The sequence below is a fragment of the Mesorhizobium wenxiniae genome, assembly GCF_002284535.1.
Taxonomy (GTDB): Bacteria; Pseudomonadota; Alphaproteobacteria; order Rhizobiales; family Rhizobiaceae; genus Mesorhizobium; species Mesorhizobium wenxiniae.
In genome coordinates this window covers 166,347-222,001 of sequence record NZ_NPKH01000033.1, presented here as the reverse complement: position 1 = coordinate 222,001, position 55,655 = coordinate 166,347, and the positions used below count along the sequence as shown (strand labels likewise).

At 63.6% G+C, this 55,655-nt stretch carries 59 protein-coding genes (2 of these 59 cut by a window edge); 32 read left to right on the top strand and 27 right to left on the bottom strand.

The annotated features are described in order from the left end of the window. A protein-coding gene (locus tag CIT31_RS26370; protein WP_095520987.1) for a glucose 1-dehydrogenase crosses the window boundary here: on the bottom strand, positions 1-749 show its 5' portion. It extends 1 nt beyond the left edge of the window; only the first 749 of its 750 coding nucleotides appear in the window; it begins with the start codon at positions 747-749; the stop codon is cut by the window's left edge — 2 of its three bases fall inside, at positions 1-2. On the opposite strand from CIT31_RS26370, the gene CIT31_RS34435 reads away from it, so the two are divergent. From CIT31_RS34435 to CIT31_RS26320, 11 genes are all read left to right on the top strand, one after another. Then, on the top strand, positions 727-882 hold the full coding sequence (locus CIT31_RS34435) for a hypothetical protein (RefSeq protein WP_165778558.1): 156 nt from the start codon (positions 727-729) through the stop codon (positions 880-882). The genes CIT31_RS26370 and CIT31_RS34435 overlap by 23 nt on opposite strands. A gap of 315 nt (positions 883-1,197) precedes the next feature. Then, a complete protein-coding gene (locus tag CIT31_RS26365) occupies positions 1,198-2,664 on the top strand; it encodes an FAD-binding oxidoreductase (RefSeq protein ID WP_425350658.1) in 1,467 nt (488 codons plus the stop codon). Between the two features lie 10 nt (positions 2,665-2,674). Then, complete coding sequence (locus tag CIT31_RS26360; RefSeq protein WP_095520986.1) at positions 2,675-3,403, top strand: FadR/GntR family transcriptional regulator; 729 nt, start codon at positions 2,675-2,677, stop codon at positions 3,401-3,403. A gap of 2 nt (positions 3,404-3,405) precedes the next feature. Further along, entirely contained in the window at positions 3,406-3,843 is a 438-nt protein-coding gene (locus tag CIT31_RS26355) for a VOC family protein (protein WP_425350662.1), read from the top strand. Positions 3,844-3,912: 69 nt separating this feature from the next. Further along, entirely contained in the window at positions 3,913-4,959 is a 1,047-nt protein-coding gene (locus CIT31_RS26350; protein ID WP_095520984.1) for an ABC transporter substrate-binding protein, read from the top strand. Beyond that, positions 4,959-5,735 carry an ABC transporter ATP-binding protein gene (locus CIT31_RS26345; RefSeq protein WP_095520983.1) on the top strand — a complete coding sequence of 259 codons (777 nt, stop codon included), beginning with the start codon at positions 4,959-4,961 and terminating at the stop codon, positions 5,733-5,735. Before CIT31_RS26350 ends, CIT31_RS26345 begins: the two co-directional genes overlap by 1 nt. Then, positions 5,732-6,490, top strand: a complete 759-nt coding sequence (locus tag CIT31_RS26340) for an ABC transporter permease (RefSeq protein ID WP_245316468.1) — start codon at positions 5,732-5,734, stop codon at positions 6,488-6,490. Before CIT31_RS26345 ends, CIT31_RS26340 begins: the two co-directional genes overlap by 4 nt. A gap of 166 nt (positions 6,491-6,656) precedes the next feature. After that, positions 6,657-8,180 (top strand): serine hydrolase, encoded by a 1,524-nt coding sequence (locus CIT31_RS26335; RefSeq protein ID WP_095520981.1) that lies wholly within the window; start codon positions 6,657-6,659, stop codon positions 8,178-8,180. A gap of 165 nt (positions 8,181-8,345) precedes the next feature. Beyond that, positions 8,346-9,320, top strand: a complete 975-nt coding sequence (locus CIT31_RS26330; RefSeq protein ID WP_095520980.1) for a nucleoside hydrolase — start codon at positions 8,346-8,348, stop codon at positions 9,318-9,320. A gap of 111 nt (positions 9,321-9,431) precedes the next feature. Then, entirely contained in the window at positions 9,432-9,863 is a 432-nt protein-coding gene (locus tag CIT31_RS26325) for a DOPA 4,5-dioxygenase family protein (protein ID WP_095520979.1), read from the top strand. A gap of 220 nt (positions 9,864-10,083) precedes the next feature. Then, positions 10,084-11,862: an adenylate/guanylate cyclase domain-containing protein gene (locus tag CIT31_RS26320; RefSeq protein ID WP_095520978.1), complete on the top strand. Its 1,779-nt coding sequence runs from the start codon at positions 10,084-10,086 to the stop codon at positions 11,860-11,862. A gap of 62 nt (positions 11,863-11,924) precedes the next feature. On the opposite strand, the gene CIT31_RS26315 is transcribed toward CIT31_RS26320, so the two are convergent. From CIT31_RS26315 to CIT31_RS26290, 6 genes are all read right to left on the bottom strand, one after another. Beyond that, positions 11,925-12,170 (bottom strand): MoaD/ThiS family protein, encoded by a 246-nt coding sequence (locus CIT31_RS26315; RefSeq protein ID WP_095520977.1) that lies wholly within the window; start codon positions 12,168-12,170, stop codon positions 11,925-11,927. Beyond that, a complete protein-coding gene (locus CIT31_RS26310; protein WP_095520976.1) occupies positions 12,170-14,434 on the bottom strand; it encodes a xanthine dehydrogenase family protein molybdopterin-binding subunit in 2,265 nt (754 codons plus the stop codon). Before CIT31_RS26310 ends, CIT31_RS26315 begins: the two co-directional genes overlap by 1 nt. Before the next feature lie 2 nt (positions 14,435-14,436). Then, a complete protein-coding gene (locus tag CIT31_RS26305) occupies positions 14,437-14,913 on the bottom strand; it encodes a (2Fe-2S)-binding protein (protein WP_095521021.1) in 477 nt (158 codons plus the stop codon). Then, entirely contained in the window at positions 14,913-15,773 is an 861-nt protein-coding gene (locus CIT31_RS26300) for an FAD binding domain-containing protein (RefSeq protein ID WP_065008610.1), read from the bottom strand. The genes CIT31_RS26305 and CIT31_RS26300 overlap by 1 nt, the downstream gene beginning before the upstream one ends. A 306-nt stretch (positions 15,774-16,079) precedes the next feature. After that, positions 16,080-17,021 carry a hypothetical protein gene (locus CIT31_RS26295; protein ID WP_095520975.1) on the bottom strand — a complete coding sequence of 314 codons (942 nt, stop codon included), beginning with the start codon at positions 17,019-17,021 and terminating at the stop codon, positions 16,080-16,082. A gap of 95 nt (positions 17,022-17,116) precedes the next feature. After that, positions 17,117-17,548, bottom strand: a complete 432-nt coding sequence (locus CIT31_RS26290) for a dihydrofolate reductase (protein ID WP_095520974.1) — start codon at positions 17,546-17,548, stop codon at positions 17,117-17,119. Between the two features lie 425 nt (positions 17,549-17,973). Between CIT31_RS26290 and CIT31_RS26280 the strand changes: the two genes are divergently transcribed. Continuing rightward, positions 17,974-18,273, top strand: a complete 300-nt coding sequence (locus CIT31_RS26280) for a hypothetical protein (protein WP_133116209.1) — start codon at positions 17,974-17,976, stop codon at positions 18,271-18,273. A 128-nt stretch (positions 18,274-18,401) separates the two neighbouring features. On the opposite strand, the gene CIT31_RS26275 is transcribed toward CIT31_RS26280, so the two are convergent. The 4 genes from CIT31_RS26275 to CIT31_RS26250 all read right to left on the bottom strand — a co-directional run bounded on the left by CIT31_RS26275 (position 18,402) and on the right by CIT31_RS26250 (position 21,596). Continuing rightward, the gene (locus CIT31_RS26275) at positions 18,402-18,950 is read right to left on the bottom strand and encodes a dihydrofolate reductase family protein (RefSeq protein ID WP_095520971.1); all 549 of its coding nucleotides are present in this window, start codon (positions 18,948-18,950) and stop codon (positions 18,402-18,404) included. 231 nt (positions 18,951-19,181) lie between these two features. Next, positions 19,182-20,108 carry an SRPBCC family protein gene (locus CIT31_RS26265; protein ID WP_095520970.1) on the bottom strand — a complete coding sequence of 309 codons (927 nt, stop codon included), beginning with the start codon at positions 20,106-20,108 and terminating at the stop codon, positions 19,182-19,184. Then, the gene (locus CIT31_RS26260; protein ID WP_095520969.1) at positions 20,105-20,446 is read right to left on the bottom strand and encodes an ArsR/SmtB family transcription factor; all 342 of its coding nucleotides are present in this window, start codon (positions 20,444-20,446) and stop codon (positions 20,105-20,107) included. Before CIT31_RS26260 ends, CIT31_RS26265 begins: the two co-directional genes overlap by 4 nt. Positions 20,447-20,963: 517 nt before the next feature. Next, entirely contained in the window at positions 20,964-21,596 is a 633-nt protein-coding gene (locus CIT31_RS26250) for a TetR/AcrR family transcriptional regulator (RefSeq protein ID WP_095521020.1), read from the bottom strand. A gap of 371 nt (positions 21,597-21,967) precedes the next feature. Here CIT31_RS26250 and CIT31_RS26245 point away from each other — a divergent pair, with 371 nt between their 5' ends. The 3 genes from CIT31_RS26245 to CIT31_RS26235 are packed head-to-tail and all read left to right on the top strand — an operon-like array spanning position 21,968 to position 25,769. After that, a complete protein-coding gene (locus CIT31_RS26245; protein ID WP_095520968.1) occupies positions 21,968-22,471 on the top strand; it encodes a (2Fe-2S)-binding protein in 504 nt (167 codons plus the stop codon). After that, the gene (locus CIT31_RS26240; protein WP_095520967.1) at positions 22,468-23,451 is read left to right on the top strand and encodes an FAD binding domain-containing protein; all 984 of its coding nucleotides are present in this window, start codon (positions 22,468-22,470) and stop codon (positions 23,449-23,451) included. The genes CIT31_RS26245 and CIT31_RS26240 overlap by 4 nt, the downstream gene beginning before the upstream one ends. Beyond that, positions 23,448-25,769, top strand: a complete 2,322-nt coding sequence (locus tag CIT31_RS26235; protein ID WP_095520966.1) for a xanthine dehydrogenase family protein molybdopterin-binding subunit — start codon at positions 23,448-23,450, stop codon at positions 25,767-25,769. Before CIT31_RS26240 ends, CIT31_RS26235 begins: the two co-directional genes overlap by 4 nt. Positions 25,770-25,967: 198 nt before the next feature. Here CIT31_RS26235 and CIT31_RS26230 read toward each other — a convergent pair whose 3' ends face one another. Both CIT31_RS26230 and CIT31_RS26225 read right to left on the bottom strand, forming a co-directional pair. Further along, on the bottom strand, positions 25,968-26,729 hold the full coding sequence (locus CIT31_RS26230; protein WP_065008625.1) for a slipin family protein: 762 nt from the start codon (positions 26,727-26,729) through the stop codon (positions 25,968-25,970). Further along, positions 26,726-28,117, bottom strand: coding sequence for an NfeD family protein (locus CIT31_RS26225; RefSeq protein WP_095521019.1), 1,392 nt, complete (start codon positions 28,115-28,117; stop codon positions 26,726-26,728). The genes CIT31_RS26230 and CIT31_RS26225 overlap by 4 nt, the downstream gene beginning before the upstream one ends. A gap of 406 nt (positions 28,118-28,523) precedes the next feature. Here CIT31_RS26225 and CIT31_RS26220 point away from each other — a divergent pair, with 406 nt between their 5' ends. After that, positions 28,524-29,267, top strand: coding sequence for a 2OG-Fe(II) oxygenase (locus tag CIT31_RS26220; RefSeq protein WP_095521018.1), 744 nt, complete (start codon positions 28,524-28,526; stop codon positions 29,265-29,267). 277 nt (positions 29,268-29,544) lie between these two features. Here CIT31_RS26220 and CIT31_RS26210 read toward each other — a convergent pair whose 3' ends face one another. The 5 genes from CIT31_RS26210 to CIT31_RS26190 all read right to left on the bottom strand — a co-directional run bounded on the left by CIT31_RS26210 (position 29,545) and on the right by CIT31_RS26190 (position 32,986). Then, positions 29,545-30,330: a pseudouridine synthase gene (locus CIT31_RS26210; RefSeq protein ID WP_165778562.1), complete on the bottom strand. Its 786-nt coding sequence runs from the start codon at positions 30,328-30,330 to the stop codon at positions 29,545-29,547. 26 nt (positions 30,331-30,356) lie between these two features. Beyond that, positions 30,357-31,007, bottom strand: a complete 651-nt coding sequence (locus CIT31_RS26205; RefSeq protein ID WP_095521017.1) for a GntR family transcriptional regulator — start codon at positions 31,005-31,007, stop codon at positions 30,357-30,359. 350 nt (positions 31,008-31,357) lie between these two features. Continuing rightward, on the bottom strand, positions 31,358-31,579 hold the full coding sequence (locus CIT31_RS26200; protein ID WP_095520963.1) for a hypothetical protein: 222 nt from the start codon (positions 31,577-31,579) through the stop codon (positions 31,358-31,360). 133 nt (positions 31,580-31,712) lie between these two features. Continuing rightward, on the bottom strand, positions 31,713-31,958 hold the full coding sequence (locus CIT31_RS26195) for a hypothetical protein (RefSeq protein WP_095520962.1): 246 nt from the start codon (positions 31,956-31,958) through the stop codon (positions 31,713-31,715). Positions 31,959-32,020: 62 nt separating this feature from the next. Continuing rightward, positions 32,021-32,986 carry a LysR family transcriptional regulator gene (locus CIT31_RS26190; protein ID WP_095521016.1) on the bottom strand — a complete coding sequence of 322 codons (966 nt, stop codon included), beginning with the start codon at positions 32,984-32,986 and terminating at the stop codon, positions 32,021-32,023. A gap of 90 nt (positions 32,987-33,076) precedes the next feature. On the opposite strand from CIT31_RS26190, the gene CIT31_RS26185 reads away from it, so the two are divergent. From CIT31_RS26185 to CIT31_RS26175, 3 genes are all read left to right on the top strand, one after another. Then, positions 33,077-33,952, top strand: a complete 876-nt coding sequence (locus CIT31_RS26185; RefSeq protein ID WP_095520961.1) for an NmrA family NAD(P)-binding protein — start codon at positions 33,077-33,079, stop codon at positions 33,950-33,952. Between the two features lie 474 nt (positions 33,953-34,426). Beyond that, positions 34,427-34,738: a hypothetical protein gene (locus CIT31_RS26180; RefSeq protein WP_065008630.1), complete on the top strand. Its 312-nt coding sequence runs from the start codon at positions 34,427-34,429 to the stop codon at positions 34,736-34,738. 29 nt (positions 34,739-34,767) lie between these two features. Further along, positions 34,768-35,658, top strand: coding sequence for a sigma-70 family RNA polymerase sigma factor (locus CIT31_RS26175; protein ID WP_095520960.1), 891 nt, complete (start codon positions 34,768-34,770; stop codon positions 35,656-35,658). A gap of 200 nt (positions 35,659-35,858) precedes the next feature. Here the strand turns inward: CIT31_RS26175 and CIT31_RS26170 are convergent, their stop codons facing one another. Next, entirely contained in the window at positions 35,859-37,016 is a 1,158-nt protein-coding gene (locus CIT31_RS26170; protein WP_095520959.1) for a sulfite oxidase, read from the bottom strand. 532 nt (positions 37,017-37,548) lie between these two features. On the opposite strand from CIT31_RS26170, the gene CIT31_RS26165 reads away from it, so the two are divergent. The 3 genes from CIT31_RS26165 (at position 37,549) to CIT31_RS26155 (ending at position 40,698) form a co-directional block, all read left to right on the top strand. Continuing rightward, positions 37,549-38,181, top strand: a complete 633-nt coding sequence (locus CIT31_RS26165) for a DUF1326 domain-containing protein (protein WP_029351172.1) — start codon at positions 37,549-37,551, stop codon at positions 38,179-38,181. A gap of 8 nt (positions 38,182-38,189) precedes the next feature. Continuing rightward, positions 38,190-39,083, top strand: a complete 894-nt coding sequence (locus CIT31_RS26160) for a DUF2182 domain-containing protein (protein ID WP_095520958.1) — start codon at positions 38,190-38,192, stop codon at positions 39,081-39,083. Positions 39,084-39,177: 94 nt separating this feature from the next. Beyond that, positions 39,178-40,698 (top strand): FAD-dependent oxidoreductase, encoded by a 1,521-nt coding sequence (locus CIT31_RS26155; RefSeq protein ID WP_095520957.1) that lies wholly within the window; start codon positions 39,178-39,180, stop codon positions 40,696-40,698. 134 nt (positions 40,699-40,832) lie between these two features. Here CIT31_RS26155 and dinB read toward each other — a convergent pair whose 3' ends face one another. The 3 genes from dinB to CIT31_RS26140 all read right to left on the bottom strand — a co-directional run bounded on the left by dinB (position 40,833) and on the right by CIT31_RS26140 (position 43,319). Further along, on the bottom strand, positions 40,833-42,074 hold the full coding sequence (gene dinB / locus CIT31_RS26150; RefSeq protein WP_095520956.1) for a DNA polymerase IV: 1,242 nt from the start codon (positions 42,072-42,074) through the stop codon (positions 40,833-40,835). Positions 42,075-42,409: 335 nt separating this feature from the next. Continuing rightward, the gene (locus CIT31_RS26145) at positions 42,410-42,868 is read right to left on the bottom strand and encodes a GNAT family N-acetyltransferase (protein ID WP_095521015.1); all 459 of its coding nucleotides are present in this window, start codon (positions 42,866-42,868) and stop codon (positions 42,410-42,412) included. An 82-nt stretch (positions 42,869-42,950) separates the two neighbouring features. Next, complete coding sequence (locus CIT31_RS26140; RefSeq protein ID WP_095521014.1) at positions 42,951-43,319, bottom strand: hypothetical protein; 369 nt, start codon at positions 43,317-43,319, stop codon at positions 42,951-42,953. 216 nt (positions 43,320-43,535) lie between these two features. On the opposite strand from CIT31_RS26140, the gene CIT31_RS26135 reads away from it, so the two are divergent. Continuing rightward, positions 43,536-43,838 (top strand): hypothetical protein, encoded by a 303-nt coding sequence (locus CIT31_RS26135; protein ID WP_029351182.1) that lies wholly within the window; start codon positions 43,536-43,538, stop codon positions 43,836-43,838. A gap of 60 nt (positions 43,839-43,898) precedes the next feature. Here the strand turns inward: CIT31_RS26135 and CIT31_RS26130 are convergent, their stop codons facing one another. Further along, entirely contained in the window at positions 43,899-44,594 is a 696-nt protein-coding gene (locus CIT31_RS26130; RefSeq protein ID WP_165778556.1) for an XRE family transcriptional regulator, read from the bottom strand. 458 nt (positions 44,595-45,052) lie between these two features. On the opposite strand from CIT31_RS26130, the gene CIT31_RS26120 reads away from it, so the two are divergent. The 3 genes from CIT31_RS26120 (at position 45,053) to CIT31_RS26110 (ending at position 46,538) form a co-directional block, all read left to right on the top strand. Further along, a complete protein-coding gene (locus CIT31_RS26120; RefSeq protein WP_342586958.1) occupies positions 45,053-45,442 on the top strand; it encodes a hypothetical protein in 390 nt (129 codons plus the stop codon). An 84-nt stretch (positions 45,443-45,526) separates the two neighbouring features. Beyond that, on the top strand, positions 45,527-46,135 hold the full coding sequence (locus CIT31_RS26115) for a DUF6456 domain-containing protein (protein ID WP_095520953.1): 609 nt from the start codon (positions 45,527-45,529) through the stop codon (positions 46,133-46,135). Positions 46,136-46,271: 136 nt separating this feature from the next. Further along, a complete protein-coding gene (locus tag CIT31_RS26110; protein WP_065008641.1) occupies positions 46,272-46,538 on the top strand; it encodes a hypothetical protein in 267 nt (88 codons plus the stop codon). A 547-nt stretch (positions 46,539-47,085) separates the two neighbouring features. On the opposite strand, the gene efp is transcribed toward CIT31_RS26110, so the two are convergent. Further along, positions 47,086-47,652, bottom strand: a complete 567-nt coding sequence (gene efp / locus CIT31_RS26105) for an elongation factor P (protein WP_095520952.1) — start codon at positions 47,650-47,652, stop codon at positions 47,086-47,088. A gap of 129 nt (positions 47,653-47,781) precedes the next feature. Between efp and epmA the strand changes: the two genes are divergently transcribed. Further along, entirely contained in the window at positions 47,782-48,825 is a 1,044-nt protein-coding gene (gene epmA, locus CIT31_RS26100; RefSeq protein ID WP_095520951.1) for an EF-P lysine aminoacylase EpmA, read from the top strand. A 58-nt stretch (positions 48,826-48,883) separates the two neighbouring features. Here epmA and CIT31_RS26095 read toward each other — a convergent pair whose 3' ends face one another. Continuing rightward, a complete protein-coding gene (locus CIT31_RS26095) occupies positions 48,884-49,198 on the bottom strand; it encodes an endonuclease domain-containing protein (protein WP_245316473.1) in 315 nt (104 codons plus the stop codon). Between the two features lie 316 nt (positions 49,199-49,514). Next, a complete protein-coding gene (locus CIT31_RS26085; protein ID WP_065008643.1) occupies positions 49,515-50,111 on the bottom strand; it encodes a DUF922 domain-containing Zn-dependent protease in 597 nt (198 codons plus the stop codon). A gap of 233 nt (positions 50,112-50,344) precedes the next feature. Between CIT31_RS26085 and msuE the strand changes: the two genes are divergently transcribed. The 5 genes from msuE to CIT31_RS26060 are packed head-to-tail and all read left to right on the top strand — an operon-like array spanning position 50,345 to position 55,021. Continuing rightward, positions 50,345-50,896, top strand: coding sequence for an FMN reductase (gene msuE / locus CIT31_RS26080; RefSeq protein WP_095520949.1), 552 nt, complete (start codon positions 50,345-50,347; stop codon positions 50,894-50,896). A gap of 52 nt (positions 50,897-50,948) precedes the next feature. Next, positions 50,949-52,313: an LLM class flavin-dependent oxidoreductase gene (locus CIT31_RS26075; RefSeq protein WP_095520948.1), complete on the top strand. Its 1,365-nt coding sequence runs from the start codon at positions 50,949-50,951 to the stop codon at positions 52,311-52,313. Positions 52,314-52,338: 25 nt separating this feature from the next. After that, positions 52,339-53,187 carry an ABC transporter permease gene (locus CIT31_RS26070; RefSeq protein WP_065008646.1) on the top strand — a complete coding sequence of 283 codons (849 nt, stop codon included), beginning with the start codon at positions 52,339-52,341 and terminating at the stop codon, positions 53,185-53,187. A gap of 57 nt (positions 53,188-53,244) precedes the next feature. Next, positions 53,245-54,243 (top strand): ABC transporter substrate-binding protein, encoded by a 999-nt coding sequence (locus CIT31_RS26065; protein WP_095520947.1) that lies wholly within the window; start codon positions 53,245-53,247, stop codon positions 54,241-54,243. A gap of 16 nt (positions 54,244-54,259) precedes the next feature. Further along, positions 54,260-55,021, top strand: a complete 762-nt coding sequence (locus CIT31_RS26060) for an ABC transporter ATP-binding protein (RefSeq protein ID WP_095520946.1) — start codon at positions 54,260-54,262, stop codon at positions 55,019-55,021. A 30-nt stretch (positions 55,022-55,051) separates the two neighbouring features. Here the strand turns inward: CIT31_RS26060 and CIT31_RS26055 are convergent, their stop codons facing one another. Continuing rightward, positions 55,052-55,655: the 3' portion of an acyltransferase family protein gene (locus CIT31_RS26055; protein WP_095520945.1), read on the bottom strand. Its footprint extends 1,361 nt past the window's final position; only the last 604 of its 1,965 coding nucleotides appear in the window; its start codon lies off the right edge, out of view — the gene reads right to left on this strand; its stop codon occupies positions 55,052-55,054.

Genomic DNA, 55,655 nt, shown 5'->3' with positions numbered 1-55,655 from the left:
CAGAGGGAAACCGATAGCCCACCGTCAACGGCCAATACATGTCCGTTGACGTAGGCGGCAGCGTCGGAGGCGAGAAACACCACGGCTCCGCCGAGCTCCTCAGGCTGGGCCCAGCGGCCCGCCGGGGTTCGTGTCTCGACCCATTTGGTGAAGGCCTCGTCGCTCATAAGCGCGGTATTGAGCTCGGTGGCGAAATAGCCGGGGGCGATCGCGTTGACGGTGATGCCGTGACGGCCCAGCTCAGCGGCCGTGGAGCGTGTCAGCCCGTGCAGACCCGCCTTTGCCGCCACATAGGCGTGAATGGTGGGACGGCCAAGTATCGCTGCAACCGATCCGGTGTTTATTATGCGCCCGAACTTGTTTGGCAGCATCAGGCGCACCGCGTCGCGCATGATGCGGAAGCAGGCCGACAGATTGACGGCAATCACATGGTTGAAATCCTCGTCCTGCCATTCGACCAACGGACTTCGATGCTGGATGCCGGCGTTGTTGACCAGAATATCGAGGCGGCCGTGGCGTTCGACGATTCCTTCCAGCGACGCCCTTGAGATCGCTGCGTCGGTGACATCGAATGGCAGCGCTTCGGCCCCGATGCTTTCGGCCGCTGCGGCGAGGGCGGCCGGATCGCGGGCATTGACGATCACCGTCGCGCCGTTTTCCGCAAGTGCCTTGGCCATTGCGAAGCCGAGACCACGCGAAGCACCCGTGACCAACGCGACACGGCCGTTGAGCGAGAATAATTCCGACATTGAGATCCCCTATCGGCTTGGCTTCAAGTTCGAATCGGTCGGACAGCCGACCATCGACGACAAGGGCGGAAGCGGCCCGGCCGCATTTGTCGATGGCGATCCCGGTATTTCGCTCTCACAGGCGGCGCTGTAGCAAGAACCAATCGCGCTTCCAGGTTCTCGGCACGAGCTGCCAGGCGCGTCCCACCGAGGCCATGACTCGTAGATGCCGTAGACAACCGATGCGGCCGCCTCCGGCGTTGCGACAATCGCCAAGGGATCGTCAGGGTTGCGCTGCTTCATGTCCGTTTCGCACCGTCTTAGCCAAAATGAAGGCTAGCATTTCACGAGGGGTGAGAACAGTTCAGGCGCGAGAATCCCGGTTGTGAGGCGGGTGCGCTCGCGGATCGCCGCCGAAGTAATGACTGCCCACCGAGAGAATGGGCTTGCGAAGTTGTAGGATGACCGTATGATCAGACTCATGCCTACGGATCACCCATCTCTTCAACGCGAAGCTTCCGGCGGAATTGTTGAGCTACCTGCCCAGTTGGCGAATGATGCGCTGATAGACGGCCAGTCGCCGCTGGCAGAACGGTACCTCATCGATTGGAGCCGCGACAGGCGCGGAAGTGCCCGCTTCATCTTGCGTCCAGGATCCGTGGAAGATGTCCAGGCGTTTGTGAGATGGTGCTCGCAAATCGGTGTCGCCATCGTCGTGCAAGGTGGCAATACCGGACTTGCCGGTGGCGCCATTCCCGATAGTTCGGACTACGCAGTGCTGTCGCTTGAGCGTCTCAATCGGATACGCTGCGTCGATCCGCTCGACTTCACGCTGCAAGCCGACGCCGGTGCCGTGCTGCAGGACGTCAAGGACGCCGCTGAAGCAGCCGACATGACCTTCCCTCTTGCGCTTGGTGCGCAGGGATCGTGCACGATCGGCGGCAATGTCGCGACAAATGCCGGCGGCATCAATGTGCTGCGCTACGGCATGACGCGTGATCTGGTGCTCGGGCTTGAGACGGTTCTGCCGGACGGCACACTGTCGAACGGCATGAATGGGCTGCGCAAGGACAATCGCGGCTACAGCCTGAAGCAATTGATGATCGGCTCGGAAGGAACGCTCGGGGTCGTCACGGGCGTCGAGGTAAGGCTCTCGCCCCGGCCGACGCAGGTCGAGACCGCCTATGTCGGACTGGGCAGCTTCCGCCAGGCATGCGAACTGTTCCGGATGGCGCGGCATTTCTGCTCCGATCTTCTCAGCGCGTTTGAGGTCATCGGCGAGGAGTGCCTGCCGCTGGCCCATCTCATCGATCCGAACCTGCGCTCACCGTTGACACAAGAATGTCCGGTTCATGCGATCGTCGAACTCGCCTGTGGGCCAGGGATAGACGCCGGCGGACTTCTTGAAACGATGCTGGCGCGCGCCCTTGAGACCGACCTGATCAAGGACGGTGTCGTCGCGCAAAGCCGCTCGCAGGCCGCCGCATTCTGGGCCATCCGTGAGGGCCTGGTCGAGGGGCAGGCGCGGCGCGGCTTTCATGTCCGCACCGACCTCTCGGTTCGCCTCAGCCAGGTGCCGAAGCTGATCGAGCAAGCACGCGCGTGCATCGTGCGCGAGTGGCCAGGCTGGACATCCCTGACCTATGGCCATGCGGGCGACGGGAACATCCATTTCAACGTGCTGCCTCCCATAGATTGCGATCCCGGCGAAGCGAGGGCCGTGGGCCAGGCGGTTTTGACCCGACTCTATGAACTGGTCGGCGCGCTCGGCGGCTCGTTCAGTGCCGAGCATGGCGTCGGTCGCAGCCGCAGTCACGTGTTCTGGGCCGGCCTGTCGCAGCGCGAGCGGCAGCTTCATACCGCGATCAAGGCAGCCTTCGATCCGGCAGGCCTGTTCAATCCCGCGTGTCTCATGCCTGGTCCGGGCGATTTGTAGGGAAAGCGGCATGAAGCAGCGTTCGTCCATCATCGGCAGCGTGGAGGCGCTTCCGCATCGCGTCGCTTCGCATCTGAGCCGTGAGATCGAGGGCGGCGACATCATCCCGGGAGCCCGGCTTCCCACCGAAAGCCAGCTCGCCGACAAGTTCGGCGTCAGCCGCAATGTTGTCAGGGAAGCGATCGCGCAGCTTCGCGCCGATGGCATGATCGAGGCGCGTCAGGGGGTGGGCGCATTCGTCATGGCGCCGGAACAGCGGACAGCCATCCGGATCGACCGTGAAGCACTGAAAGACCAGCGCAACATGGAGCATCTCTTCGAACTGCGCAGCATTCTGGAGACCGAGTCCGCCACACTCGCGGCGGCGCGCTGTACATCCGATGATCTTGACGCGATCAAGGCTGCGCTGGACCGCATGGGCGGCGAGGAGCGCTGGGAGGATGGCAGCATCGAGGCCGATCTGCTTTTCCATCGGGCGATCGCCCGGGCCACTGGCAATAGCTACATCCACACCTTCATTTCCTTCGTCTGCGAGCAGATCCGCCAGTCGATCCACTATGCCCGCCTCACCAATCCGCTCCACGACCTGGTCGAGGTCAATGTCGCCGAGCACGTGCGAATCTACGACGCGCTCGCCGCGCATGATCCGCAGGCTGCCGGCGAGGCGATGCGCCGGCACATCGACGGCGCGGCATCGCGGGTAGGCGTCGAACTCACCGCGATCAATCGAGGCAAATGACCATGTCGCTCGGCCAGACCAAGGCAATCACCGATATCTGCCTGCTTGTTGAGGATATCGACCGCACCATCGACTTCTATACGCACAAGCTCGGCTACCGGATCAGACGCCGCGCCGAGGGCTTTGTCGATTTTCATTCCGAGCGCGTGACGCTCGCCGCATGGGAACTGGACCACATCAATCGCCACTGCGGCGTCTCGAATGTCCGCTCACCGAAGCAGGCGCACAAGGCGTGCGTCGCGATGGAACTCGAAAGCGCCGGCGAGGTCGACCGGCTCTACGCCGAACTGTCGGACAAGGGCGTGCCGTTCATCGGGCCGCCCGGCGACTATGTCTGGAACGCGCGCTGCGCCTACTTCCACGATCCGGATGGCACACTGTGGGAGCTCTACGCCTGGACCGGCGCGGGACCGGGCGACTATCACGACACGCAAGTGTGATTGGATCGCGACGGCCTCGCAAGAAGGGCCGCGCCGCATGCAAACAAAGTCCAACAAAGGAGCAAGAAGATGAGTGGGAACGCATCGCAGTGGAATCGCAGATCGATCCTGAAGGCCGGCGCCGCCGGCCTGGCGGCCTTCGGGCCGGGACTTCAGCTGTTTGGCGCCAGCGCCTCGGCTGCCGCCAAGCTCGTCGTCCAGTATGACTGGCTGATGTCGAACGGCCAGATCGGCGACGTGGCAGCCGTCGCCAATGGCTACTTCACAGAAGCCGGGCTCGAAGTCGAATTCAGCCCCGGCGGACCGAACGCCGCCACCGTGCCGCCGGTCGTGTCCGGTGCCGCCCAACTCGGCCAATTCTCCGAATCGCCTCAGCTCTATGCCGCGCGGGCGAGCGGCGTTCCGATAAAGATCATCGCCTGCGGCTACCGCACCGGGCCCTATGCGCTGACGTCGAAACCGGAAAAGCCGATCCGGTCGGTGGCGGATCTGAAGGGCATGCGGATCGGCACGCAGCCGACCGCGCGCTTCGCCATCGACGCGATGCTCGCGAAGAACAAGATCGACCCTTCCGAAGTCACCATCGTCAATGTCGGCTTCGACAAGGCGCCGCTGGTTCGTGGCGACGTGGATGCGATCGGCGGCTGGATCACCAACACGCAGGCGCTCAGCGTCGTCGGGGATGATCGCATCGATCTTCTGTTGTCGGAGCTGGGCCTGGCGTCCTATGCCGACGTCTATTTCGCAACCGACAGCGCCATCGAATCCAATTCCGAGATCCTGGCGAAATTCATCGGCGCGGTTGCCAAGGGGTGGGGCTGGGTCCACGCCAATCCCGAACAGGCGGTCGACAAGCTCGTCGCTGCCTATCCCGAGATCGACGCAGGTTGGGAAAAGAAGACGATCCCCCTGGTCTTGAAACTGTCGTTCGACGACAATACGAAAAAGGATGGATGGGGCACCTTCGATCCTGCCTCGATCGAGAGCCAGATCGCGCTGCTTGACCAGATTGGCCAGTATCCGAACGGCAGGCCGAAGGCCGAGGACGTCTATACGACTGAGATTCTCGAACTCAGTGCGGCTGAACGGCCGAAGCTCGGCGCGCCTGCCTCTTGATGGCCGCGCCGGCCATCGAAACTTCCGGGCTCGACGTCGGCTATCCCGGCCGGCACTCGCCCGTGACGGTGATCTCCGGTCTCGAACTGACAGTGGAGGCCGGGACGTTCCTGTCCATCCTCGGGCCTTCGGGGTGCGGAAAGTCGACGTTTCTGCGGGTTGTCGCCGATCTTTTGGCGCCACTCGCGGGCACGATACGCGTGATGGGCGAAACGCCGTCGGCGGTGCGCTCCGGCCGCGGCGTGGGCTTCGTCTTCCAGGAATCGACGCTTTTGCCGTGGCGCACGGCGCGCGAGAATGTACGGCTGCCGATCCAGGTGGGCCGCCGCAGCCTGTCGCGCATGATAGACGACCGGGCCGACGAACTGCTCGAACTCGTCGGCCTGTCGGCGCTCAGTGAGCGCCTGCCGCATCAGCTTTCCGGCGGACAGCGCCAAAGGCTGGCGATCGCCCGGGCGCTGCTTGGCGAGCCACGTTTGCTTCTGATGGACGAACCTTTTGGCGCTCTTGACGAGATCACCCGCGATCGCCTCAACGACGAACTGCTGAACCTTTGGCGGCGGACCGGAACGACCGTGCTGTTCGTCACGCATTCCATTGCCGAAGCCGTCTATCTCGGGCAGCGCGTAATCGTGCTTGCGGCCCATCCCGGACGGATCGTCGCCGACCACGACCTTCGTCCGCTGAAGGGGCCGGACAACAGATGCTCGCGCGAGGATCCGGCAATCGTCGCGGCGATGGCCAGGATGCGCTCCGCCCTTGGGGCGGCCTCGTGAACCGCGGCGCGCTTTCGCCCTTCGCACAGACCGTGCTGCCGATCCTCGGCGCCGGCTCGCTCATTCTCGCATGGCAATTCCTGCTGCCGCTCGCCGGCGTGCCGGCATATATCGTTCCGACGCCGACCGCGATAGCGGGCGTGTTTGCCAGGAACGGCTCACTTCTCCTGTCGAACCTCTGGCCGACGGCCATCGAGGCGCTCTCCGGCTTCGTCCTCGGCAACCTCGCCGCAGTGCTGCTGGCGATCGTCTTCGTGCACAGCCGTACGCTTCAGGCAGCCTATTTTCCGGTCGTGCTGTTCTTCAATACGATCCCGGTGCTTGCGCTGGCGCCGGTCGTCATCCTCATCTTCGGCCTCGGCATGCTGCCCAAGATCGTGATCGCTGCAGTGATCTGTTTCTTCCCAACGCTCATCAACATGATCCGGGGGCTGGAATCGGCGAGCCCCAGCGAGCACGAGCTGTTCCGCGTGCTGTCGGCGACGCGTTGGGAAATATTCTGGCGCCTGCGCCTGCCGCGCGCGCTGCCAATGCTTTTCGCCTCGCTGCGGATCGCCTCGGCGACCGCGGTGATCGGCGCGATCGTCGGCGAATGGATCGGCTCCGACAAAGGTCTCGGCTCGCTGATCATCCAGGCGACCTTCAACTATCAGTCCGACCGGCTCTACGCCGCCATCGTGCTCTCATCGCTGTTGTCGATCGGGTTCTTCATGACGGTCGTCGCCGCTGAGCGGTGGTCGGTTCGATACCGTTGACCGGCTGGTTCCCAGGGATGGCCGCTTGGTGTCGCACTGCGCACTTCGCTCTAGCCGCGCAGGCGAGGGTTGGCCTTTCCTGCGTCGGCCTGTAGTATGGCCAGTGCTTGCACGGCATAGGGGGAACTCGAGCGTGGGCCTGGGTCGGACTTTCCGCCGTTGGGGGATGCGGGCCTTCATCGCCGTCATGGTGCTTTCGCCGCATGCGGCGTCGGCCGACACCATTACGCCTGACCGGATCGCGGCAGCCCTGTCGAAGCTCGAGGCACTCGCTAAAGGCGTCGTCGCGGATGGCGGGGTGCCTGGTCTCGCCATCGGGGTCGTGCATGACGACAAAGTGGTCTTCCTCAAGGGTTTCGGGCATCGCGAGGCCGGCAAACCGGAGGCCGTCGATGCCGACACGGTGTTCCAGATCGCCTCGCTCTCCAAGCCGGTCTCAGCAACGATAGTGGCGGCACTGGTCAGCGACGAGATTGTTTCCTGGGATACGAAAATCGCCGATCTCGATCCGGCCTTCCGGCTGTCCGAGCCCTATCCGACCAGCGAACTCACGGTTCGCGACCTGTTTTCGCACCGCAGCGGACTTCCCGGCACCGCCGGAGACGACCTCGAGGACATTGGCTATGACCGCGCGGAGATACTGCGCCGGCTGCGGTTCGTGTCGCCATCGTCGAGCTTTCGTGCCGGCTACTCATACAGCAATTTCGGACTGACCGAGGGTGCCGTCGCGGCCGCGAAGCCGACAGGCAAGCCCTGGGAGGAGGTCGCCGAGGAGAAGCTCTACCGTCCGCTTGGAATGGCGTCGACCAGCTCCCGTCATGCGGACTTCATCAAGCACGCCAATCGCGCCGCGCTCCACGTCAAGGTCGATGGCGTCTGGGCCGCGAAGGTAAAGCGCGATCCGGATGCGCAGTCGCCGGCGGGCGGCGTCAGCTCCACGGCACGCGATCTCTCGCAATGGGTGCGCCTGATGCTCGGCAATGGGGTCTATGCGGGCGAGACACTCATTAAAGCCGACGCGCTGGACCAGACGCATGTTCCGCTGATGGCGCGCGGCAAGAACCCCGTCTCAGGCGGCGAGTCCTTCTACGGCCTCGGCTGGAATGTCGAATTCGGCCGGCATGGTCTGAGCTGGGGTCATGCCGGCGCGTTCAGCGTCGGCGCCCGCACCCTGGTGACGCTCTTCCCGGAGGAGAAGCTTGGCATCGTCATCGTCGCCAACGCCTTTTCGACAGGGGTGCCGGAAGGGCTGTCCGACAGCTTCGCCGATCTCGTCTTTGATGGAGCGGTCGAGAAGGATTGGGTCAAGGCATGGGATGATACCTATGCGAGCCTGTTCGGCCCGGCGGTCGCGGCGGCCAAGGCCACCTATGCCGCGCCACCGTCTCCGGCAAGGCCGGCCGGGCCGGCCAGTGCCTATGCAGGCCGTTACTTCAACGACTTCATCGGCGATGCGGTCGTGTCGAGTGCGGGGGATGCTCTTGTGCTCAAGGTCGGGCCGGCCGGCGCGCGGTCCTATTCATTGAAGCATTTCGACGGCGACCTGTTCCTGACCTTCCCGGACGCCGAGACGCCGGATGCGCCGTCTGGCGTAAGTTTCGTCATCGGCCCCGACGGCAAGGCGGCGGCCGTGACGGTGGAATTTCTCGACGGCAATCATCTGGGCACGCTGACGCGCGTGGGTGACTAGGGCCAAATGGTGGTCAGACGGTTGTCGGCTTCGCCGAGACGGAGCGGGGGCCGCGCCGGCGTTCGCGATGCGGCGCTCAGCTCCAAGCCGATTGACAACCTTGACGGTCCCAGCCGCCGCAGTCTGTAATCGCCACAGACCCGGCCGGACAGAAAGGCGCTATCCATGGAAAAGATCATTCTGGACTGCGACCCGGGGCACGACGATGCCATCGCCATCCTGCTGGCGGCCGGCAACCCGAACATCGACCTTCTCGGCATCACCACGGTTTCGGGCAACCACAATGTCGAGAACACCACGCGCAATGCGCTGGCCGTATGCACGGCTTACGGCATCAAGGTGCCGGTCGCGAAGGGCTCTCCCGGCCCGCTCATCATCGACCAGGTGCTGGCCGTCGAGATTCATGGCGATACCGGGCTCGACGGCCCCGTGCTGCCGCCCGCCTCGTTCGAGCTCGACAGGCGGCATGCCGTCGACTTCATCATCGACACGGTCATGGCGCATGAGCCGAAGACCGTCACGCTGGTACCCGTCGGCCCCTACACCAACATCGCACTCGCCATCCGCAAGGAGCCGCGCATCATCAAGCGGGTGAAGCGGGTCGTCGCGATGGGGGGAAGCTATACCAGGGGCAACATCACCCCCGCGGCGGAATTCAACGTCTATGCCGACCCTGAGGCCGCCGATGTGGTGTTCCGTGCCGATTGGGACGTCACCATGGTGGGGCTCGACCTCACGCACCAGGCGCAGGCCACCCCGGAATTGCAGGACAGGGTGCGCGCCGTCGGCGGCCCGATCGCCAAATTCATCCTCGATATCTGGGAGTTCATAGCGACCACGCATGGCGGCCTCCTGCAGATCGCGTATCCCGCCGTCCATGACGCATGCTGCGTCGCGGCCATGATCGACCCGAGCGTCTTCACCACCGAGAAGGCCGATATCCGCGTCGAGATTGCCGGCCGGTGGACCAAGGGCATGACGGTGTGCAATTTCGAGAAGATGGGCGGCATGCATCATTTCGGCGGCACGGCGAGCGAGCAGACCGACTTCCGCCACACTGTGGCGATGAAGCTCGACCATGCGAAATTCTGTGACCTGATCGTCGATGCGCTTGAGCGCCTCACCAGGCAAAAGGCGTGAGCCACGTCGCAATTCCAGGAAAAGTGTGAAACCATTTTCCGTCCGCAATTGCGGCAAAGAGAGCTAGGCGCGACAATCACTCAATGGAACATCGGGGCATCGAGCAGTAAAGTGAACGAAAAAGCCAGTCCCAGATCGTCCAGCTCAAGGCAAATCGCGGAGATCGCCAGCTATCACGCCCATGTCTACTATGACGGGCCGGCCGAGCGGCAGCATGCCGAATGGCTGCGCCTGCGCATCGGCGAACGTTTCCGTGTGCGCCTGGGCAATTGGCGCGACGAGCCGGTCGGCCCGCATGAGCAGGCCATGTACCAGGTCTCGTTCGCCACCGAGATTTTCGCTTCGCTGGTTCCCTGGCTGATGCTGAACCACGGCGGCCTGAGCATCCTCATTCACCCCAACACTACCAACCCCAAACGCGACCATTTGGTCGACCCGATCTGGATCGGCCGGCCGCTGGGCGTGCACGGCGAGGTGCTTGGCGAGCAGGACGAGGCGGAAGAGGCGCTGGAGGTGAATACGCAGCCGACGTTGGGGGCTTAGGGGAGGGCGAATTTATTGCTGGTGGCGGCCCGACTTGGCCTGACGAAAACTGTCTGCCTTGGGGCCGAAAGCAGACTGGCAGCTTCTGGGCTCATATCTTTAGTCTGCGGACTTTCGGCATCGTAGTGACCTGACCCGATGCGAAACAACAACCTTACATGGACTCCAAGGTCGCGGGCAAATAGAATGAATACCGGGCTTGTTAGGAGCATTCGCCCAAATGGCCGAAGAACTCACTCGACGCCGTCTCGCCGCCATTCTGGCCGCGGACGTGGTCGGGTTTAGTCGCCTCATGGAACGGGACGAGACAACCACATTAGCGACGCTTAAGGCGCGGCGGAAGCGGGTGTTGGAGCCTCTTGTTTCCCAGTATCACGGGCGCATCTTTAAGATCACCGGCGACGGCGCCCTGATTGAGTTCACCAGCGCTGTCAAGGCTGTGCAGTGCGCGATCCAATTGCAGCGCAACATGGGTGAGGCGAATCGTGAGTTGCCAGAGGCTCGCCACATCGTGCTGCGCATCGGCGTGAATTTGGGCGACGTTATCGTTGAGGGGAGTGACCTTTATGGTGACGGTGTCAATATCTCATCACGCCTAGAAGGAATCGCTGAGCCTGGTGGCGTGCTGGTTTCCGGCACTGCATTCGACTATGTCAGAAATAAGGTCGATGCGAACTTCGAAGATCTCGGTATACAAAAGCTGAAGAACATTTCCGAACCAGTGCGTGTCTACCGGGTTGTCGGCATGCCGCGAGCAACGGTCACAACGCTCGAAGCTCTTATCGACAAACCTTCCATTGCCGTTCTTCCATTTCTCAACGTGAGTACCGACGCGGAGTACGGGTACCTCGCGGATGGCATCGCTGAAGATATCATTACGGAGCTGAGCCGGTTCCGCTCGTTCTGTGTCATCGCCCGGAACTCGTCGTTCGTATACAAGAACCGATCGGCCAACGTGCGCGATATTGGCCGCGAACTCGGGGTTCAGTACCTTCTTGAGGGAAGTGTGCGACGAGCACGTGATCAAATCCGGGTTACAGCCCAACTCGTCGACGCCGCCACTGGCAAGCATTTATGGGCCGAGCACTACGATCGGAATATTGAGGACATCTTCAGTGTGCAGGATGAGATCACGTGCACGATTGTAGCGAGCCTTCCTGGCCACTTGGAAGGAGCCGAGCGGGCGCGTGCCCTGCAGCGGCCAACCGAAAGTTTTTCCGCATACGACCATTGGCTCCGCGGCAGACATTTCCTGAACAAAGGTAGGTCTAAAGACGACGTCCTGGAGGCGAGATCACATTTTGAGAAGGCTATTGAGCTCGATCCATCCTACGCATCTGCCTACGTCGACCTGGCGCAATCATACTACGCCGAATATCATTCGCCGTGGACGGTGTCGCGGGAAGCTGCGGCCGATCGGATACTTGAGTTGAGCCACCGGGCGGTCGAACTAGATCCGCATGATAGCCGGACGCACCTGGAATTGGCGTGGAGCTACCTGGAGGTGAAGGGCGATTGGGACCTCGCCCAAATACAGGTTGAACAGGCGCTGGCACTGAATCCCAACGACTATTACAATTACTGCTTCAGCGGTTGGCTCCATGCGTGCTCGGGTGAGTTGGAACATGCCATGGCCTGCTCTGACGAGGCACTGCGGCGCAGCCCTCTGGTTTCGGACGGTTGCTTAGAAACCCGCCTCGTGGCCGAATACCTTGCTGGGAACTATCACGGATCGGTTGCAGCATTTGGGCGAATGCTACATCCCAGTCTGACGTGCTATGCATGGATGGCGGCTGCTTACGCTCAGCTTGGTCGCGCCAAGGAAGCAAACGAAATGGCAGATGCGTTTCGCAGGCGTGTTGAGATTGTGCCTTGGGCGCCGCAAAGCGATAGTTCGGATGAATGGCGCCAATATTGGGCAAGCGAATTTCGAGCAAAAGATTTGGCAGCTCGCGAACACCTGTTCGATGGACTTCGGAAGGCTGGTCTTTCGGTCTGACGGTTAACGGCCGCTTCATGGCGCAAAGCTGCCATTCTATATACCGCGCGTCCTCGTCCCACTCACCCCCCAGCCAACCTCGGCAGCAGGAAAATCTCCGCCCCCTCGGGCAGTTCCTTCGACCAGGTGTCGCGATAAATCACCCCGTCGATAGCGACTGCGATGCCGCGGTCGATGTAGGGCTCGAGGCCGGGATACTGCTCAGCCAACTTCCTGAACAGCTCCCGAATATCCTTCGCCTCGATCTCGACCTTGCTCTTGCCTCCGGCGATTGCGCCGAGAGATCCCCAGAGCGTCACCTCGACCATCAGCCTCCCCGTTCCGCCTCGATCGCCGCGAGAATCCGCGGCGGCGACATCGGGATATGCGTCATGCGCACGCCGGCTGCGTTCGACACCGCATTGGCGATCGCCGCCAGCGGCGGCACGATCGAGGTCTCGCCGACGCCGCGCACCCCGTAAGGATGGTTGGGATTGGGGATCTCGAGGATCTGCGTGTCGATCATCGGCAGGTCCGAGCAGACCGGGATCCGGTAGTCGAGGAAGCCGGGGTTCTGCAGCCGCCCGTCCTTGCCGTAGATATACTCTTCGTTGAGCGCCCAGCCGATGCCTTGCGCAGCACCCCCCTGGTACTGGCCCTCGACATAGGTCGGGTGCACCGCCTTGCCGGCATCCTGGACGACTGTGTAGCGCAGGACCCTCGTGGTGCCGGTCTCCGGATCGACCTCGATATCGCAGATATGGGTGGCGAAGGAGACGCCGGCCCCGTCGGCGACGAGCTCGCTGTGGCCGGCGATCGGCCCGCCCGTTTTTCCTGACGCCGCCGCGATCTCCTTCAGGGACAGCGCCGCAAGGTTGCCGTACTTCTCGCCCTTAGCAATCGCGTGGCCCTTTTCCCAGACCACGTCGTCGACGGGAATGTCCCACATCTGCGCGGCGCGTTCGCGCAGGATCTTGATGGTGTTGCGGGCGGCCGAGATCGTCGCCATCGAGGAGGAGAAGGTGCCGCGGCTGCCGTCCGTCATGTCGTTGTAGCCAAGGCTGGAGGTGTCGGCGACCACCGCCTTGACCTGCTCATAGGCGATGCCGAGTTCCTCCGCCGCCACCAGCGACAGCGACGCGCGGGAACCACCCACATCGACCGTGCCGACGGCAAGCGAGACCGAGCCGTCCATGCCGATGTTGAGGTCGGTGCAGGTCTGGCCGCCGAAGTTGAACCAGAAGCCGCAAGCCATGCCACGGCCCTGGTTCTTGCCCAGCGGAGCCTTCATGTGCGGATGGTTCTTCGCCGCTTCCAGCGTCGGGCCGATGCCGATCGGGCCATATACCGGGCCGTAGGAAGATCTGGTGCCTTCCTGTGCGGCGTTTCTGATCCGGAATTCGACCGGGTCCATGCCGATCTCCTTGGCCAGTTCGTCGATCGCACTTTCCACCGCAAACGCCGCCATCGGCGCCGACGGCGCCCGATAGGCGGCGGTCTTCGGCCGGTTGACCAGCACTTCGTAGCCAACCGTCCTGACGTTCTCGAGCCTGTAGCAGGCGAACGCCGTCATGGCGCCGATCTCGGCCCACATGCCGGCATAGGGGCCGCAGGAATAGCGCAGCGTCGCCTCGGCCGCGGTGATCGTGCCGTCCTTGCGGGCGCCGATCCTGACGTCGATCGAGGTGGCGCTGGTCGGCCCCGAGGCGCGGAACACCTCGTCACGCGTCATCACCAGCTTGACCGGCCGGCCGGCCTTGCGCGCCAGCGCCAGCGCCACCGGCTCGGCCCAGACGTGAGTCTTGCCGCCGAAACCGCCGCCGATCTCCGACGAGGTGACGCGCAGCTTGGAGGCTTCCATGCCAAGCAGTTGGGCGCAGTGCTGGCGGTAGACGAAATGGCCTTGCGTGCAGACCCAAAGGTCGGCGGTGCCGTCGGAGCTGACGCTCGCCACGCAGGCATGAGGCTCGATATAGCCCTGGTGCGTCTGCTCGGTCTTGAAGGAGCGCTTGACGACGAAGTCGGCCTGGCCGAAACCTTCATGGATGTCGCCATGGCCAAACTGCGTGCGCTTGGTGACGTTGGAAGGCTTGACGGGCTTTTCCTCGAGGCCCTCGGTGAAGATGGCGTCGTTAAGTAGGGGTGCCGTGTGCTTCATCGCCTCGTCGACATCGGTCACATGCAGCAGCACCTCATAGTCGACCTCGATCAGCTTCAGCGCCTGCCTTGCCGTGCGGGCGTCGACCGCGGCGACCGCGGCGACCGCATGGCCGTCATAGAGCGCCTTCTTGCGCGCCATGCAGTTGTCGAGGATGTCGTACATGGCGGCATCGCCGTCGGTAAGGTCGGGCAGGTCGGCCGCGGTGATCACCGCCTTCACACCGGCGAGCTTCTCCGCCTTCGCGGTGTCGATCTTCCTGATTTTGGCGTGGGGGTGCGGGCTTCTCAGAACACGCCCGACCAATTGGCCGGCCATGTTGAAGTCCGCGCCGTAGCGGGCGCGGCCCGTCACCTTGTCGACGCCGTCGGGGCGGATGGGACGCGTGCCGACGGAGGTGAAACTGCGATTGGAGTAACGCGGATCGAAATTCATCGTCACGCTCCCTTCATCACGCTGGCGGCGTCCTGGACGGCGCGCACGATCTTGTCATAGCCGGTACAGCGGCAGAGGTTCCCGGCGAGGCCGAAGCGGATTTCCTCCTCGGTGGGGTCGGGGTTCTTGGCCAAAAGGTCCTTCGCCGCGATCAGGAAGCCCGGCGTGCAGATGCCGCATTGCAGCGCTGCGTGCTCGAGGAACTTCTGCTGCAGCGGATGCAGCCTGTCGCCATGCGCCATGCCCTCGATGGTCTCGACACGCCGGCCTTCAGCCTCCGCGCCAAGCACCAGGCACGAGCACACCAGCCGGTCGTCGAGAATGATGCTGCAGGCGCCGCAGTCGCCGGTGCCGCAGCCTTCCTTGGCGCCCGTCAGCCCGAGGCGGTCGCGCAGCACGTCGAGCAGCGTCTCGTCCGGTTGGCAAAGGTACTCGACATTGTCGCCGTTGATTGTGGTTGAGACTGCTACACCAGCCATCATTTGCCTCCTGCACGTGCATAGGCGGTCGTGGCGGCCCGCCTGGCCAGCACGCCCGCAACTTTTCTTCTGAACTCGACGGTGCCCCGCTTGTCGTCGATGGGACGGCAGGCCCCGGAGCAGACCTTGGCGAGCCGCTCAAGTGCTGCTTCGTCCAGCTTCCTGCCGATGAGGGCCTCGGTGGCCTCTTCCACCAGCAGCACCGTCGGCGCCACGGCGCCCAGTGCCACGCGGGCCGATTTGACGACACCTTGTTCATCGAGCGTCAGGTTCACCCCGGCGCTGACCACGGCGATGTCCATCTCCGTGCGTGGAATGAAACGCAGATAGGCATCGCCGGAGCGCGGCGCGCGCCTGTCGAGCAGGATCGCCTCGATGATCTCGCCCTTGGCGAGCGACGTCTTGCCCGGCCCGGTCGGCACTGCCTCCACCGCGACGGTGCGCCTGCCTGCTGGCCCGGCTATCAATGCCATAGCGCCGGCGGCTACCAACGCCGGCACGCTGTCGGCTGCCGGCGAGGCGTTGCAAAGATTGCCTGTTATGGTGCAGCGTCCCTGCACCTGTTTCGAGCCGATCAGCTTGGCCGCTTCGACGACGCCCGGCCATTCCCCTTTCAAGGCCGCGCTCTCCCCCATCAAGGCGCAGGAGACCGCCGCACCGATGCTGAAGCCCTCCGCCGTTTCCCTGATTTCGCTGAGCCCATCGATCGCCTTGATGTCGAGGATCAGGTCGGGCTCGATAAAGCCGCCTTTCATCCTGACCAGGAGGTCGCTGCCTCCGGCGAGAATGGCGGCCGTGCCAGACGAGCCGGCCAACTGGCCAACGGCGTCTTCCATTGAAAGCGGACGTATGTAGCGCATCGTCTCCCCTTGATCATCGCAATTCTGTTGGCCTGTTATAGAGCCTTGGATCAGAATGGTCATCCGGTTCTGCATCAGCAGCGATTAGGCCAGGCGCCGCAAATCCGAGTCCCAAGTCTACCCGAACTGGCGTGCGCCCGTGTCGGGATACTCTTGCAGTTCCGTCCGGATCAACCACTTTCTCGTTCCCGATCGACGAGACGAACGGCAACATTCCACCCATATCGACCATCGGCGGTAGCCAGCTAACGGAGTCTGAGTCCTAGAGCCGCAGGGTGGCGGGCCTTTTGCCGGCGCGTTCTCAACTCAGGACGCCGGGTTGAACTGGAGCAATTTGAAACAATCGCCGCTTCCAGACTTCAACTGCGTCAGGAAGCGCTTCGACCGATCGATCCATTCCTGGTGAGACCTGGCATCGGCCTCGATCTCGTTGACCGGTCCAAGGTTGACGAAGCTGCGCCCCTTGCTGAAAAGCCAGCACGCACGGCCGAGAAGTCTCCTGCTGCGCTGGCGCAAGAGGTCGGCATCATAAAAGATGTCGAGCACCTCCTGCTTGATCTTTGCCTCCTTTTCAGGATTTGCGATCGCAACCGCGATCGAGTCTCCGCCGATCGCATCCTGCAGGTCCTTGTAGTCGAGGACGAGCTGAGTGGTGGCATATTTGATCTCGCTCTCATCCTGGACGATGTTGAACCACAGCGCGGGGTCGAGTTCGTTGACGACGAACGATGCTTCGAAATCGCGCGATAGGTTCAGGATCTCGAACGCTTGAACCTCGACGTCGCGCTCTACCAAAAGGATCTCGGCGACCTGCTTGCCGAGTTCCGCCCCGTGGGCGCTGATCGCGGCATTCGTTCCACCGAGTTCGGGGCTGATATAAGGCCCGCCATCATCCAGCAGCGCATCGAATTCGCTGAGGTATTCGACGACGGCGGCACCGCGCGCAATGCGCGCGGCCAGTTTGGCGAGAACCAGCTGCAGCTCCGTTTCGCGTTTGCGCTGGTCCTGATAATTCTGCTGGAAAAAGAAGATGAACAGAGAAACGCCAATACCGATCAGGATCACCCCGAGCTGGGAAAAGATGTTGCGATAATATTCCAGCAGCTTTTCACGATGGCGTATGTCGTGGCGCACATTGTGTGCCACACGAGCATTGACGATCAGCGAAAGGATCAGAAGCCCGGCACCGACCAGGATGAGGCCGCCGATGAGGAAATAGCCTCGCCCTAAGAAGGTGCTGAAATCCATGCGTTTGCCAGCTCGCTGAAGCCCGAGACCGCGCAGGTTAATACCATTCGGCTCCAACACCTACATGTTCGTAGCGGGCGTCAGCATCCGAGCCTTCATTGGTCGCGGTGATTTCCGGCAACGTTGCCACCTCCCGTAAGCCATCTTGCGTCGAACCAGCGGTCTGCCGGCCCGTCATACGGCAGCCGGGTGACATCCCAATGGCTGACGAAGCGCGCGTAGGCGTCCCACACCGGTGGACCGCCGCCGATGAAGACGACACGGCCGGCAAAGCGCCGGAGCGTGTCCTCCGGATCCATGCTGGAGCGAACGACGACAAGTTCCCGATCCGGGCGAGCAAAATCCGGAATGCTTGCGATCGTCTTGGGACCGGCGAGCAAGACGTGCCCTCTGGTGAGGTCGAAAAATCGTGCAACGTCAGCGACAAACTCGGGCGACCGGTTGCCTTCCCACGGAAGGCCACCATCGAGGCCGAGCTGCCCCGCTTGGCCGATGGCACAGACAACCCTAACGACAGTCTTCTTCACGAGTACTCCACCGATAGCCGGTCTGATCCCATTAGCGACGTTTGCACGTCATACGGCGCAACCTGTTTCAGTAAGGGGTTGCGTCCGGCAACCGCCTCAATCGCTAATATTTGCCTCATCTCTTAATCGATCGCGCTGCTCGTTCGCCATTACCCGTGCATCTTCACGTGATTTGAAGGGGCCAAGGGCGCGCCTATCGCGACCCTCGACGTTCACTTTAATATACCAGCGACCGTCCATTTCCTCGACGTCGATCGTTGTCTGCGCACGCTTCGGCAATGAGATGGCACCACTTCTGTCTGCCCGACGTGAGATAAGCATTTCGCGGCACTTCGGGCAAATGCGGCATAGCAAGGTTGCAGCGGTGTTCGGGTGTCGAACGGCCTCCGAAGCGGTTGCCTAATACTTTAGTTGTAATCTCTCACGTGTTTGATATCGTGACGACGGGAGGAATTCAGATGGCGGTGGAGTGCACATCCGCGCCCGATATGGGCGTCTTTTCAACCATTGAACTGGATCTCTTGAGGGGTGTGGTTCGGGAAATTTTGCGGTCCGGCGAAGCGGAGCTTGACAACGAGGACGCCCAAATGATCGCGCGCGCGGTCATCGCAACCTACAAGGACGGCGCCTCGTGTCGCGAGGAATTGCTTGAAGCCGCCCGGGTTGCCGCCAGGCGCTGCGCTCTCGACCATTTTTACGATCGAGCAGTCGGCTTATTCGCATAGGATTTCGCATCTGACGCAATTCAGGGCGGAGTTACTCGTTCTTGCTCCGCTGGCATTCCGCGCACCGGTGCGGAGTCAGGTGCCAGACTTCTGATCAGAGGGCCCGAAGCTCATCGGCCGATCGATCGTCATTGTCTGCTTTCCGGCGCGTAGTGGAGAATGACAACACCTGACTTAAGGGTCCTCGTCTCCAGATGCTTCAGGGGTATCCGGTTCGGGCCGCCCTTGAAGAGCAGCGTGCCTCTCCCGAGAATGACGGGGTTTATCCCGAGGTGATACTCGTCGATCAGGCCGTGCTCCATCAGGGTCGCCGTGAGGTCGGCGCTGCCGAACACGAAGATGTCTCCGCCGTCCCTGGTCTTCAGCTTGGAGACTTCTTCCGCGACATTGCCGTTGAAGAGCTTCGTGTTGTTCCAGTCGACGCTTTTCAGCGTGCGCGAGAAGACCACCTTCTCGATCTTGTTCATGAAGTCCGCGATCCAGCCTTGCTCGGACGGCCAATAGGCTGCCATGAGCTCGTAGGTCACGCGGCCGAAGATCAGCGTGTCGGCCTTTTCCTGGGTCTCACGAATGTAGTTCTCGAGTTCTTCTTCGAAGACGAACCAGCTGATGTCCCTGTCCGGACCTTCGAAGAAGCCGTCGACGGTCACCATGTCCCATATGATCAGTTTTCTCATAGAACCCGCCTCTTCGTATATCCCCTTTGTGAATTCTCGGCCCTATCCCGTGAAGCGGAAGCGCATGTTGGTGATCCGCCCCGGTTCCGGGACCTCGGTCTCCTACAGCCTGACCGGCTCCATGCCGTTCTGGCTGAAGAGGCGGATGCCGTCGCCGATGAGAACGGGCGCGACATGGATGAGGACCTCGTCCACAACCCCTAATTCGAGCCGACGGGAAGTCGCAGCATTTCAGCGGGATGCGACGAAGCGTTCCAGTTTGCCCAGAGTTTGCAATCCCAGTTCCACGGCACCGAAGCCCTTCGCCTCCTGGAACTCGGCAGCCGTGCTGAATACCATGCCCAGCGTTACCTTTGTTGCCCCGTCCTGATCCTCGAACGAGGCCCAGGCGTCGGCATGTTTCGGCCCGTTCTCGCCCCAATGCAGCGTATAGCCGATCCTCTCCTCGGGCCGGACCTCGTTATAGAGATGGTGGTTCGGGAAGACCGTGCCATCAGGCGCGATCATGTCGAAAACCCATTCGCCGCCCGTTCGCAAGTCGATCCTCTTCGTTCGACAGGAGAAGCCTTCCGGCCCCCACCATTGCGGCAGCGTTTCAGGGTTCATCCACGCGCCCCACACGATGGATCGCGGCGCCTGGATTACCCGCTGCAGCACCATGGTTCGTTCGGCCGCGCCCGCGAGGTTGTCCAGGCCGGCACCAAAGCCTGCCCGGTAGCCTGCTTCCATGTCCTGCGCCAGCGATGAAAGTTGCACCGTCACGACCAGCCGGCTGCGCTCGTGCGTGCCTGAAAGATTTGCCGTCACCAGCGCTGCTGATTGCGTCACGCCTTCGCACGAGATCACCTCATAGTTCACGCTGCACACCGCTGGCTGCAGCGCAAGCCAGCCATTCTCGCAGCGGATGTCAGGCTGGTCCTCTACCTTGCAGAGCGAGATCTCGCGTCCACCCACCCTGGTGTCGGCCTCCAAGAACTCCACGGTAACCGAGGCTGATGGCGCAGCCCAGATCGCCCGCGCGACCGGGGCGGTCCATGCCTCCCACAGTACGGCCAATGGCGCGGCTACGTCCCGTTCGAAGGTGAGTGTCGCAAAGCGGCTTTTCCTATCATCAGGCACCGCACGGGTCGCACTGTTTGAAGCGACGTTCTGTGTCATTCTGCGCGCTCCTTCATCACATTCATCACAAATGCGTCCAACCGGTCGAGCCGAGCCTCCCAGATGGCCCGCTGCTCATCGAGCCATGACCGCACCGGGTCCAGAGCCTCGGGCACGATGGCGCAGGTGCGTATCCGCCCGTCCTTGGAGGTGGAGATCAACCCTGCCTCCTCCAGTACGGAAAGGTGCCGCATCACCGTGGGCAGACGCAGTCCCGTGGGACCAGCGAGATCCGTCACCTGCGCAGGTGTTTCGGCAAGCCGGGTCAGGATCGACCGGCGAGTCGGATCAGCGAGCGCGTGGAAGAGCAGCGATAGATCAGGATCATGCTTAGCCATGTCGCTAACTATCGCCCATTTGCCGGTGGCGCAAGCGAAAACTTCGTCAAGTCGCTAAGTTTTTTTCCGTTCTTGGAGCAGGCGGCTTCCGTTGCCGAGTCCGCTGAGAAGTTGCTCGCAACGATGCGAGCGCACCCCGATGCCTGCAATCGAAGACAAATTCCTGAAGCCGCCGTTCCGCTTCCCACCAATTTCGGTCAATCCCGATTTATGGGTTCACGTCCTAATACCATTCCGCTTCAACACCTAGATGCTCGTAGGAAGCGCCAACATCGGAAATGACCCAACGCGAACTTCATCTCGCGGCGTGGACCGGGCGCGCACTGCCGAACCCTGGCGTGCGTTGCAGTTGAAGGCACTCGCGGGAAAATCCAGTTCTCCCGCACGCCAGGAACCAGCGTTTGGCAATGGCTTGGTGGCCAATCCAAATCGTTGATCGAAATCCGGCGGAACCAGATCGCTTTCGGATCCTCCACGCCAGTTGAGAGAGCATGGAGGTTCGACTGCAGCCCAGCCTTCACCCGCCACCCTTCGCCGACCTGCCCGCCCCAAACCTCAACCCGTCCATCAGCAGCGATACCAGCCGGCGCGAGCGGTCGCGCCAGTCCTTGGTGTCGGGCGCCGAATAGATGCCGCCCAGCGCGTGCAGAACGTCCGATGCGTCGACGTCGCTGCGGATCGAGCCGTCGGCCACCGCCGCCTCGATCAGCCGTCGCAAGGCAAGCGTCACCCTGCCCGAAACGTCGGAGAACAAGGTGGAATTGGTGTTGAGCAAGATACGCAGGCTTGTCGCCAGCCCGCGCTTGGTGGCGATGTAGTCGACGAAGCGCTGCATCCATTGTTCGAGCGCGACGTCCGGCGAATGGTGAAGGGCGAGCTCGTCGGCGGCCTGGCACAGGCCTTCCACTTCGCGCCGGTAGACCACCTCGACCAGATGCTCGCGCGTCGGAAAGTGCCGGTAGAGCGTGCCGATGCCGACGCCGGCCTGGCGCGCGATCTCCTCCAGCGAGGCATCAACGCCATGTGCGGCAAAGGCCACTGCTGCGACCTCGACCAGCATGTCGCGGTTGCGCTGCGCATCGGCGCGCAACGGTTTTGCCGCTGTCGCGTCGGGCTTGTCTTTGGCGGTTGCAGGCGGCTGCGAAGCCAATTTTTTCTCCACTGCGAATACGGGGCTTGAACTCGACCGGTTCAGCCCCCACGTAATAAACGGAGGCGCCTCCGTTTTAGTGGAGCACCTTTATCATATAATCAGGGGACCGGCATGTCACGTGTTGAGAGCTTGCAAGTCGGAGAGAGCGTGATCTCCCCCCTTGTGGGGGAGATGTCGCCAAAGGCGACAGCGGGGGTCGGTTGGACCGGACGCGACCTCCTCCCTTGCGACAGTGCAGGTTGGCGCTTTACGCAAGGCGACCCCCTCTGGCCTGCCGGCCATCTCCCCCTCAAGGGGGGAGATTAGCCCCTCACCATCCCTTGGTGCTCTTGCCGCACCGCGTCAAGCAACTGGAGCCAGACGCCCCCATGACAAGCAAAACCCGAATTCCCATCCACCTTCAAATCAACGGACATCGCCATGAACTGGAGGTCGAGCCGCGCGTCACGCTGCTCGACGCCCTGCGCGACCATCTCGGCCTGACTGGGACCAAGAAGGGCTGCGACCAGGGCCAATGCGGCGCCTGCACAGTGCATGTCGACGGCCAGCGCGTGCTGGCCTGCCTGACGCTCGCTGCCCAGGCTGAGGGCAGGGCGGTCAGCACCATCGAAGGGCTTGCCGAGGGCGACGGCACGCTGCACGCGGTGCAGGCCGCCTTTCTCGAACAGGACGCCTTCCAGTGCGGTTACTGCACGCCGGGCCAGATCATGTCGGCGGTCGCCTGCATCAGCGAAGGCCATGCCGGTTCGGATGACGAGATCCGCGAATATATGGCCGGCAATCTCTGCCGCTGCGGCGCCTATCCGCACATCGTCGCCGCCGTTCGCCAGGCGGCACTGGAGGTTGCGTCATCCATGGAGACCGCGTCATGAGGGATTTTTCGTATCTGCGCGCCAATTCCGTCGATGCGGCACGCCAGGCGGCGGCGCTGCCCGGCGCCATGCTGCTGGCCGGCGGCACGACGCTCGTCGATCTCGCCAAATGCGGCGTCGCCGAACCCGACACCGTGGTCGACATCACTCATCTCAAGGGACTGGATAGGATCACGGTCGACGACCGGGGCGCCATGATCGGCGCGCTGGCAAAGATGAGCAGCGTCGCCGACCATGCCGCCATCAAGAGCCGGTTCCCTGCCGTTTCGGAAGCGCTGTGGCAGGCGGCTTCGGCGCAGCTCCGCAACATGGCGACCATCGGCGGCAATCTGATGCAGCGCACTCGCTGTCCGTATTTCCGCGATCCGGCGAATTTTCCCGCCTGTAACAAGCGCACGCCCGGCAGCGGCTGCTCGGCGATCGGCGGGGTCACCCGTGGCCATGCCGTGCTCGGCACCAGCGAGACCTGCATCGCCACCTATCCGGGCGATCTGGCGACGGCGCTGGTCGCCTTCGACGCAACAGTCCACCTCGGCGACCGCCAGGTCGGGGTCGACGACTTTTTTCTGCTGCCGGGCGCCACGCCCGACAGGGAGCATGCGATCGCGCCAGGTGAGGTGATCACCGCGATCAGCATTCCTGCTTCCCCTGCCGCCCAGCGCTCGACCTATCTGAAAATCCGCGACCGGCAATCCTACGAATTCGCTGCCGCAAGTGCCGCCGTCGGCATCGAGTTCGAGGCGGACGGAAGGACGATCAAGGATTTGCGCGTGGCGCTCGGCGGCGTTGCCACCAAGCCATGGCGCGCACGCGCCGTCGAAGAGGCGCTGAAAGGCAAGGTTCTGGAATCTGATACGGTCCGGCGCGCCAGCCTGCTCGCCATCGAGGGCGCCGTCGACCACGGCGCCAACCAATACAAGATCGAACTGGCGCCGCGCGTCGTCGCCCGCGCCATCCTCAAAGTGGGAGAAACGGCATGACCGTTCACGAGTTGAGAACAAGACATGATGATTCGAAGAGGGGCGACGCATCGGACGGCGCCGTCGTCGCGGACCAGGTTGGCGGGCGGCTGTCGCGCGTCGATGGCCCGGCCAAGATCACCGGCGCCGCGAAATACGCGGTCGAGCAGCAGCTCGAAGGGCTGAGCCACGCCGTTCTCGTCGAGAGCACGATTGCGGCCGGCAAGGTGCGTTCGATTGACACGGCAGCGGCTGAAAGCGCGCCGGGCGTGGTTCTGGTGCTGACGCCGGACAATGCGTTGCGCCTCAACACCGCAACGGACTGGCTGGGCACGCCGCCGCCGGATGTTCCCTATTGTCCGCTGGCGCGCAACATCACCTTCAGTGGTCAGCACGTCGCGGCGGTGGTGGCCGAGAGTTTCGAGCAGGCCGTCGCGGCTGCAGCGCTGGTCAGGGTCGCCTATGACGAGACGCCGGCCATCGTCGACCTTAGCGATGCGAAGGCCGGCGACGGCATTCCGATCGACGCGATGACGAACGAGTGGGGCGATGCGCAGGCGGCTTTCGCCGCCGCCCCGGTGCGGATCTGCGCCGCCTACAACACGCCGCGCGAATACCAGGCGCCGATGGAACCGCATGGGCTGATCGCGCACTGGCAGGGCGACCGGCTGACGGTGTGGGAGCCCAGCCAATGGCTCGACGGCATGGCGCGGACCTATGCCGAATGGTTCGGCGTGCCGTTCGAGAATGTGCGCCTGGTCTCGCCCTTTATCGGCGGCGGCTTCGGCTCCAAGGCGTTCGCCTACGGCTACGGCGCGGTGGCGGCGATGGCCGCGAAAATGCTGGAACGGCCGGTGAAACTCGCGGTCACCAGGCCGCAGACCTTCACCGCCTATGGCGGACGGGCGGCGACACGTCAGACGGTGGCGCTCGGCGCCGACGCCGAGGGAAAGATCCAGTCGATCGTCCATCGCGGCGTCAACGAGACCTCGGTCGACGGCATGTGGGTCGAGCCGCTCGGTTCAGTCACCTCGATCATGTATGCGACGCCGAACTTCTCGTCGCGGCAGAATGTCGTGCGGGTCAACACCGTGGCGCCGGGCGCTTTGCGCGCCCCGGGCGAGAACCCGAGCGCCTTCGGCATCGAAAGCGCGATCGACGAACTCGCCTATGAAGTCGGCATCGATCCGCTGGAAATCCGGCTCAGGAACTATGCCGAGCAGGATCCGGAGGCGAAAAAGCCGTGGTCGACACGGCAGCTGCGCGAGGCCTACGCTGCCGGTGCCGAGGCCTTCGGCTGGTCGAGGCGCTCGCCAGAGCCACGCTCGATGCGCGACGGCAACCAGCTGATCGGCTGGGGAGTCGCCGCCGGCACCTATCCGGTGCGGCGCGCCTATGGCGAGGCGATGGTGCGCATTCTCGCCGACGGCTCGGTCGAGGTCGAAAGCTCGAGCATCGACATGGGGCAGGGCACTTATACGATCCTGGCGCAGACCGCCGCCGAAGTGGTGGGCGTGCGGGCTGAGAACGTCGTGGTGAAGCTGGGTGACTCCCGCTACGCCCGCGCCGGCGTCACCGGCGGTTCGCGGCTGGCCGGCGTGATGACCGGCGCCGTGCACAAGGCGGCGACTGCCGCGCTCGATGAGCTGGTCGGGCTGGCGATCAGCGATCCAAATTCGCCGTTCCATGCACTGCAGGCCAACACGCTGGTCGTCGCTGAGGGCCGCATAAAGTCGCCGCGCGGCGAGGGGCCTGAGGTCTCCATCGCCGAGCTGCTCGCCAGCGTCGGACGCGAGCAGATTGAGGCGATGGGCGACACCATGCCGGCCAACTCGACGGCGGAGGATCGCTACAAGAACTACACGACCATCGCGACGGCGCTGTCGCACACCGAAGGCGACTATTCCCGCCACAGCTGGTGCGCGCATTTCGTCGAGGTGCGCGTCGACCAGGACTTTGGCACGGTGCGCGTGTCGCGCGTGGTGTCGGCGCTGGATTCGGGCCGGCTCTACAATCCCAAGCTCGCCGAAAGCCAGTGGAAGGGCGGCATCATCATGGGCATCGGCCAGGCGCTGCTGGAGGAAGGCATCGTCGACCGCCGCCACGGCCGCATCGTCAACAACAACTTGGCCGACTATCTCATCGCGACCAATGCCGACATTCCCGACATCGAGGTGATCTCGGTCGGCATCCCCGACCCGCATTCCTCGGCGCTCGGCGGCAAGGGTGTGGGCGAACTCGGCATCGTCGGCGTGGCGCCGGCGATCGCCAATGCGGTGTTCCACGCTACCGGCAAAAGGGTGCGGGATTTGCCGATCACGCTGGAGAAGCTGATTTAGAGGGGAGGGTCGTGCGAAGCGCCCCCCTCTGCCCTGCCGGGTATCTCCCCCTCGAGGGGGAGATTATTCGCTCAACTGCTTTCGCCAACCACAAGCGATGGAAAGCTGACGGAGCGCCGAAGCTGCCAATCTCCTCCCTTGAGGGGGAGATGTCCGGCAGGACAGAGGGGTGCTGTCCCTCCAACTTGAGGAGCCAACTCACTTCTCCCCATCCTGCTTGATGAAATGACCGAGCAGGTCCATCGGCACCGGAAACACGACCGTCGACGAGCGCTCACCGGCGATGTCATGGAGAGCCTCGAAATAGCGCAGCTGCATGGCCTGCGGCGTCTCGGACAGCATCTTGCCGGCCTCGACGAGTTTTGCCGCCGCCTGCTGCTCGCCGTCGGCATTGATCACTTTGGCACGCCGCAGCCGTTCGGCCTCGGCTTGCTTGGCGATGGCGCGGACCATGTTCTCGTTGAGGTCGACATGCTTGATCTCGACATCGGAAACCTTGATGCCCCAGGCATCGGTCCGCTGATCGAGAATCTCCTGGATATCGCTGTTGAGTTTGTCACGCTCGGCCAGCATTTCATCGAGCTCATGCTTGCCGAGCACCGAGCGCAAAGTGGTCTGTGCCAGCTGGTTGGTGGCGGTCATGAAGTCCTCGACCTGGATCACCGCCCGCTCGGCGTCGACGATACGAAAATACAGCACCGCGTTGACCTTCACCGAGACGTTGTCGCGCGAGATCACGTCCTGCGGCGGCACGTCCTGGACCACCACGCGCAGGTCGACCTTCACCATCTGCTGCACGAACGGGATGAGGATGATCAGGCCGGGGCCCTTGACCCCGGTGAAGCGGCCGAGCGTGAAGACCACGCCGCGCTGATATTCCCTCAGGATGCGAATGGCCGCGGACAGGAACATGACCACGACGAGCGCTGCTACCAGATAGGCCACATAACCGATGATCACTGCCTTGCTCCATCGCTTCCCGCATTGCGACGCCGTATCGTCAGAACGAGACCGCTGACGTCAGCCACCTCGACGCTGTCGCCCACTGCAATGGGTTCGTCGGCCTTTGCCCGCCAGCGCTCGCCCCGGGCAAGCACGTGGCCCTCGCTGCCCTCCCAATCGAGGACCTTGGCCGGCAGGCCTTGCATGGCCTGTGCGCCAACACGCGGAAGGTTCTTGCGGGCCGCCCACAGATAGCTGCCGGTCAACAGCGCCAGGCCGAGCGTCAGGACCGCGGCGGTGCCGATGACGGCCCACGACATCTCGAAGCCGGGCCCCTCGATCCTGAGCAGCATGGCGGAGCCCAGCAGAAACGCAGCCACGCCTCCCAGCCCAAGGACGACTGTGGGATTAAAGACCTCGACGACGAGGAAGATGATGCCAAGCAGCATCAAGGCAAGGCCGGCATAGCTGATCGGCAGGAGATTGAGCGCATAGAGCCCGAGCAGCAGGCAGATCGTGCCGACCACGCCGGGCGCGACCGCGCCCGGGCTGGTGAACTCGAAGACGAGGCCATAAACCCCGATCAGCATCAGGATCACGGCGATGTTCGGGTCGGTGATGACGGCGAGAAGCCGGAGGAGCCAGCCGGGCTCCAGCGTTTCAACCGGCAGCCCTTTGGTCGCCAACACCTCTTTCCTGCCGGCTATTTCCACCGTCCGGCCGTCAGCCAGCTGAAGCAGTTCGGTCGTGTCGCGGGCGACGAAGTCGACGACACGCTCCTGCAGCGCCGCGTTGGCCGATAGGCTGGCCGCCTCGCGCACCGCCTTTTCACCCCAATCGGCATTGCGCCCACGCAGTTCAGCCAGGCTGCGGATCAGGGCAACCGCGTCATTCGTCGCCTTGGCGATCATCGCATCGCCCGCCGGTGGGCTCTTCGGGTTCTTGCCGGCTTCCGGGCCATTGTTCTTGTCGTCGCCACCGGGAAAGGATGGCAGCGGCCCGCCCATCTCGATTGGCGTTGCCGCGCCCAGATTGGTGCCGGGCGCCATCGCCGCCACATGGGTTGCGTAGAGGATGTAGGTTCCGGCGCTCGCCGCATGCCCGCCGGCGGGCGCGACATAGCCGATGACGGGAACCGGCGAGGCGAGGATGTCGGCGATGATCTCACGCATGCTGGTGACCAACCCGCCGGGCGTGTCCATCTGCAGGATGAAAACCTTGGCGTTCCGCTCGGCGGCCACCGCCAGCGCTTCCTCGAACTGCATGGCGCTCGCCGGACCGATGGCGCCGTCTATCTCGATGCGCAGCGCAATCCTCTCTTGCCCGCTCGCCTCTCCGGTTGCGGAAGAAACCAACACAGCGGCTACAAAAGCCGCGGCAAGCAGGGCCACACGCGCGAGTTTCACGCTCAAAGCTCCCTATCAGGGATATGGGCCCGATTTTGCCGAAATCCATGCTGCGTCGCGCGCAGCGGCGCAATGGCGATTGGCAATCCCCTCCGCTGGGTGACGAGGCAATCGCATATCGGCAAGTGCCCCTCACCCGGATTGCCAACCGAATTGCGAAGGGCAATTCGGGGCAATCCGACCCTCTCTCCGAGGGGAGAGGAGATTGGCAGCGCCGGTGCTACCTCTTCTCCCCGGCGGGGAGAAAGGTGGCCGCGAAGCGGCCGGATGAGGGGGACCCCCATATGCGGGGGAGATCGGCAGCTTCAACCCTGTGCCTAACCCCATTGGCATGAAACGGGTGGTTTGCGTGCGCTGCTTCACCCATCTGATTGCAGAAGCCGATGAAGCCAGAGGAGGCAAAGCCATGACCATTCATTCGATAGGTTCGAAAGCAGCGGTCCGATCGGCGGAAGCGCGGGTCGCCGGATATGATTGGCAGGCATTGGCCGAGGAGATGAGCGGCTACGGCTGCGCCGTGATGGAAAAGCTGCTGACACCGCAGGAGTGCCGAGAGATCGCCGGGCTCTATCCCGACGAAAGCCATTTCCGCAGCCGTGTCCACATGGCGCGGCACGGCTTCGGCAAGGGCGAGTACCGCTATTTCCGCTACCCCTTGCCCGAGCTGATCGGCGGCTTGCGCACCGCGCTCTATCCGCGCCTTGCAGCGGTCGCCAACGAGTGGAACGAGCGCATGGGCATCGCCCAGCGTTACCCGGACGAACACGCCGCGATCCTTAAGCAATGCCACGAGCAGGGCCAGACGCGGCCGACGCCGCTTCTGCTGCAATACGTTGCCGGCGACTTCAACTGCCTGCATCAGGATCTCTACGGCGATCTTGCCTTCCCGCTGCAGGTGGCGATTCTGCTGTCCGAACCCGGCGAGGACTTCACCGGCGGCGAGTTCGTGCTGACCGAACAGCGCCCGCGCATGCAGAGCCGCGCCGAGGTGGTGCCGCTACGCCAGGGCGATGCAGTCGCTTTTGCGGTCCACAATCGCCCGGTCCAGGGCAGCAAAGGCAGCTACCGCGTCAATCTCAGGCACGGCGTCAGCCGGCTTCGCTCCGGCCTGCGCCACACCGTCGGCATTATCTTCCACGACGCGAAGTAAGGTGTCTTCGAGGGCCTGCGTAGAGGCGACGGGCGGCTTCCTGCTAAGGGGGTCGGGGCTGGTGGCGACCTTTGGTGGACATTCTGTAACGCTGATGATCGGCGACGCCATCGATGAGAGCGCTCCTCTCCCCGTCACTATACGGGGAGAGGATGCCGGCAGGCAGGTGAGGGGCGGCGCCAGCGTGAAATGATTGGCCTGTCCGTCCGGCGATGCCCGCTCTTGTCGGCCGCGAGAATACATGCGCCAACCGCTTTGGTCGCTTCGGCGTCTTCGCTCAGGCCTGAAACATCGCCAGCTCTTCTGCGGTGAGGTGGCGTGCCTTGCCCTTGGCAAGGTCGCCGAGCTGCAATGGGCCGATCGCCACCCGCACAAGGCGAAGCACTTCCATGTCATAGGCGCGGAGCAGGCGGCGAATATGGCGGTTGCGGCCCTCGTCGAGGGTGATTTCGAGCCATGCAGTGCTGGTGCCGCTGCGCAGGATGTCGATCGACCGCGCCGTCAAATCCTCGCCGTCGACCGTTGCGCCGGCGCGCAACTGCGCCAGCATGGCCTCGTCGGGCAGGGCGCCGATCTGCACGTGATAGATCTTGGCGACGTGCGAGGCGGGGTCGAGCAGGCGCTGCGCAAAGCGCGTGTCGTTGGTCATCAGGAGCAGGCCTTCGCTGGCCTTGTCGAGGCGGCCGACCGGCGACACGAAGGGCAGGTCGAGTTCTGCCAGGCAGTCATAGACGGTGCCGCGGTCCTGCGGGTCGTCGCGGGTGGTGACCAGGCCGCGCGGCTTGTTGATCATCAAGTAGACCTTGCGCTCGGCGACGACCCGGCTGCCGTCGACCTCGATGCGGTCACGGCCGGGATCGACGCGCATCGAGCCGTTGCGCACGACTTTGCCGGCGACCCGAACGCGCCCTTCGGCGACCAGCAGCTCCGCCTGCTTGCGCGAGCACAGGCCGAGCTTCGACAGCGCCCGGCAAAGGCTGACGCCCGCGGGTCTCACTCCGGGAGGACCGGCCCCGGCGCTGGGCGAGGGGCGTTGCCGGCCGACGTTCGGTCGTGGCGTCATCGGCGTGCGTGGTCGTTCCGGCAAGGTCAGGACTTTCCCGCCAGCCCATCTCCAGCCTTGGCGAGCGTTTCCATGCGGTCGCTAAGATGCTTTCTCAGGACGCGAACGGCCGCCTCGGCATCGCGGTGGCGGCAGGTTGTCAACAGGTCGCGGTGTTCCGCCTGCGAGCGGCTGCGATAGTTGACGTTGGACAAGAGAACGCGAACGTTGCGGTCGGCCGCATTATGGTGGGCTTCGATGAGGCCGAGCAGCCGGGCGCTGCCGCAGGCGCTGTAAAGCGCCAGGTGAAAGGCACGGTTCAGCGATCCCCAGCGGCCGACATTCGGCTCGGCATCGATCTGGTTGAGGACATAGCCGGCCTCGTCGAGCTCCTCGTTGCCGAGTTTCGGGACCGAGAGCCGAAGCGCTTCGCCTTCGAGCAGGGCGCGGACCGCAAAGATCTCCCTGATCTCGGCAGCGTCCATCCTGGCGACGCGCGCGCCCTCGGTCGGATGGATCGACACGATGCCTTCGCCTTCGAGCTGCCGAAGCGCGTCGCGGACCGGCATGCGGCTGAAGCCAAAGCGCTCGGCCAGATCGTCCTGGCGCAGCGGCGTGCCGGCCGCCAGGCTGCCCTCGGCAATCGATTCGCGCAGCACATTCGCAACTTGCTCCGCCACCGTCAGCGGCTTCTGCATCAAGCCGTCGCCAAGTCCGCGCAAACCATTCTCCCTGCTATCCTGCGGACCTTGCCTAACAGAAAGCAGCTAGGGCGGATATGTGGATTCTCGTATACGAGTATCCCAGGACGGGTGCCGGTGATGCGCGTCACGCCGCATGGGCCAGCCGGCCGGCGAGCCCTGCTGCGCGGCTTCGGTTCCGCTGCCATCCGCGTGTTTGAAAATTCCTGGCGCTCTACCGGACGGAACCCCGTGTCGGTAGCCGAGCGCCAGGAGATTTGCAGTCAGGAAAGCGGTCGCCTGCCTCGGACGCGCCGCTTCCCTCGCTCCGACGTGGTGCCTGGCTGATCGCCGAGGCACCACGATCGTCAATTCGACCTGGGGTCGTCCAGCGTCTCGACGACGAAAGACGCGGCAATCAGGTCGTCGGCATCGAGCCGCAGGGAGCCTTCACCTCCTCCCATGACGGCGGCGACCTTCTGAAAGGTTTTCATCTCGTGCCCGGTAATTCGGGCGCTTTGCATCCTGGCTTTGAGGTCAGCGACACGCAGCCCCAATGTGTGCGACGTTCCAATTTCACGGTTCGACATGACAATATGCTCCTCCCCAACCCATGCTTTTTGCCTCCCCGCCGGTATTCGCCGTCGCCTTGCCTAAATATAAGGCATCGCAAATACAGCGCCCCGAACGCGTGGTGCGAGGGAAGGTTCCAGCGCAACACGGTCACGAAATAATACGGGCCAGCCGGCCGATCCGGCAGGCTAACCGCAGGAGGGTGGCAGGCGCGGTGGATCGGTCACAAGCTGCACGCCGAACATTGCCGTCGCCGTCGAAGAAAACCTGCCGGTCTGCGAAGCGAAAAAGCTCACGGCAGCTCTGGAAGACGAGCTGTTCGAGCGCATGCCGGCGCTTGCGGCTGCCAATATCAGATTGGCGAGTGCGGATGCCGATCATGCTCACGGCGAACATGACAGGCACCAACGATCACATCGACCGACTCGTTTCCGTTGGCCTCAGCATCATCCACTTCCTCAAGGAGCACTGCCCGCAGGCTGCGGACGAACGCTGCCTTCGGCGATGGATGCGCCGGGCGCGCTCAGCGCTGTTGCAGCGGCGGCGATGCTATGCCGCAACCAGACGTGCCGAGGTTCGTCCTGGTGGCGCGCGTGCCAGAGAAGGCTCATGGTGAAGCTGCCGAGATCAAGCGGCGGGGGCAGCGAGACAAAACGTCCGCCCACCATCTGCGCCAGGCTCGACGGCAGCGTCATGATCAGGTCGGACTGGGCAGCGATTTCCACTGCTGCAAGGAAGCTCGGTACGCGCACGCTGACCCGTCGTCGGCGGCCCACACCAGCGAGCGCCACGTCGACGAACGCTGGTCCAACGCCGGTGACGCTCACCACGATATGACCCAATTCAAGAAATCGGTCGAGCGTAAGCTCATGGTTCGCTGCGGGATGCCCGGCGCGCATCAGCGTGACAAAGCGGTCTTGATAGAGGCCGCGCCGGCGGATGCCCGCGGGCGCATCGTCGATCACGCCGACGAGTGCGTCCACGGCGTCCTCCTCCAGTGCTTCGATCGCCGTTGCGCTGGGCGGCAGAATGTCCAGATCGAGCGCCGGCGCCTCGACGGTGAGACGAGCAAGCAGATGAGGCGCCAACGCGGCAGTCTCAAGATCCATCATCAGCAGCCGCACATGACCGGTTGCCGTTGCCGGGTCGAACGGATTCGCCCCCAGCATCGTAGCGATGTCCGCCAGGGTCCTGCGCAGCGCCGGCCGAATCTCGTCGGCGCGGGCAGTGAGCATGTAACCTGTCCGCCCTTCCACCAGAAGGGCATCCGCGAACAGCTTTCTTAGCCGCGACAGCGCACGGCTCACCGCCGGCTGGCTCATACTGAGACGGACGGCGGCCCGCGTGACGCTTCTTTCGTCAAGTAGCGCCTCGAGCACCACCAGCAGGTTCAGGTCGACGCGACGCAAATTCACTTCGTGCATGCCGGCTATATAATACATGCATTTGTCGCATGCATAGCCATTCCGTAATCTGGGTTCTCATCAATCGCGAACACCCGAGGAGAACAGATCATGCATGTGGTTTTTGGAGCAAATGGGCGGGCCGGCGGGGAAACGGCGCGTGCGCTGATGGCGAACGGTGAGCCCGTGCGCGTGGTCGTGCGCCGTCCGGAACAGGGCAAAGCGTGGGCGGCGCTCGGTGCCGAAGTCGCCCTCGCCAGCCTTGATAACGCAGAGCAGGTTTCCGCCGCTTTGAAGGGCGCCACGGCGGCGTTTCTCTTCAACCCCCCGCCCGTCGCCGGCGATCCGTTTGGACAGACAGCGGAGATCGGCGCAGCACTTGCCCAGGCGGTCCGCCGCGCCGATCTGTCCAGGAGCGTTATCCTATCGTCGATTGGCGCGCAGCATGAGACGGGCACCGGGGTCATTGCCACCTTGCATCAGGTCGAGGCGATGCTAGCCGGCACCGCGCCCGCCACGGCCTTTCTGCGCTCGGGCTATTTTGTCGAAACCTGGTCGGAAGTCGCTGAGGCTTGCGTTTCGGAAGGCGTGCTCCCGTCGTTTCTGGAACCCGACCGGAAAATTCCCATGGTCAGCACGACCGATGTCGGGCGCGCCGCCGCCCGGCTGATGTCCCAGAACTGGGCTGGAACGCGCATCGTGGAACTGGCCGGGCCCGAAGACTGGAGCGCCAGCGATGTGGCGGCTGCCTTTGCGAAGGTTCTCGGCCGTCCGGTCGAGCCAGTGCTCGTGCCGCCGGAGCAGCGCGAAGCGGTCCTGGCCGAGGCGGGGCTCTCCGCGGAGGGTACCGCCGCCCTGCTCGGCATGTACGAAGGCATTGCAAACGGCCGCTTCACGCGCCAGGCCGGAACCGAACATTGGCGTGGCACGACATCGCTGACAGCCGCGGTCGAGCGTATCGTGACGAAGCTGCGCGCTGCCGCTTAACCATTCATGCGAACCTTGTGATGGCAGGAGGACTTCCGGCCCCGGCCGACTCGCACTGTCACAGTTGCAGGAACCCGACCGTCGCATCGTGATCGGGCACCCGCGGCGCAGGCCGGAACGGGGTCATGACGCTCACACTCGGCCCCTCGAACCTGGCAAGCATTCGGTAGGTCGCCGGCCGGGTGTTCGACGAAATCGCAGCAGCTCGATCCAGCGCCAGCCGCCGTCGCCCATCTTCTCGTTGGCCGCGACCTGGCAGGCGAAATGCCCGGTCTAGGATGCCCTGGCGCGGTCCTGGTGGAGTAACGGCAACTGGTACGAGCATTGATCGGTTCTCCTCTCCCTTGATGGCTGCCGCGCAGCCGCCCACAGGCAAGAACGACGCGGGCGGCCGAAAAGAATTATGCTGAGCCGAGAATCTTTTCGGTAACTCCGGTCGTCTTCTGCTGAGACCAACCAATCAGGAGACGAACCATGGCCTACAAACTCATTCGCTACAGCGTGAAAGACACCGGGCTGGAAGAGAACCGCGCGCTGGTGGCAAAGGTGTTCGAGGCGCTGGACGAGACGGCGCCGCAGAGCGTGCGCTATCTGGTGCTCGAACTGGACGACGGCGAGTTCATCCACGTCGTCGGCGAGGGAAATGAACCATCCGCGTTGACCGGGCTTGCGGCCTTCGAGGCGTTCACGCAGAACCATGCGGAGCGACGTTCGACCCCGGTCAAGCGATCGCCTGCCAAAATCATCGGCAACTACCATGTGCTTGAGGACGGCAAAGCCGGATAGAGCGCCCGCGCCAGGGCCGAAAGAACGCCATGATCTCACGGAAATTCGATCGGCCGGCGCTGGAGGCGATGCTCGCCGAGCTACACCCCAAACTGCACCGCTACTGCGCCCGCATGGCCGGCTCGGTGATCGACGGCGAGGACATCGTGCAGGAGACGCTGCTGAAGGCGCTGCAGGCGGTCGACGGCAGCATGGCGGTCGAGCGGCCCGAGCAGTGGCTGTTTCGCATCGCCCATAATGCCGCGCAGGACCATCTGCGCCGGCGCCATCGGGAAAGGTCGCGCATGACCGAGACCGACATGACCACCATCGAGGATCCTTCCGGCAGCGCCGACAGCAGGATCGCCGCGGCGACCGGCCTGCGCAGCTTCATGCAGCTTTCGGTGGCGCAGCGCAGCGCCGTGATCCTGGTCGACGTGCTCGGCCTTTCCCTGCACGAGACCTGCGAGGTGACCGGCGCCACGCTCGCCGCCACCAAGGCGGCGCTGCATCGCGGGCGGGCACAGCTGCGCGTGCTGGCAGCCGAGCCCGAACACGTCGCCGCGCCTAAGCTCGGCGCCGATGACGAGCGGCGGCTGCGCCGCTATGTCGATCTGTTCAACGCGCGCGACTTCGACGCCGTCAGGGTGCTGATCGCCGAGGATATCCAACTCGAACTCGTCAGCCGCCTCCGCCTGCGCGGCAAGGCCGAAGTGTCGACCTATTTCGGCAATTACGACCGCATCAGCGACTGGGCGCTGTCGCTGGGCTTCGTCGATGGAAGGCCGGCGATCCTGATCCGCAACCCGCAGGAGCCGGGCGGCGCCGTGCGCGGCTTCATGCTGGTCGAATGGCAGGACGAGCGGGTCGTCCAGATCCGCGATTTCCGCTACGCACCCTGGTGCCTGGTCGATGCGGAGATCAGCATCGTGGACGGGTGAGGGATCTACGACCCACACCTGTCCGCTCGATATGGAGTCGGTGCCAGCTTTCGGATCAAGCAGCCTTCACTCCCGGATGACCCGAACGTAATTGCCACATAGAGCGGTTCCGGTTCTCTTGGAACCGGTAACTCGCTCTAACTATATGTTTTGCGGCATTTATGCCGACGCCAAATGATCCCATTTGGCTGCAAAATGCTCTAGTCGACACGCACGCGGCGCGTCACCTGGCCATTGCTTTCCCAGTATGTGTGTTTCTTGGCAATCAAGGGATCGTCCATTGCCGGTTGGATTTGTCCCGTGGTGCTAACCGCGCGCGAGGTCACCGTGTGTTCTCCAGGAACGGGATTTGCCCAATCCAGGGACCAAATCTTCCAGGCGTGCTCGGCCTCCTCACTGTGGTCGATGGTCGCTGGTGCCCAAGGCCCTTGATCGATTTGCACTTCGACCCGCTCGATCGGCGCCCCCCAGGCTGCCCCAATGATGCGGTAGTCCGAACCTTTCCGGGTAACCTTCGCAGGCGCGGACTTTATCAGCGCTCGGCCAACCGAGGTCTCGGTCCACACGGTCTCGCCGTTGTGCTCTTCCTCCCGGATGGTGACATAGTCCCGGGCCATCAGAAGGCTCATGAACCGCGTGTCGCGAACCTCGATGCGCTCCAGCCACTTGACGTTGGCGATCCCGTACCAGCCGGGAGCAATCAGCCGCAGCGGAAAACCATTGGCCGCCGGCAAGGCGGCTCCGTTCATTTCATAGCAGAGGAGATTGTCGGGGTTCATCGCGTCGGCGAGCGACATGCTGCGAGCGAAGTTCTGCTGCATCTTGACGTCGCGTATCGGGACCTCGCCTTTGTCAGTACCGAAAAAGACAACCTCGATGCCCTTCTCCAGAACGCCGGCCTCCTCGAGGATCGGGGCGAGCGGCGTCCCAGCCCAGCGCGCATTGCCGATGCCGCCAGTGAAAAAGGGAAACCCGTGGTTGCCCGAGCATTCCACTGTGAAAACGACCTCCTGCCGCGGTCGCGCCCTGATGTCGGCGAGCGTCAATTTTAAAGGCTTCTTCACCAGGCCTCCGATCTCCATCGACCATGTCTTCTCGTTGATCGTTGGTCGATTGAAATGCGAGATGCTGAAGAACTTGTCGTTTGGAGTTATCCAGCTATCCAAATCCTCCCAGACAAGCTGCTTCTGGATACCGACCGGATCGGGATTTTCGGTCGGCTGATCCAGCCACGGAATAACTTCCTCGCTCGGCCGTGTTGGAAAAGCGTAAGCCCGACGCGAGGTATAAAGAGCAGCAATTGCGGCGAGAGCCGCGCTTCCTTGAACAAGGAGTTCTCTGCGCTGAAAATCAGGCATGTTGTTTACCTCCCAATTGATCCGGAACGGGCTGCAACGTGCCTTAGGCCGTAGCCTGATCACGGATAGGCGACACAATGTGAGGTCTGCCGACCCGGAAGTATCCGGACAGGTCAGACAATCACCCGACGCAAGTCAAGCATGTGAAGCATTGGACGAAACACCAGCTCGCGTTTCGCACGCTAAGAGTGCGCCTTTGAGAAGGACGTGTCCACAACCTTGACGGGACATGATGATGATTGCAGCATTCGAGACCGATTTTTCCAGTCCTGCCAAAATCGTTTGCTGCTCGAGTTGCTATCGGAAACGACCAGGGTCGTTTCCGGACTTTCGCGGGTGCGGTCGAAAAGGCCCGCTCCGACCGCATTTCTGCCGTTCCGATGTCGGCCTTACGATCTCCAAAGCGCACGTTCACCCATTATCCAGCGAGAAGGCGGGATGGGCTGCCGTCTTCCATGGCGCGACAGGATGGCGGTGCGGCCGGCGCAGGTGTATGTTGATGGTCTAATATTTCGATATCAGGGAGGACAGCATGACGTCTTGGGAAATCAAGGGACGCGAACTCGTCAATTGTACCTGCGAATATGGCTGCAACTGTCAATTCAATGCGCTGCCCGACAAAGGCCATTGCCATGCGGTGGCGGGCATCCAGATCGACGAAGGTCATCATGGCGAGACCGCTCTCGACGGCCTTCGGATCGCCGCGATCTTCAAATGGCCTGGCGCGATCCACGAAGGCAATGGCGAAGCCATCGCCTTCGTCGACGAGAATGCAACCGACCGGCAGCGTCAAGCGCTGCTGCGCATCATGACCGGCCAGGACACCGACCCGTTCGCGACGATGTTCGCCGTCTACGCCTCAACCGTAACAAAAATGAATGAGCCGGTTTTCACGAAGATCGATCTCGACCTCGATATCGACGGCCGCAGGGGCCGCATCTTCGTCAAGGACTACATCGAAACCGTCGGCGAACCGATCCGCAACAAGGTGACGGGCGCGGACTCGCGCGCTCAGATCGTGTTGCCGAACGGCTTCGAATATGCAGTCGCCGAGATCGGCAGCGCTTCGAGCACAACCAGCGGGCCGGTTCAGGTGAACATGAAGGACAGTTACGGCCAGTTCGCCCGGCTGCATCTCAACAATCACGGGGTGGTGCGGGCCTGAGGCGCTACATGGACGGCGGGTCGCCACTCGAACGGCTGCTCAGACGCGACCGCGTCATCACGATTGCGGGCGTGGTGGCGCTGTGCCTGCTGGCCTGGCTTTATATCGTCGCGGGTGCAGGGCTCGGCATGAATGCGTGGGAGATGACGAGGCTCGCGCTATTCCCCCACCAGCAAACTGCCGACCTGACCTCCGATATGTCTGGCATGGATATGTCTGGGATGGATATGCCCGGCATGGACATGAGCGCGATGGCCATGGCAGCCGAACCGCGGGCCTGGGGGCCGGCGATCTGGGCGCTGATGATCGCCATGTGGTGGGTCATGATGGTTGCCATGATGTCTCCGAGTGCGGCGCCGACTATCCTGATCTATGCGCGCGTGCATCGCCATGCGCTCGCTCAGGGTCAGATCCAGGACAAGCTCGCGCCCACCGGCGTATTTATGGCAGGCTACCTCCTGGTTTGGCTGGGGTTTGCCGTCGTGGCCACCGCGTTGCATTGGCTGCTCGAACGCGAGGCTTTCGTTTCCGCGACGATGATGAGTTCGCAGAGCCGCTGGCTTTCCGGCATCGTCCTGATCGCCGCGGGCCTGTATCAGCTCTCGCCGCTCAAGAACGCCTGCCTGTCGCAATGCCGGGCACCGACCGCGTTCCTTGCCCGACATTGGCGTCCCCACGCAGTTGGCGCGCTGCGTTTGGGCGCGTTGCACGGGGCGTTTTGTGTCGGATGCTGCTGGATGCTGATGGCGTTGTTGTTCGTGGGCGGCATCATGAATCTGGTGTGGGTTGCCGGGCTCGCTATTCTGGTGCTGGCTGAAAAGCTGTTTCCTGCCGGCCAGTGGGTTGGCCGGGCAGCCGGCATCGCCCTGATCGCCTGGGGCAGCGCAACGCTTTTGGTCTGACGACCAGGGCCGCCTATGTCGGCATTCAAAGGCGTGAGGAACTTTGACTCCTCGCATCCGTTTACCCGAATGTTGGGGATGGGAGGTTCCGCCAATGAATGTCAGCGACGAAAGGACTGTATCCCTCTGGGCGGCGACCGAAGTAGCGCCCGACGCGGTCGCGCTCGGGCAGAGCGAACAGGTCGATGTCGTGATCGTCGGGTCTGGAATTGCCGGACTGTCGGTCGCGTACGAACTGGCCGTCGCCGGGCAAAAGGTGGGGGTCCTCGATCGCGGCCGGATCGGAAGCGGCATGACGGCTCGCACTACCGCGCACCTGTCATCCATTTGCGACGACTACTTTTCGGAACTGACCAAATTGCGCGGTGAGGACCTGGCGCGGATGTATTACCAAAGCCAGTCGGCCGCTATCGACCGTATCCAATCAATCCAGGAGAGCGAGAGTATCGCGTGCGATTTCCGACGCCTCGACGGCTTTCTCTTTCCGGCTTCCGGCAGGCAGCAATCCGACATCAAGCGCCAGCTGGACGCCGGTCTGAAAATCGGTGTCGACGTCGAGAAGATCAGGGGTGTGCCGTTTGCAGGCTTTTCGGATGCGCAGGCCCTTCGATACGCCAATCAGGCGACCTTCCACCCGCTCAAATATCTCCGCGGGCTGGCCGCAGGCATCCGCTCGCGCGGCGGCGCGCTTTATGCCGATACCGTTGTCGAAAAGGTCGAGGAGACTGACCGCGGCGTGCGCGCAACCACGGTTTCAGGCTTTACCGTGTCCGCCAAATCGGCCGTTGTCGCCACCAACTCGCCGATCAACGATCGGGTCGCCCTCCATACCAAGCAAGCGCCGTATCGGACCTACGCGATGTCGTTCGAGATCGCGCGCGATACCATACCGGATGCCCTGTATTGGGATACTGAAGACCCTTACCACTACGTTCGGCTTCAGCCTGGCGAAGATCGGACCGACTTCCTGATCGTCGGAGGTGAAGACCACAAAACAGGGCAGGCCGATGATGCCGGTGGTCGCTTCGCGGCCCTGGCGGCCTGGACCAAAAGGCTGGTGCCCGATGTCGGCGTGGAAACCAACCGGTGGTCCGGGCAGGTGATGGAGACCGTCGATTATGCGGGGTTCATCGGCCGCAATCCTGGCAACCGCCGCGTCTTTGTGGCGACTGGGGATTCCGGCCAGGGCATTACCCATGGCGTCGTCGCCGGCCTGTTGATTTCCGACCTGATTCTGAAGGGGGAAAGCCGCTGGCGCGAACTTTACGAGCCGTCTCGCAAGACGGCAGGCGCGATCGGCGATTATCTGTCGGAGAATGCGACAGCACTCAAGAGTTTTGCCGAGTATATCGCGCCTGGCGAAATCGATTCCGTCGACAAGCTGCGACCGGGAGAAGGTGCCATCGTCCGCGAAGGGCTCACCAAAATCGCCGCGTTTCGCGATGACGACGGCACGCTCTACAAGCGCTCGGCCGCATGCACGCATATCGGCTGCCATGTCCATTGGAACTCGCTCGAGCGCTGCTGGGACTGCCCCTGCCACGGCTCGCATTTTGCTATCGACGGCACGGCTTTGAACGGACCGGCAGTGTCGCCCCTGGCTTCGCTTGACTAGCCCTCTTCGAGACGAATATTCGCCTCGGCTGACTGGGACGCTTGCGCTCAAGTGGTCCTGCGCGGCGCCAATGGCGAAGGCTCAAGAGGGCGCGAAGTGGAATTTCTGCATCGCATCGGTCCGGCCAAACCGGCTCACAACTCTTTTTCGGCCAGCTCGCGAAAGGCATCGGGAATCGACCGCGACAGTCCGAGCGCGACCGAGGCATAGCCGACCGCCTCCCAGCCGAAGCGGTCGCGGATCTTATCGACGGCGCGGTCGGCGGTCCAGCGCGCCACGCCCTTCTTTGTGCCGGGGCGGCGGCGGTCGTCATCGAGGCCGAGCGGCAGTTCCAGCTGCAGGCCCGGTTGCTTTTCCAGATGCGAGACGGCGATCGCCAGCAGCGAAATGGTCTTTTCGTGCGGATGATCGACAAGCACCTTGCGCACCAGCGCCTCGGCGATCTCGGCCAGCATCGCGGTTGCCGAAATCGGCTGGTCGAGCGTGATCGAGCGCGTCACCGAGCGCAGGTCGGCGAAGCGGACACGGACCGTCACCGTACGGCCGGGCCGCGATTTCGCCCGCAGCCTGGTGGCGACCCTGTCGGCCAGATGCAGCAGGGTCGGCACGAAGACTTCCTCCTCGGCCGGTTTCCTGCCGAGCGCCGACTGCGCGCCGGCCGATCGCGCCCGGCGCTGCGTCTCGAGCTTGCGCGGATCGCGGTTCCAGGCCAGCGCGTTGAGCTTTTCGCCCGCCGCCGGGCCGAGCAGGCGCTCCAGCGACCCACCGTTGGTCTTCGCCAGCTCGCCGATGGTGTTGACGCCGATGCCGGCCAGCCGCTCCCTGGTGACCGGACCGACGCCCCACATCAGCTCAACCGGCAGATCGTGCAGGAACTCGAGCTCGTGGCGCGGATCGACCACCACCAGCCCGTCGGGCTTGGCCACTTGCGAGGCGATCTTGGCCAGATGCTTGGTGCGCGCCACGCCGACCGAGATTGGCAGGCCGAGTTCGGCGCGCACGCGGCGGCGGATGGTTGTGGCGATCTCGGCCGGCGGCCCGAACAGACGGGTACAGCCGGTGACGTCTGCGAAGGCCTCGTCGATGGAAATCCGCTCGACCACCGGCGTGAAATCGCCAAGCACTTTGATGGCCGCATCGCCCAGCCGCTGGTAGTCCTTGAAATGGCCGCCGACGAAAATCAGCCCGGGGCAGAGCTCCCGGGCACGCCGCCCCGGCATGCCGCCACGCACGCCGAAGGCCTTGGCTTCGTAGGAGGCGGCCAGCACGACCCCGCCGCCGACCGCGATCGGCTTGCCACGCAGGGCCGGGTCGAGCAACTGTTCGACCGAGGCGTAGAAGGCGTCCAGATCAGCGTGGAGGATGTTGGCTTCCATCCGGCCCGTTCGCCCGCGGAGGTTCGAACGCCGCATTGTCTCGAGGGTGGTTTGGTTTTGAACAAAAAGAGAACATTGTAGGTGGATTGTCAAGGAGCGTGGACCGGCAGGTGGAAGGCAATCGCTTCAGGTTTGCGCTGCCCCTCATCGCCCCGCTAGGCACTTCTCCCCGTAGGGACGGGAGACGGACGCTCTCGTCGATGGTTTCGCCAATCACCAACGTTGCAGGAAGTGCCGATGTTGCGGACAGCCCCCATCGCCCCGTCACCATACGGGAGAAGGTGCCGGCAGGCGGATGAGGGGCGGCGCCGACTCGGCAATCAGCCGATCGAGCGCTACAACCCCATCCTGTAGCCGAGATGGCTGGCGATGAAACCGAGGCGCTCGTAGAAAGCGTGCGCCTCTTGTCGACTCTTGTCGGTCGTGAGCTGAACGAAGCTGCAGTTGCGCGAGCGGCACTCTTCAACCGCCCATTCGAACATGCGTTTGCCGACGCCGCCGAACCGGCGGTGCCGGGCAACGCGAACGCCTTCGATTTGCCCGCGCCAGGCGCCTTTCCTCGAAATGCCCGGAATGAAGCTGAGCTGCAGGGTTCCAACCACTTGCCCGGCTTCGACGGCCACCGCCAGCAGCTGGTTGGGATCGGCATCGATTGCCCTGAAGGCATCGAGATAGGAGGGGGCGAGCGGCGTCGACGCGTCTTCCCGACCAGCGCCAAGCGCATCGTCGGCTAGCAATGCGACAATCGCCGGCAGATCGGGCGCTTGCGCGCGACGGAAATCAATTTCGCTCATCGAGGGACGACATACGGCGCGGGCCTGGCGACGGCAAGTGCGGTCCAGCCATTCGCGGCCGATGGCGTCGACGACCTCCGGCTTACGCGGCCTGCCGTGCCCAGAGGCGGTGGCCATAGCGGCGGAAGAAGCGCGCCAAGAGCCGCTGCTGCCTGGCGCGGGCGAGATCGGCGCCGCGTCTTTCCTGGCGCCAGCGCGGCATGTTGCGGAACAGCGCAATGAAGCGGGCGGCGTCCTCGAGCGCCTCCTCGGCCGACTGCGCCGGGCGGATCGCCGCCAGGAACAAGGCCTCGCCGTGCTTCAGCCGGTCGACCACCGCCTTGCGCTGGTCATGGCCCAGGCGGGCCTTGCCTATGCCGTCGAGGCGGATGGCGGCGAAGGCTGCCAGCATGGCCAGGCTGTCGCCGGTATAGCCGCAATCACGGGCGAATTGAGCGGAGAGGGCGTCCATCCTGGTTTCCTTGGCTGAGCGGCGCGACGGGTGCCCGGTCTTGCCGCCCATGCGTACGTCACGGCGCTAATTAATCGTCGGTATGTCAATATACAAGCATAACTCAAAAATATGCGCAAGTTAAACTTTTGCGCAGGGTTGGGCAGATCCGACTCGACTCTTCGGAAAAAACCCATAATGTTGCGAACAAAACAGGAACATGAGGCATCAGGAACAATGGCATTGCCGGGCAAGGAAGCGACGATCGCCGAGGTTGTCTCGATTGCGGTCGAGTGTATCGATTGCGGCCGCAACAGATGGTGGAAGCCGGCTGAGCTCAGGCGCTTCGGGGTAACTGCGCAGACGCCGCTGGCGTCCCTTTCGGGGCGCCTCATTTGCTCGGCCTGCCGCGCCGATGGCCTGCCGGGCGCAGCGGTCGTGATCCAGGCGGCATTCGTCGACGAGCAGCAGCGGCGCCGCGCCGAGGCGCGGATGCTCAGCGAGCGCGAGGTTCCGCTGGAGAGATCCAGGCGGGCTTGAGTGGCGCGCCGATCCACCTTCTCCCACAGGGGGAGAAGGGAGCGCGCGAACCCGCCACCCCTAATACCCCAGCAGTTCCTTGAGCGGGATGACGCGGAAGACGGCCTTGATCGCGTAGCGGTTGAAGGTCAGCGTCTTCGGCGGATTGTACTGCTCGACGACCAGCTCGGCAGCGGTGCGCTTGACAAGCTTCTTGATGAAGGCCTTGCCGTTGCGTTCGTTTTCTTCGGGGAACATCTCGATCACCACATGGTCGCCTGGCACGGCGTCGCGGCCGCCGCAATAAAGCATCTCGCCGGGCTCGTAGCGCGGCGCCATCGAGTCGGAGAGCACATGCAGCGCAAACACCTTGCGCAGATGGGCGATGCCGGGCGGGCGCTGGACGTAGCCGGCGACCTCGCCGTTGAAGGTGAAGTCGCCGTCGTCGCCGCCAACCGCAGCACCCAGAAGCTCGATGTCCATCGGGCCGGCGGGCAGAGGGGCGGCGTCGGTGACGATCTCGGCGTCGGCGACATTGTCGGCGTCGTCGAGGAAGACGACCTCGCCCTTGCCGAGCGCCACCGGGTCGACGCGCAGGAAGGCGGCGGTCTTCAAAAGGTTCTCGGTTTTTGGCAGGTTGCGGCCGGTTTCCCAATTGCCGACGGCGGCGACATCGGTGTCGTTGTGCTCGGCAATGTGGCGCATCACCAGGCCACGCTGCTTGCGCGCCTTGCGGATCGCCGCCCCGACCTTGATCGACAACGAAGTTTTCGCCATGGCGCCATCTGAAACATAAGAATCGGTTTCGTCCATGAAAGAATAGCTTGCATAACTTTGCAAGTTATGCTTATATACAGCCATGCACAAGCCCCGTTGCCCCATCTCGTTTTCCCATCCGTCCCGGCTGTCCTCCTCCCCGGCCGGGACGAAGCCCGAGGCTAGCGCCTCGGCTCCGGTCGCCCTGCCGTCATGGCAGGCGACCGGAACGGCCGGAGCCGTTCCCCTCACGGCTCCGGCCACGAACTTACGCGAGTGCCGCGCCGGCCGTTCGCGCATCCGCACCGAGGATGGCACGGTCATTGTCTTCGACCGGCGCACGGGCAGGGCGGTTTCCGGCGCCACCCGCGAGGCGGCAGAGGCGAAGCTTGGCCGCCGGTGGTGATCTCCCTTCTCCCCTGTGAACGGGGAGAGGGGCAGCTTCGGCATCTACGCAACCCTTTCAATGGAAGAACACCATGCCCGCCTATACCGACACAGAATTGCAAAGCATCGCCCGCACGCCGGCCAGGCTGGCGCCGCCGGTCTGGCTGCCGCAGCGCCAGACCGTGCGCGAGATCCACGGGCCCGACGGCGAGGCCTTCAAGCTGCCGGCGCCGCGCCCCGTTGCCCCCGGGCGCCAGCCGCACGTCGCGGCCATGCGTTTCATCGACTGCCTGTTCAACCGCTGCCGCGCACCGCTCGATCTGACGCTGGAGGAAGATCCCGAGAACGACGCGCCCGGCAGCCGGCCGGCACTGGACATGCTGTGCTGCGGCCTGCGCACGCGGCCGCTGAAAAGCTACTGCGCCTATCACGCGGCGCGCCTCTGCGACCATCGCCCTACGGCTCTGGCGGATGCGGCGTGAACTGGGTCTTGCGTTCCTCGCCCCGCTACGTGGGGCGAGGAACCAGGTTCTGCGAAGGCAGCCAATCAAACGAGGAGACTGTCCATGAGCAAGAAGACCGCCAAGGTCAAGGCGCCGAAGGCGCCCAAACTGGCAAAGGGCGAGGCCGAGCAGGTGCGCATCCGCAAGGAGGTCGGTCATGATTTCGCGCTGAAGGGCGACGCCTTCGGCCGCAAGCGGCTGGCGACCGGCACGCAGGAGGCGAGGCGCATCTATGAGGTTTCCAATGACGGCCACACCTCGACCGGCGGCATCGTGCGGGTGCGCAACGTCGACCCGCTGACCGGCATCACCTCGCTGTCGCGCCAGCAGCGCGAGGCGGGTATGCGCTACCGCGAGGATTTTCGCGTCTCGGCCCAGGACGGCGTCAAGCCGATGGCGCTGACCGAGCGCGTCGACGGCGGCCGCATCGGCGGCGGCGTTGCCGACCGCATCCTGTCGGCCGGCCGCGCCTATGCCGACGCCACCAGGGCGCTTTCGCATTGGGAGGTGTCGGGCGTGGTACAAAAAGTCTGCTGCCATGGCGAAACGGTGAAGAGCCTCGCCGAACAGACGGGCGAGCCGCGGGACGTTGTGTCCAAACTGCTCAAGGTCGGGCTGGATTTGTTGGCGGTGCATTACGGGATGACGCTGATGCGGCGGCCGCGGGGGTAGGGCGCGAACGGACGGCGGGACGCCGAACCAATGGGTGATCAGGCTAGAGGCGAACCTCGATCCGCCAGCGTCCTCCAATTGAAGGGCGCGAGCTTCTCGACGGCCTGTTACGGTGCGCCATTGCTGGTAGATCGCAATGCCAAAGCCACCGCTAGACCCTCATTTCGCAGACGTGGCGCCGACGTCTTCGGTGCTGACCGCCTATGACGAGCACTGCATGCTGACTTACATCCGGCTGCTCGATGCTTCGGCGGACGGGGCCGATTGGCGTGAGGTCGCCTACACCGTTCTGCACATTGATCCGAACCAGGAGCCGGAACGGGCATTCCGGGCTTGGGCGACGCATCTGGCGCGCGCTCGCTGGATGACCGGGAATGAGGGTTGGCGCCGATCGGCACGATGAGCGGCGTGGATGACGCCGGAGATCTTTCGTGGAACTGCCGTCCCGGTTTGCCCGTTTAGACAGGAATCCAACTGGGAAGCGCCCGATGAACTCTTGGCAAATCAATACTTTGGAGGCGTGCTGCCTTCTTGCCGTTCCGCTGTCGATGATCCTTACGGTTCTGATAGCGGGTCTTATCCTTGGCTGAATCCCCGCTACACTGTCCAGTGAAGAAGGCTCTTCCCGGCCCGCATCGTGGTACGGGGCAATCGTGGGTTGCGCCTCTACGTCGAAGAGACAGGATTAAGGCGTATTAGCGAGTTAGGGTTAACAAGGGGTTTTCAGGTGACGCTGCTTCAAATCTCCTCGATCGTGGCTGAACTCGCGGTCTCCTACGTCACGATTGCACTCACATATCTGGCAGCTGTGTACGCGATTTGCTCCCGCTATTAGCCGCCGCGCGTCCAGTCGGCTTCCGGCACGCGACACCTGTCGCCAGCCTGGCGCCAAATTTCATCACGGGCGCCTATCGCGACAGCGCCATCTTGGACGCGCATTGCCCAACCTCTCAATCCTTCGCGCGTTCCACGTACGCGCCGTCGGCCGTCATGACCACCACGCGGGTGCCAGCGCTGATGTGCGGCGGAACCAGCGTGCGCACGCCGTTGGACAGCGTCGCCGGCTTGTAGGACGAGGATGCCGTCTGGCCCTTGGTCACCGGCTCGGTCTCGACCACCTCGAAGGTGGCGCGCTGCGGCAACACCAGCGAGATGGCGATGCCATTGTGCTGCGAGATCTGCACCGCCATGCCTTCCGTGAGATAGGGCGCCATTTCGCCGACCACGCTTTCCGACACCGCGATCTGGTCGTAGCTTTCCGGGTTCATGAAATGGAAGCCCTCGCCATCGCGATAGAGGAAGGTGTGCTCGCGCTCCTCGACATAGGCGCGCTCGACCTGCTCGGTGGTGCGGTAGCGCTCCGAAACCTTCACTCCATCGGAGATGCGGCGCATGTCGAGCTGGGTCACCGGCGTGCCCTTGCCCGGATGGATGTTTTCGGCAAAGAGGATCACATAGAGCTTGCCGTCCTTTTCGACGACATTGCCTTTGCGTAGGGAACTGGCGATGACCTTCACGGGCTTTATTCCTAAGAGCGTTGACTGGCATGGGAGCGCCGACTGGCGCAAATCGGCTGCGGGAGCCGTTCGGTGCGGCCTAGCGCATCTTGGCGACAATCGCCAGTCCTCCATGCAAATCCGCCGGTCATGACCGCCGCCTCGCCCTGGTGGACGCCTGATGTTCACGCCGACCGGCGGCCGCGGCTGATCCTGCGCAATGCCATCACTGCGGCCCTGCGCGACTGGTTTGCCCGCCGCGACTTCGTCGAGGTGGAGACGGCGGCGCTGCAGGTCTCGCCCGGCAACGAGGCGCATCTGTCGGCCTTCGCCACCGAGGCGATCGGGCCGGACGGGCAGCACCTGCCGCTCTATTTGCACACATCGCCGGAATTCGCCTGCAAGAAGCTGCTCACCGCCGGCGAGAAGCGCATCTTCAGCCTGAGCGCCGTCTATCGCAACCGCGAGCGCGGCCCGTTGCACCACCCGTCCTTCACAATGCTCGAATGGTACCGGGCAGATGAAACCTATGAGCGCCTGATGGAGGATTGCGCCGGGCTTGTCGCGCTGGCCGCCGAGCGGGCCGGCACAAAACGTTTCGCCTTTCGCGGCCGCGAGGCCGATCCGTTCGCCGAGCCGGAACGGTTGAGCGTTGCCGAGGCTTTTGCGCGCCATGCCGGCATCGACCTGCTGGCCACGGTAGCCGCTGACGGCAGCACCGATCGCGAAGCGCTGCGCGCAGCTCTGGTCAAGGCGGGCCTACGCACCGCACCGGACGACAATTGGGCCGATCTGTTCAGCCGGGTAATGGTGGAAAAAATCGAGCCGGCGCTGGGGCAGGGGCGCGCCACCATTCTTTACGGCTATCCGATTTCGGAGGCAGCGCTCGCCCGGCCGAGCGCGGATGACCCGCGGGTCGCCGAGCGCTTCGAGCTCTATTGCTGCGGCGTCGAGCTGGCCAACGCCTTCGGCGAGCTGACCGACGCCGTCGAGCAGCGCCGGCGCTTCATCCTCGAGATGGACGAGAAGGAGCGCGTCTATGGCGAACGCTATCCGATCGACGAGGATTTCCTCGCCGCACTCGCAATCATGCCGCAGGCAAGCGGCGCCGCACTCGGCTTCGACCGGCTGGTGATGCTGGCAACTGGGGCGATGCGGGTTGAGGATGTGATGTGGACGCCGGTGGCGGGGTGAGGGGAGCGCGGTAGCGAGTTGGCTGAGGCGGACTCTGCCGCTATGCCAAGGGAAAAGATCAGCGCCTGTCCAGCCCGGCCTCGATGACGATATGCTGGCAGACGTTGTCAATGTCACGAATGACGTCATCGTTCCAGAAGCGCAGGATGGTCCAGCCGTCTTGTTCCAGACGCTTTGTCCTCGCCTCATCGCCTTCATTGGCATCGGCATGCTGCGAACCATCGACTTCGACGACAATTTCCTTTTCCGGGCAAGCAAAGTCGACGATGTAACCAGCGATCGGAAATTGTCTCCGGAACCCGAGCCCCATCAGCTGCTGCGCGCGAAGCTCATTCCAGAGCTTCAATTCGGCGTCGGTCATGACTTTGCGCATCGACTTGGCATTGGCGCGATTTCGTGGGGCAACCGCGTGTGAGGCATTGTCAGTGCTCGGTTGCTTTTGAGATTGGCGCTCTACGGCGCGCCCCTCTGTCCTGCCGGACATCTCCCCCACAAGTGGGGAGATTGGCAGTTCCGCCAACAGCGCCTCTTTTACGAGGTTGGCGATTTGGCGAAATCAAAGATGACGGCCGATCTCCCACCAAGTGGGGAGATGTCCGGCAGGACAGAGGGGGCGCTGTCCCGCCAACCTTGCCTTGATTTCGAGCTCCATCCTCACTGCTTCTCCTCCCGGTGGGACTTCACATTTCCTACCGCCCCATTAGCAAAGCTACGATGAGTTGCTGCAGATTGCCGCGCGGGGCGAATTCTACCCGGTCGAAATCGCGGCTTGCCTGCCGCTGTGCCTGGGAGAGTTCGGCGAGCCGCCTGGTCATTTCGGTCCTGATCTTTTCGCACCCGGGATCGTCGGGGACGGACAGGCCGATGGTGGCCGTCTCGATCTTGCGGACCATATCGACGATGATGTCGCCATGCACCTTTTCGTGGGCGGCGAGGCCGGCGGCAAAAACGTCCCAACTTTTCTGCACGGCGGCCGGCACCGGCCCGGACGTTTTGGGCAAGGTGTAGGTTATGATGAGCTTCGGCCGCGCCGATACCAGCACGCAGGCATTGCCTTGTCGCTGATAGTCCCTGACCCAGGTCAGCTTGAAATTGGTGTAGGCCATGGCGCGGACCTTGCTTTTGCCGATCATCGGCCCCCGCTCGCCCATCGAGGCATGGAGCTGGGGACCGGTCTGCCCTGAAACGGCGTAGGTCTCGACCTTCTCGACCGGCTTCCATCCCGCCTGCGCCGGCGATGCCAACAAACAGGCCAGGAGCAGAGACTTCAGAACGACTGTTTTCATGCGAATCCCCCGGGCCGATGGCTTTGGTGCGCTTGAGATCATCAACGCGTGGCAGGAATGCGGTCAAGGCGCCCTTGCCAAACTCGGCGTTCGCATTCGCGTCGAAAGAACCAATCGACGGCGATGCGCCGCAAACTCAATCCGCTTGGCGGGCCCGTTTTGAAATCTTCTTTCTCACTAATCTCTATAGCTTACTAGAGTTAAGCCACACATGCGCTTTGCGAGGAGCCCAAATGTCGAAAAAGCTAGTGGTGGGGCTGTCAGGCAACCTGACCCGTCCGTCGAAGACCAAGGCGTTTATCAGCCACATCGTCGCGGAGGTGGCGAGCAGCACCGGTGCAGCCTCGACCGTTTTCGACCTAGAGGATCTCGGTCAGTCCTTCCCGCTGGCAAAGCGCATTGGCGATCTGGATCCGTTGGCCAGAAACATCGTCGAGCGATTGCTGGGGGCCGATATCCTGGTGGTTGGCTCGCCGACCTTCAAAGGCAGCTACACCGGGCTGTTCAAGCATTTCTTCGACCTGCTCGACCCGTCATCCCTGAGGGGAAAGCCGGTCATCCTTGCTGCGACCGGCGGCGGCGATCGTCATTCGCTGGTGGTCGAACATCAGCTGCGGCCGCTGTTCGGCTTCTTCGAGGCGCTGACCCTGCCGACCGCGATTTACGCCTCCGACAAGGACTTCGCCAACGGCGTGCTGGTGTCCGAAGCCATCCATGCTCGCGCCAGGCAAGCGGTCGCCGAGGCTTGCCGGGCGGTGCCACGCAGCGTCGGTCTTGCCGCTTGAACACCGGCCAGTGACCCTCAATCCTTTTCCGCACAGTCTGAAGGAACCCGCAATGACCAGACCCAGCAAGTCCAGGCAGATCAAGCTTGGTGCTTTCCTGCCCGGTGGCGGACAGCATATCGCAGCCTGGCGCCACCCTGACGCGCCGGCGGACGGCGCGACGAATTTCGAGTTCCACAGGCAGCTCGCGCTTACCGCCGAACGCGGCCTGTTCGATGCCTATTTCCTCGCCGACAATCTGACCGTCGGCCTCGGCGCCCGCGAAGGCGGCAATGCAAAGATCGCCGGGTTCGAGCCGGTGACGCTGTTTGCCGCATTGGCGCCGCTCACCACACATCTGGGCTTCATCGCCACCGCCTCCACCACCTATGAGGAGCCGTATACGCTCGCCCGCAAGTTCGCCTCGCTCGATCTTCTGTCGAATGGCCGGGCGGGCTGGAATGTCGTGACCTCGGCGGGCGACGAAACCGCGCGCAATTTCAATCGCGAGACGCAGCCTGCCCACGCCGAGCGCTATGCCCGCGCGCATGAGCATGTCGAGACGGTCAAGGCGCTGTGGGATAGCTGGGAAGATGATGCCTTCATCCGCGACAAGAAGTCGGGGCGCTTCTACGATAAGGACAAGCTTCACGACATCGACCACAAGGGCCCGCATTTCAGTGTCAAAGGTCCGCTCAATGTGCCGCGCCCGGTGCAGGGCCACCCGGTGGTGGTGCAGGCCGGGCAGTCGGAGGACGGCCGCAAGCTCGCCGCCCAATCGGCTGAAGTCATCTTCACCGCCCATCAGAATCTAGCCTCGGCGCAAGACTTCTACCGCGACATCAAGGCGCGCGTGGCGGCAGTCGGCCGCGATCCCAGACAGGTGCTGATCATGCCGGGCGTAGCACCCTTCGTCGGCCGCACCGAAGAGGAAGCCCGCGCCAAGTACCGGCAGCTAAACGATCTGATACTGCCCGAGGATGGCGTGGCCCTGCTCAACGGGTTGGCCGGCCAGACGCTCGACATCAGGGGTTATCCGCTCGACGGACCGCTGCCGCCGAGCAAGGAAACCGAAGGCATGAAGAGCCGCCAGGCGCTGATCCGCCAGATCGCCGACGAGCACAACTTCACCATCCGCCAGCTCTACCAGTGGGTGGCGACGGCCCGCGGCCACTACACTGTCATCGGCAGCGCGGTGCAGGTCGCCGATCAGCTGGAGGAATGGTTCGGCAACGAGGCCGCCGACGGCTTCAACATCCTGCCGCCCTGGTTGCCCGGGGCGCTCGATGACTTCGTCGACCTGGTGATCCCCGAGCTGCAGCGCCGCGGCCTGTTCCGCACCGCCTACGAAGGCAGGACGCTGCGCGAGAATCTCGGCCTCAGGCGGCCGGAAAACCCCTGGACCGCAGCGCGCTCGAAGGTGCTGGCCGCCGAATAAATTCTCTGAAGCAAAGGGCAAGACGATGAGTTTGCAACACATCGAGCGGCCGGTCACGATCGCCGCACATGACGGCAGAACTAGCCTCGGCGCCGATCTTCCGCGCCTGGCCAACCGGGCTGTCGTCCGCTTCCTGTCCCGTTACGGCATCCTGATCGCCTTCCTCGCGATCTGGCAGGTCTCGAGCAGCGCGGGATGGGTCAACGCCGCGGTGCTGCCGCCGATCGACACGATCGTCTCCGCATTGTGGAATGGTCTGGTCGGCGGCACCTTGCTTGGCGACATCGCCATCAGCCTGCAGCGCGCCGGCCTCGCCTTCGCAGCGGCGGTGGCGGTTGCCATCCCGCTCGGTCTGTTCATGGGCCAGGTGCGCGCCGTCGAAACCGCGCTTGATCCGATCCTGCAGGTTTTTCGACAGACTTCTGCGCTGGCCCTCTACCCGGTGTTCATCCTGCTGCTCGGGCTGGGGGAGGCCTCAAAGGTCTTCGTCATCTTCTGGGCGACGCTGTTTCCGCTGCTGCTCAACACCATCAGCGGCGTCAAGCAAGTCGATCCGAAACTGCTCGAAATGGCCCGGGTCTATGGCGCCACGCGGCTCACCGCGTTTCGCCGGGTCGTGCTTCCGGGGGCCGTCCCGTCGATCTTCGTGGGCTTAAGGCTGAGTGCGACCACGGCGCTCTTGCTGCTGATCGCCTCCGAAATGATCGGCGCCAACAGGGGCATCGGCTTCCAGGTGATGAACGCGCAGTACAACTTCCAGATCCCGCTGATGTTTGCGGCGATCGTCATCCTCGCCGGCCTCGGCCTGATCGCCAACCAGGCGCTGGTCAGCCTTCAGCGGCGGCTTTGCCGCTGGAGCAATCCCATCGACTGACCAGCCTTTCACCATCCTCTCCAACAGGCACCATCCTCCAACAGGAAAGACCGGACCATGCCAATCACTCGCCGTTCCCTGCTTGCGGGCGCTCCCTTTGCCGCCGGCGTCATCGCCACCGGCCTGCCTCGCTTTGCCGCTGCGCAAGCTGCGCCGGTCACGTTTCGCTACCTCGCCAGCCGCGGCAGCATCTCGCCGCATGAGCTGGCGGACGAGCTCGGCTATTTCAACGACCTCGGCGTCAAGCTGGAGAATGTCGGCTACTCGGGCGGCGGCCCGGAATCGCTGTTCGCGCTCGCCTCCGGCAGCGTCGATCTCGGCTCGGCCGCAACCGCTGCGGTGATCAATTCGATCTTCGGAGGCAACGACTTCGTCGCCGCCTATCCAAGCAACGGCATCAACAGGCAAGTGCACAGCGTCTTCTACGTGCTGGAAGACAGTCCGATCAAATCGATTGCCGACGTCGCCGGCAAGACCATTGCGGTCAACACGCTTGGTGCCCATCTCGACTACACCGTGCGCGAGGCGCTGCACGGGGTCGGCCTGCCGCCGGATGCGGCCAAGCTCGTCGTGGTGCCCGGGCCGCAGCTTGAACAGACCCTGCGGTCGCGCCAAGTCGATATCGCAGCACTGGGCTATTGGCAGGCGACGTTTGCCGGCGCGCTGGTGGACAAGGGCGGCGTGCGGGGTGTGTTCAACGACACCGACGTGCTGGGCGAACTGGCCGGAGGCTTCATCGTCCTGCGGCGCGACTTCATCACGGCGCATCCGGATGGCGCCCGCAATTTCGTCGAACAGTCGGCCCGCGCCGCCGACTGGTCGCGCCAGAACCCGGACGAGGCGCGCAAGGTGCTCGCGGACATCCTCGACAAGCGCGGCGAAAATGGCGAGCTGGCACGCTACTGGACCGGCTTCGGCCTGCGCGAAGGGGCCAAGGCTGACGACCGCGACATCGACTTCTGGGTTAGCGTGCTCGAGCGCGACGGCCGCCTGCCCAAGGGCAGGCTGAAAGCCGCTGATATCCTTTACCGGCGCGGCGAAACGAAAACCAACTGACCGGGAGACGGGCGCCATGGCTACCACAGGCGGCGGCGAGGTCACCATCCGCGACCTGTCCAAATCCTTCAGCCTCGGCGGGCGTCCGCTTGCCGTGCTGAGGGCTCTCAACCTCGATATCCGCTCCGGCGAATGTCTCGTCATTGTCGGCGCCAGCGGATCGGGCAAGACCACGCTGCTGCGCATTCTTGCCGGGCTGGAGGCCTCCGACAGTGGCGGTGTCGCGATCGACGGCAAGCCGGTCCATGGCGTCGGCGCTGAACGCGCGGTGATCTTCCAGGAACCGCGCCTGCTGCCCTGGCTGACGGTGCTCGGCAACGTCGCCTTTGGCCTCGAAGTGCGGGGCGTGCCCAAGGCGGAGGCCGAGGACAAGGCCCGCTTCTATACCGAGCTCGTTGGTCTTGCCGAATTCAGCGATGCCTATCCCAGGCAGCTTTCGGGCGGCATGGCGCAGCGCGTCGGCATCGCCCGGGCCTTGACCGTGCAGCCTGAAATCCTGCTGCTCGATGAGCCGCTGGGCGCGCTCGACGCCATGACCAAGATCGGCATGCAAGAGGAACTGGCGCGCATCTGGAGCGAGGAGAACGTCACCGTGGTCATGGTCACCCATGATCTGGAAGAAGCGATCTATCTCGCGGACAGGGTGCTGATCCTGCCCAGGGAGAAGGGCGGCACAGCGCGGCTGGTCGAGGTTGAACTGCCGCGCCCCCGCGATCCCAGCGAAGGCCGGTTCGTGCGCTATCGCGAAGAACTGCTGCGCGAGTTTGGCTTGCACTGAGACGCGGTGACAGGCACGTCCTGCGCTGCCTTATTTCGCCGCCCCCGACGAAAACAGCGCGCGCTCGACGGGCGGCTCCAGCGTTTGCGCAAAGGGCGTCGCCAAGTGGTGGCGATCGCGGTAGGCCAGCTTGCCATCGATGAAGACATGGCAGGTCTTGGCGTCGCAGAACCGGTCGGTCATGTCGATATAGGTCGCGTTGGGGACAGTGCGCACGATGTCGCGCTCCACCGCGGCCACGGCTTCGTTGGCGGCGTCGGTTCGCGGCGCATCACATACCGACGGCGTCTGTCCCCGCCACAGCGCGCGGGCCACGCACGTGTCGGCGAACATGCCGTTGAACGGGACATCGCGGATGAAGGCGACTTTCAGCCCGGCCTGGCTGAACGCTTCCAGCGTTGCACGCAGGCCGGCCTGCCAGTCCCGGTCCTGGCTTTCGGATACCTTCACGTCGGGCGACAATTTGCGCGAGCTTGTCAGCGAGATCTCCGAGACCACCACCAGGCTCGGGCGCAGGGCGATGATCTCCTTGATCGATCGCTCGCGCCATCGATCGCACTCGGTGTAGTCGCGCTTCAGCTTCGAGCTCCAGACCGTCAGCCGCGACGCCCGGCAGGCGGATTTGAGCCAGGTG

Coding starts and splice junctions, on each gene's coding strand:
- CIT31_RS26365 (WP_425350658.1), top strand. CDS start 1,198: ATGATCAGACTCATGCCTACGGATCACCCATCTCTTCAACGCGAAGCT.
- CIT31_RS26360 (WP_095520986.1), top strand. CDS start 2,675: ATGAAGCAGCGTTCGTCCATCATCGGCAGCGTGGAGGCGCTTCCGCAT.
- CIT31_RS26355 (WP_425350662.1), top strand. CDS start 3,406: ATGTCGCTCGGCCAGACCAAGGCAATCACCGATATCTGCCTGCTTGTT.
- CIT31_RS26350 (WP_095520984.1), top strand. CDS start 3,913: ATGAGTGGGAACGCATCGCAGTGGAATCGCAGATCGATCCTGAAGGCC.
- CIT31_RS26345 (WP_095520983.1), top strand. CDS start 4,959: ATGGCCGCGCCGGCCATCGAAACTTCCGGGCTCGACGTCGGCTATCCC.
- CIT31_RS26335 (WP_095520981.1), top strand. CDS start 6,657: ATGCGGGCCTTCATCGCCGTCATGGTGCTTTCGCCGCATGCGGCGTCG.
- CIT31_RS26330 (WP_095520980.1), top strand. CDS start 8,346: ATGGAAAAGATCATTCTGGACTGCGACCCGGGGCACGACGATGCCATC.
- CIT31_RS26320 (WP_095520978.1), top strand. CDS start 10,084: ATGGCCGAAGAACTCACTCGACGCCGTCTCGCCGCCATTCTGGCCGCG.
- CIT31_RS26315 (WP_095520977.1), bottom strand. CDS start 12,170: ATGGTCGAGGTGACGCTCTGGGGATCTCTCGGCGCAATCGCCGGAGGC.
- CIT31_RS26310 (WP_095520976.1), bottom strand. CDS start 14,434: ATGAATTTCGATCCGCGTTACTCCAATCGCAGTTTCACCTCCGTCGGC.
- CIT31_RS26305 (WP_095521021.1), bottom strand. CDS start 14,913: ATGGCTGGTGTAGCAGTCTCAACCACAATCAACGGCGACAATGTCGAG.
- CIT31_RS26300 (WP_065008610.1), bottom strand. CDS start 15,773: ATGCGCTACATACGTCCGCTTTCAATGGAAGACGCCGTTGGCCAGTTG.
- CIT31_RS26295 (WP_095520975.1), bottom strand. CDS start 17,021: ATGGATTTCAGCACCTTCTTAGGGCGAGGCTATTTCCTCATCGGCGGC.
- CIT31_RS26275 (WP_095520971.1), bottom strand. CDS start 18,950: ATGAGAAAACTGATCATATGGGACATGGTGACCGTCGACGGCTTCTTC.
- CIT31_RS26265 (WP_095520970.1), bottom strand. CDS start 20,108: ATGACACAGAACGTCGCTTCAAACAGTGCGACCCGTGCGGTGCCTGAT.
- CIT31_RS26260 (WP_095520969.1), bottom strand. CDS start 20,446: ATGGCTAAGCATGATCCTGATCTATCGCTGCTCTTCCACGCGCTCGCT.
- CIT31_RS26245 (WP_095520968.1), top strand. CDS start 21,968: ATGACAAGCAAAACCCGAATTCCCATCCACCTTCAAATCAACGGACAT.
- CIT31_RS26240 (WP_095520967.1), top strand. CDS start 22,468: ATGAGGGATTTTTCGTATCTGCGCGCCAATTCCGTCGATGCGGCACGC.
- CIT31_RS26235 (WP_095520966.1), top strand. CDS start 23,448: ATGACCGTTCACGAGTTGAGAACAAGACATGATGATTCGAAGAGGGGC.
- CIT31_RS26220 (WP_095521018.1), top strand. CDS start 28,524: ATGACCATTCATTCGATAGGTTCGAAAGCAGCGGTCCGATCGGCGGAA.
- CIT31_RS26210 (WP_165778562.1), bottom strand. CDS start 30,330: ATGACGCCACGACCGAACGTCGGCCGGCAACGCCCCTCGCCCAGCGCC.
- CIT31_RS26205 (WP_095521017.1), bottom strand. CDS start 31,007: ATGCAGAAGCCGCTGACGGTGGCGGAGCAAGTTGCGAATGTGCTGCGC.
- CIT31_RS26200 (WP_095520963.1), bottom strand. CDS start 31,579: ATGTCGAACCGTGAAATTGGAACGTCGCACACATTGGGGCTGCGTGTC.
- CIT31_RS26195 (WP_095520962.1), bottom strand. CDS start 31,958: ATGTTCGCCGTGAGCATGATCGGCATCCGCACTCGCCAATCTGATATT.
- CIT31_RS26190 (WP_095521016.1), bottom strand. CDS start 32,986: ATGCACGAAGTGAATTTGCGTCGCGTCGACCTGAACCTGCTGGTGGTG.
- CIT31_RS26185 (WP_095520961.1), top strand. CDS start 33,077: ATGCATGTGGTTTTTGGAGCAAATGGGCGGGCCGGCGGGGAAACGGCG.
- CIT31_RS26180 (WP_065008630.1), top strand. CDS start 34,427: ATGGCCTACAAACTCATTCGCTACAGCGTGAAAGACACCGGGCTGGAA.
- CIT31_RS26175 (WP_095520960.1), top strand. CDS start 34,768: ATGATCTCACGGAAATTCGATCGGCCGGCGCTGGAGGCGATGCTCGCC.
- CIT31_RS26170 (WP_095520959.1), bottom strand. CDS start 37,016: ATGCCTGATTTTCAGCGCAGAGAACTCCTTGTTCAAGGAAGCGCGGCT.
- CIT31_RS26165 (WP_029351172.1), top strand. CDS start 37,549: ATGACGTCTTGGGAAATCAAGGGACGCGAACTCGTCAATTGTACCTGC.
- CIT31_RS26160 (WP_095520958.1), top strand. CDS start 38,190: ATGGACGGCGGGTCGCCACTCGAACGGCTGCTCAGACGCGACCGCGTC.
- CIT31_RS26155 (WP_095520957.1), top strand. CDS start 39,178: ATGAATGTCAGCGACGAAAGGACTGTATCCCTCTGGGCGGCGACCGAA.
- dinB (WP_095520956.1), bottom strand. CDS start 42,074: ATGGAAGCCAACATCCTCCACGCTGATCTGGACGCCTTCTACGCCTCG.
- CIT31_RS26145 (WP_095521015.1), bottom strand. CDS start 42,868: ATGAGCGAAATTGATTTCCGTCGCGCGCAAGCGCCCGATCTGCCGGCG.
- CIT31_RS26140 (WP_095521014.1), bottom strand. CDS start 43,319: ATGGACGCCCTCTCCGCTCAATTCGCCCGTGATTGCGGCTATACCGGC.
- CIT31_RS26135 (WP_029351182.1), top strand. CDS start 43,536: ATGGCATTGCCGGGCAAGGAAGCGACGATCGCCGAGGTTGTCTCGATT.
- CIT31_RS26130 (WP_165778556.1), bottom strand. CDS start 44,594: ATGGCGAAAACTTCGTTGTCGATCAAGGTCGGGGCGGCGATCCGCAAG.
- CIT31_RS26120 (WP_342586958.1), top strand. CDS start 45,053: ATGCCCGCCTATACCGACACAGAATTGCAAAGCATCGCCCGCACGCCG.
- CIT31_RS26115 (WP_095520953.1), top strand. CDS start 45,527: ATGAGCAAGAAGACCGCCAAGGTCAAGGCGCCGAAGGCGCCCAAACTG.
- CIT31_RS26110 (WP_065008641.1), top strand. CDS start 46,272: ATGCCAAAGCCACCGCTAGACCCTCATTTCGCAGACGTGGCGCCGACG.
- epmA (WP_095520951.1), top strand. CDS start 47,782: ATGACCGCCGCCTCGCCCTGGTGGACGCCTGATGTTCACGCCGACCGG.
- CIT31_RS26095 (WP_245316473.1), bottom strand. CDS start 49,198: ATGCGCAAAGTCATGACCGACGCCGAATTGAAGCTCTGGAATGAGCTT.
- CIT31_RS26085 (WP_065008643.1), bottom strand. CDS start 50,111: ATGAAAACAGTCGTTCTGAAGTCTCTGCTCCTGGCCTGTTTGTTGGCA.
- msuE (WP_095520949.1), top strand. CDS start 50,345: ATGTCGAAAAAGCTAGTGGTGGGGCTGTCAGGCAACCTGACCCGTCCG.
- CIT31_RS26075 (WP_095520948.1), top strand. CDS start 50,949: ATGACCAGACCCAGCAAGTCCAGGCAGATCAAGCTTGGTGCTTTCCTG.
- CIT31_RS26070 (WP_065008646.1), top strand. CDS start 52,339: ATGAGTTTGCAACACATCGAGCGGCCGGTCACGATCGCCGCACATGAC.
- CIT31_RS26065 (WP_095520947.1), top strand. CDS start 53,245: ATGCCAATCACTCGCCGTTCCCTGCTTGCGGGCGCTCCCTTTGCCGCC.
- CIT31_RS26060 (WP_095520946.1), top strand. CDS start 54,260: ATGGCTACCACAGGCGGCGGCGAGGTCACCATCCGCGACCTGTCCAAA.